At 71.1% G+C, this 56,094-nt stretch carries 55 protein-coding genes (1 of these 55 only partly in view); 30 read left to right on the forward strand and 25 right to left on the reverse strand.

Annotated features, from left to right (window positions below; genetic code table 11):
- Positions 1–134: 134 nt before the first annotated feature.
- From ABTX60_RS38715 to ABTX60_RS38745, 7 genes are all read right to left on the reverse strand, one after another.
- A complete protein-coding gene (locus ABTX60_RS38715; RefSeq protein WP_003991226.1) occupies positions 135–422 on the reverse strand; it encodes a DUF1416 domain-containing protein in 288 nt (95 codons plus the stop codon).
- Between the two features lie 39 nt (positions 423–461).
- Positions 462–1,307: a sulfurtransferase gene (locus tag ABTX60_RS38720; protein WP_351628197.1), complete on the reverse strand. Its 846-nt coding sequence runs from the start codon at positions 1,305–1,307 to the stop codon at positions 462–464.
- A 137-nt stretch (positions 1,308–1,444) separates the two neighbouring features.
- On the reverse strand, positions 1,445–1,525 hold the full coding sequence (locus tag ABTX60_RS38725; protein ID WP_350310325.1) for a putative leader peptide: 81 nt from the start codon (positions 1,523–1,525) through the stop codon (positions 1,445–1,447).
- Between the two features lie 202 nt (positions 1,526–1,727).
- A complete protein-coding gene (locus tag ABTX60_RS38730) occupies positions 1,728–2,465 on the reverse strand; it encodes an LmeA family phospholipid-binding protein (protein ID WP_352101580.1) in 738 nt (245 codons plus the stop codon).
- Between the two features lie 139 nt (positions 2,466–2,604).
- Positions 2,605–3,732, reverse strand: coding sequence for a hypothetical protein (locus ABTX60_RS38735; RefSeq protein ID WP_352101581.1), 1,128 nt, complete (start codon positions 3,730–3,732; stop codon positions 2,605–2,607).
- Between the two features lie 2 nt (positions 3,733–3,734).
- A complete protein-coding gene (locus ABTX60_RS38740) occupies positions 3,735–3,989 on the reverse strand; it encodes a MoaD/ThiS family protein (protein WP_010036212.1) in 255 nt (84 codons plus the stop codon).
- Positions 3,990–4,027: 38 nt separating this feature from the next.
- Positions 4,028–4,879, reverse strand: a complete 852-nt coding sequence (locus ABTX60_RS38745; RefSeq protein WP_352101582.1) for an alpha/beta hydrolase — start codon at positions 4,877–4,879, stop codon at positions 4,028–4,030.
- A gap of 172 nt (positions 4,880–5,051) precedes the next feature.
- On the opposite strand from ABTX60_RS38745, the gene ABTX60_RS38750 reads away from it, so the two are divergent.
- The 8 genes from ABTX60_RS38750 (at position 5,052) to ABTX60_RS38785 (ending at position 13,964) form a co-directional block, all read left to right on the forward strand.
- The gene (locus tag ABTX60_RS38750) at positions 5,052–5,840 is read left to right on the forward strand and encodes a response regulator transcription factor (RefSeq protein ID WP_352101583.1); all 789 of its coding nucleotides are present in this window, start codon (positions 5,052–5,054) and stop codon (positions 5,838–5,840) included.
- 127 nt (positions 5,841–5,967) lie between these two features.
- Positions 5,968–6,990 (forward strand): LacI family DNA-binding transcriptional regulator, encoded by a 1,023-nt coding sequence (locus tag ABTX60_RS38755; protein WP_352101584.1) that lies wholly within the window; start codon positions 5,968–5,970, stop codon positions 6,988–6,990.
- Positions 6,991–7,100: 110 nt separating this feature from the next.
- Entirely contained in the window at positions 7,101–8,120 is a 1,020-nt protein-coding gene (locus ABTX60_RS38760) for a S1C family serine protease (protein WP_352101585.1), read from the forward strand.
- 31 nt (positions 8,121–8,151) lie between these two features.
- Positions 8,152–8,337, forward strand: coding sequence for a hypothetical protein (locus ABTX60_RS38765; protein WP_352101586.1), 186 nt, complete (start codon positions 8,152–8,154; stop codon positions 8,335–8,337).
- Positions 8,338–8,498: 161 nt separating this feature from the next.
- Positions 8,499–9,236 carry a response regulator transcription factor gene (locus ABTX60_RS38770; RefSeq protein ID WP_352101587.1) on the forward strand — a complete coding sequence of 246 codons (738 nt, stop codon included), beginning with the start codon at positions 8,499–8,501 and terminating at the stop codon, positions 9,234–9,236.
- Positions 9,233–10,708, forward strand: coding sequence for a sensor histidine kinase (locus tag ABTX60_RS38775; protein ID WP_352101588.1), 1,476 nt, complete (start codon positions 9,233–9,235; stop codon positions 10,706–10,708). The genes ABTX60_RS38770 and ABTX60_RS38775 overlap by 4 nt, the downstream gene beginning before the upstream one ends.
- A 260-nt stretch (positions 10,709–10,968) precedes the next feature.
- Positions 10,969–11,817, forward strand: a complete 849-nt coding sequence (locus ABTX60_RS38780; RefSeq protein WP_352101589.1) for a hypothetical protein — start codon at positions 10,969–10,971, stop codon at positions 11,815–11,817.
- A 74-nt stretch (positions 11,818–11,891) separates the two neighbouring features.
- Positions 11,892–13,964 carry a pectinesterase family protein gene (locus ABTX60_RS38785; RefSeq protein ID WP_352101590.1) on the forward strand — a complete coding sequence of 691 codons (2,073 nt, stop codon included), beginning with the start codon at positions 11,892–11,894 and terminating at the stop codon, positions 13,962–13,964.
- Between the two features lie 67 nt (positions 13,965–14,031).
- On the opposite strand, the gene ABTX60_RS38790 is transcribed toward ABTX60_RS38785, so the two are convergent.
- From ABTX60_RS38790 to ABTX60_RS38805, 4 genes are all read right to left on the reverse strand, one after another.
- Positions 14,032–15,063: a glycoside hydrolase family 5 protein gene (locus ABTX60_RS38790; protein WP_352101591.1), complete on the reverse strand. Its 1,032-nt coding sequence runs from the start codon at positions 15,061–15,063 to the stop codon at positions 14,032–14,034.
- A 138-nt stretch (positions 15,064–15,201) separates the two neighbouring features.
- On the reverse strand, positions 15,202–16,014 hold the full coding sequence (locus ABTX60_RS38795; RefSeq protein ID WP_352101592.1) for a hypothetical protein: 813 nt from the start codon (positions 16,012–16,014) through the stop codon (positions 15,202–15,204).
- A 180-nt stretch (positions 16,015–16,194) separates the two neighbouring features.
- Positions 16,195–17,406: an LmeA family phospholipid-binding protein gene (locus ABTX60_RS38800; protein ID WP_352101593.1), complete on the reverse strand. Its 1,212-nt coding sequence runs from the start codon at positions 17,404–17,406 to the stop codon at positions 16,195–16,197.
- Between the two features lie 58 nt (positions 17,407–17,464).
- Entirely contained in the window at positions 17,465–19,282 is a 1,818-nt protein-coding gene (locus tag ABTX60_RS38805) for a bifunctional metallophosphatase/5'-nucleotidase (protein ID WP_352101594.1), read from the reverse strand.
- Between the two features lie 145 nt (positions 19,283–19,427).
- Here ABTX60_RS38805 and mshD point away from each other — a divergent pair, with 145 nt between their 5' ends.
- Positions 19,428–20,354 carry a mycothiol synthase gene (mshD, locus tag ABTX60_RS38810; RefSeq protein WP_352101595.1) on the forward strand — a complete coding sequence of 309 codons (927 nt, stop codon included), beginning with the start codon at positions 19,428–19,430 and terminating at the stop codon, positions 20,352–20,354.
- Positions 20,355–21,110: 756 nt separating this feature from the next.
- Here the strand turns inward: mshD and ABTX60_RS38815 are convergent.
- The 6 genes from ABTX60_RS38815 to ABTX60_RS38840 form a co-directional block, all read right to left on the reverse strand.
- Complete coding sequence (locus ABTX60_RS38815; protein WP_352101596.1) at positions 21,111–22,037, reverse strand: LysR family transcriptional regulator; 927 nt, start codon at positions 22,035–22,037, stop codon at positions 21,111–21,113.
- A gap of 109 nt (positions 22,038–22,146) precedes the next feature.
- Positions 22,147–22,767, reverse strand: a complete 621-nt coding sequence (locus ABTX60_RS38820; RefSeq protein ID WP_352101597.1) for an ABC transporter — start codon at positions 22,765–22,767, stop codon at positions 22,147–22,149.
- Positions 22,764–24,275: an ABC transporter permease gene (locus tag ABTX60_RS38825; RefSeq protein WP_352101598.1), complete on the reverse strand. Its 1,512-nt coding sequence runs from the start codon at positions 24,273–24,275 to the stop codon at positions 22,764–22,766. Before ABTX60_RS38825 ends, ABTX60_RS38820 begins: the two co-directional genes overlap by 4 nt.
- On the reverse strand, positions 24,272–25,132 hold the full coding sequence (locus tag ABTX60_RS38830; protein WP_352101599.1) for an ABC transporter ATP-binding protein: 861 nt from the start codon (positions 25,130–25,132) through the stop codon (positions 24,272–24,274). The genes ABTX60_RS38825 and ABTX60_RS38830 overlap by 4 nt, the downstream gene beginning before the upstream one ends.
- Positions 25,129–25,965, reverse strand: coding sequence for a cupin domain-containing protein (locus tag ABTX60_RS38835; protein WP_352101600.1), 837 nt, complete (start codon positions 25,963–25,965; stop codon positions 25,129–25,131). Before ABTX60_RS38835 ends, ABTX60_RS38830 begins: the two co-directional genes overlap by 4 nt.
- Positions 25,962–26,513: an RNA polymerase sigma factor gene (locus ABTX60_RS38840; protein ID WP_351628267.1), complete on the reverse strand. Its 552-nt coding sequence runs from the start codon at positions 26,511–26,513 to the stop codon at positions 25,962–25,964. The genes ABTX60_RS38835 and ABTX60_RS38840 overlap by 4 nt, the downstream gene beginning before the upstream one ends.
- Before the next feature lie 110 nt (positions 26,514–26,623).
- Here ABTX60_RS38840 and ABTX60_RS38845 point away from each other — a divergent pair, with 110 nt between their 5' ends.
- The 11 genes from ABTX60_RS38845 to pstB all read left to right on the forward strand — a co-directional run bounded on the left by ABTX60_RS38845 (position 26,624) and on the right by pstB (position 38,314).
- Entirely contained in the window at positions 26,624–27,016 is a 393-nt protein-coding gene (locus tag ABTX60_RS38845) for a GntR family transcriptional regulator (protein WP_104787686.1), read from the forward strand.
- On the forward strand, positions 27,013–27,897 hold the full coding sequence (locus ABTX60_RS38850; protein ID WP_352101601.1) for an ABC transporter ATP-binding protein: 885 nt from the start codon (positions 27,013–27,015) through the stop codon (positions 27,895–27,897). The genes ABTX60_RS38845 and ABTX60_RS38850 overlap by 4 nt, the downstream gene beginning before the upstream one ends.
- On the forward strand, positions 27,894–28,898 hold the full coding sequence (locus tag ABTX60_RS38855; RefSeq protein WP_352101602.1) for an ABC-2 membrane transporter-related protein: 1,005 nt from the start codon (positions 27,894–27,896) through the stop codon (positions 28,896–28,898). Before ABTX60_RS38850 ends, ABTX60_RS38855 begins: the two co-directional genes overlap by 4 nt.
- On the forward strand, positions 28,895–29,821 hold the full coding sequence (locus ABTX60_RS38860) for an ABC-2 membrane transporter-related protein (RefSeq protein WP_352101603.1): 927 nt from the start codon (positions 28,895–28,897) through the stop codon (positions 29,819–29,821). Before ABTX60_RS38855 ends, ABTX60_RS38860 begins: the two co-directional genes overlap by 4 nt.
- Before the next feature lie 352 nt (positions 29,822–30,173).
- Positions 30,174–32,405, forward strand: coding sequence for an RNA degradosome polyphosphate kinase (locus ABTX60_RS38865; RefSeq protein ID WP_352101604.1), 2,232 nt, complete (start codon positions 30,174–30,176; stop codon positions 32,403–32,405).
- Positions 32,386–33,462, forward strand: coding sequence for a CHAD domain-containing protein (locus ABTX60_RS38870; RefSeq protein WP_352101605.1), 1,077 nt, complete (start codon positions 32,386–32,388; stop codon positions 33,460–33,462). The genes ABTX60_RS38865 and ABTX60_RS38870 overlap by 20 nt, the downstream gene beginning before the upstream one ends.
- Positions 33,463–33,496: 34 nt before the next feature.
- Positions 33,497–33,931: an NUDIX hydrolase gene (locus ABTX60_RS38875; protein ID WP_352101606.1), complete on the forward strand. Its 435-nt coding sequence runs from the start codon at positions 33,497–33,499 to the stop codon at positions 33,929–33,931.
- A 246-nt stretch (positions 33,932–34,177) separates the two neighbouring features.
- Entirely contained in the window at positions 34,178–35,305 is a 1,128-nt protein-coding gene (pstS, locus tag ABTX60_RS38880) for a phosphate ABC transporter substrate-binding protein PstS (RefSeq protein ID WP_352101607.1), read from the forward strand.
- Positions 35,306–35,408: 103 nt separating this feature from the next.
- Positions 35,409–36,410, forward strand: a complete 1,002-nt coding sequence (gene pstC, locus ABTX60_RS38885; protein ID WP_104787704.1) for a phosphate ABC transporter permease subunit PstC — start codon at positions 35,409–35,411, stop codon at positions 36,408–36,410.
- Positions 36,407–37,468, forward strand: coding sequence for a phosphate ABC transporter permease PstA (gene pstA / locus ABTX60_RS38890; RefSeq protein WP_352101608.1), 1,062 nt, complete (start codon positions 36,407–36,409; stop codon positions 37,466–37,468). Before pstC ends, pstA begins: the two co-directional genes overlap by 4 nt.
- Before the next feature lie 69 nt (positions 37,469–37,537).
- On the forward strand, positions 37,538–38,314 hold the full coding sequence (pstB, locus tag ABTX60_RS38895) for a phosphate ABC transporter ATP-binding protein PstB (RefSeq protein ID WP_031105672.1): 777 nt from the start codon (positions 37,538–37,540) through the stop codon (positions 38,312–38,314).
- A 109-nt stretch (positions 38,315–38,423) separates the two neighbouring features.
- Here the strand turns inward: pstB and ABTX60_RS38900 are convergent, their stop codons facing one another.
- The gene (locus tag ABTX60_RS38900) at positions 38,424–39,422 is read right to left on the reverse strand and encodes an inorganic phosphate transporter (protein WP_352101609.1); all 999 of its coding nucleotides are present in this window, start codon (positions 39,420–39,422) and stop codon (positions 38,424–38,426) included.
- A gap of 7 nt (positions 39,423–39,429) precedes the next feature.
- Entirely contained in the window at positions 39,430–40,050 is a 621-nt protein-coding gene (locus tag ABTX60_RS38905) for a DUF47 domain-containing protein (RefSeq protein ID WP_104787713.1), read from the reverse strand.
- A gap of 204 nt (positions 40,051–40,254) precedes the next feature.
- Here ABTX60_RS38905 and ABTX60_RS38910 point away from each other — a divergent pair, with 204 nt between their 5' ends.
- Positions 40,255–40,656 carry a metal-sensitive transcriptional regulator gene (locus ABTX60_RS38910; RefSeq protein WP_352101610.1) on the forward strand — a complete coding sequence of 134 codons (402 nt, stop codon included), beginning with the start codon at positions 40,255–40,257 and terminating at the stop codon, positions 40,654–40,656.
- A gap of 30 nt (positions 40,657–40,686) precedes the next feature.
- Here ABTX60_RS38910 and ABTX60_RS38915 read toward each other — a convergent pair whose 3' ends face one another.
- The gene (locus tag ABTX60_RS38915) at positions 40,687–40,854 is read right to left on the reverse strand and encodes a hypothetical protein (protein WP_167526760.1); all 168 of its coding nucleotides are present in this window, start codon (positions 40,852–40,854) and stop codon (positions 40,687–40,689) included.
- Positions 40,855–40,945: 91 nt separating this feature from the next.
- Positions 40,946–41,797 (reverse strand): SCO4651 family lipoprotein, encoded by an 852-nt coding sequence (locus tag ABTX60_RS38920; RefSeq protein WP_352101611.1) that lies wholly within the window; start codon positions 41,795–41,797, stop codon positions 40,946–40,948.
- A 138-nt stretch (positions 41,798–41,935) separates the two neighbouring features.
- Between ABTX60_RS38920 and ABTX60_RS38925 the strand changes: the two genes are divergently transcribed.
- Entirely contained in the window at positions 41,936–42,106 is a 171-nt protein-coding gene (locus ABTX60_RS38925; protein ID WP_352101612.1) for a hypothetical protein, read from the forward strand.
- Between the two features lie 91 nt (positions 42,107–42,197).
- Positions 42,198–43,751 carry an FAD-binding oxidoreductase gene (locus tag ABTX60_RS38930; RefSeq protein WP_352101613.1) on the forward strand — a complete coding sequence of 518 codons (1,554 nt, stop codon included), beginning with the start codon at positions 42,198–42,200 and terminating at the stop codon, positions 43,749–43,751.
- 5 nt (positions 43,752–43,756) lie between these two features.
- Here the strand turns inward: ABTX60_RS38930 and ABTX60_RS38935 are convergent, their stop codons facing one another.
- The 3 genes from ABTX60_RS38935 to ABTX60_RS38945 all read right to left on the reverse strand — a co-directional run bounded on the left by ABTX60_RS38935 (position 43,757) and on the right by ABTX60_RS38945 (position 46,563).
- Entirely contained in the window at positions 43,757–44,455 is a 699-nt protein-coding gene (locus tag ABTX60_RS38935; RefSeq protein WP_352101614.1) for a phosphatase PAP2 family protein, read from the reverse strand.
- A gap of 224 nt (positions 44,456–44,679) precedes the next feature.
- Positions 44,680–45,681 (reverse strand): NlpC/P60 family protein, encoded by a 1,002-nt coding sequence (locus ABTX60_RS38940; protein WP_352101627.1) that lies wholly within the window; start codon positions 45,679–45,681, stop codon positions 44,680–44,682.
- Positions 45,682–45,852: 171 nt separating this feature from the next.
- Complete coding sequence (locus ABTX60_RS38945) at positions 45,853–46,563, reverse strand: trypsin-like serine peptidase (RefSeq protein ID WP_352101615.1); 711 nt, start codon at positions 46,561–46,563, stop codon at positions 45,853–45,855.
- 336 nt (positions 46,564–46,899) lie between these two features.
- Between ABTX60_RS38945 and ABTX60_RS38950 the strand changes: the two genes are divergently transcribed.
- The 7 genes from ABTX60_RS38950 to ABTX60_RS38980 all read left to right on the forward strand — a co-directional run bounded on the left by ABTX60_RS38950 (position 46,900) and on the right by ABTX60_RS38980 (position 55,954).
- Positions 46,900–48,189 carry a S53 family peptidase gene (locus tag ABTX60_RS38950; protein ID WP_352101616.1) on the forward strand — a complete coding sequence of 430 codons (1,290 nt, stop codon included), beginning with the start codon at positions 46,900–46,902 and terminating at the stop codon, positions 48,187–48,189.
- A 478-nt stretch (positions 48,190–48,667) separates the two neighbouring features.
- Complete coding sequence (locus tag ABTX60_RS38955) at positions 48,668–48,976, forward strand: DUF8827 family protein (protein WP_003991275.1); 309 nt, start codon at positions 48,668–48,670, stop codon at positions 48,974–48,976.
- 208 nt (positions 48,977–49,184) lie between these two features.
- A complete protein-coding gene (locus ABTX60_RS38960) occupies positions 49,185–50,009 on the forward strand; it encodes a DUF8175 domain-containg protein (protein WP_352101617.1) in 825 nt (274 codons plus the stop codon).
- Positions 49,999–51,321, forward strand: a complete 1,323-nt coding sequence (locus tag ABTX60_RS38965) for a hypothetical protein (RefSeq protein ID WP_352101618.1) — start codon at positions 49,999–50,001, stop codon at positions 51,319–51,321. Before ABTX60_RS38960 ends, ABTX60_RS38965 begins: the two co-directional genes overlap by 11 nt.
- Positions 51,318–52,874 carry an SCO6880 family protein gene (locus tag ABTX60_RS38970; RefSeq protein ID WP_352101619.1) on the forward strand — a complete coding sequence of 519 codons (1,557 nt, stop codon included), beginning with the start codon at positions 51,318–51,320 and terminating at the stop codon, positions 52,872–52,874. Before ABTX60_RS38965 ends, ABTX60_RS38970 begins: the two co-directional genes overlap by 4 nt.
- Positions 52,875–52,880: 6 nt before the next feature.
- Positions 52,881–54,290, forward strand: a complete 1,410-nt coding sequence (locus ABTX60_RS38975) for an ATP-binding protein (RefSeq protein ID WP_352101620.1) — start codon at positions 52,881–52,883, stop codon at positions 54,288–54,290.
- Positions 54,291–54,307: 17 nt separating this feature from the next.
- Complete coding sequence (locus ABTX60_RS38980) at positions 54,308–55,954, forward strand: type IV secretory system conjugative DNA transfer family protein (RefSeq protein WP_352101621.1); 1,647 nt, start codon at positions 54,308–54,310, stop codon at positions 55,952–55,954.
- Positions 55,955–55,973: 19 nt separating this feature from the next.
- Here the strand turns inward: ABTX60_RS38980 and ABTX60_RS38985 are convergent, their stop codons facing one another.
- On the reverse strand, positions 55,974–56,094 hold the end of the coding sequence (locus tag ABTX60_RS38985; protein ID WP_352101622.1) for a GNAT family N-acetyltransferase. The gene runs 422 nt beyond the window's last position; the window shows 121 of its 543 coding nt (coding positions 423–543); its start codon lies off the right edge, out of view; its stop codon occupies positions 55,974–55,976.

Genomic DNA, 56,094 nt, shown 5'->3' on the forward strand with positions numbered 1-56,094 from the left:
GGTTCTGCGCGGTATGCCCCGGGCGTCGCGACGCCGCGGAGATCCGTCAGAAACCCCCTAGGTCCGGGCAGGCCGAAGGGCCGCACCCCAGGCGTCCAACCCGCGGGGTGCGGCCCTTCGAGGACCGGTCGTCGTCAGACGGCGATCGCGACCTCCGCCAGGCCGCCCTGCTGGGCGACGACCGTGCGGTCGGCGGTGGCGCCGGGCACGAGGGCACGGACGGTCCAGGTGCCCTCGGCCGCGTAGAAGCGGAACTGTCCGGTCGCCGAGGTCGGCACCTCGGCCGTGAACTCGCCGGTCGAGTCCAGCAGACGGACGTAGCCCACCACGGGCTCGCCGTCCTTGGTCACCTGACCCTGGATGGTGGTCTCACCGGGCTTGATCGTCGAGGCGTCGGGGCCGCCGGCCTTCGCACCGCACATGTCGTACTCCTGAAGTCTGGAAAGGTCGGTCGGGGTTGGTTACTTGTTGGCGCCGAGCTCGATCGGCACGCCCACGAGGGAGCCGTACTCGGTCCAGGAGCCGTCGTAGTTCTTGACGTTCTCCACACCGAGGAGCTCGTGCAGCACGAACCAGGTCAGCGCGGAGCGCTCACCGATGCGGCAGTAGGCGATGGTGTCCTTGGCCAGGTCGACGCTCTCCTCGGCGTAGAGCTCCTTGAGCTCCTCGTCCGACTTGAAGGTGCCGTCGTCGTTGGCGTTCTTGGACCACGGGATGTTGCGGGCGCTCGGCACGTGGCCGGGGCGCTGCGACTGCTCCTGCGGCAGGTGGGCCGGGGCGAGCAGCTTGCCGGAGAACTCGTCGGGCGAACGCACGTCGACGAGGTTCTGCGAACCGATGGCGGCCACGACGTCGTCGCGGAAGGCGCGGATGGACGTGTCCTGGGCCTTGGCCTTGTAGTCCGTCTTCGGACGCTCCGGCACCTCGTCGCCGGCGACCAGCTCGCGGGCGTCGAGCTCCCACTTCTTGCGGCCACCGTCGAGGAGCTTGACGCTGTCGTGGCCGTACAGCTTGAAGTACCAGTAGGCGTACGAGGCGAACCAGTTGTTGTTGCCGCCGTAGAGGACCACGGTGTGGTCGTTGCCGATGCCCTTGTCGGACAGGAGCTTCTCGAAGCCCTCCTGGTCGACGAAGTCACGGCGGACCGGGTCCTGCAGGTCCTGCGTCCAGTCGATCCGGATGGCGTTGCGGATGTGGTTCTTCTCGTAGGCGGACGTGTCCTCGTCCACCTCGACGATGGCGATGGTCGGGTCGTCCAGGTGCTCCTGGAGCCAGTCGGCGTCAACCAGGACGTCGTTGCGGCTCATGCTTCTTCTCCTCCGGGGCAGTTACGGCGGGGCGTGCGAGGTGTGCAGGGCGCGCCCTTGAGGCAGGGCGGCGCACGGGTGCCCGTGATGCGGGGCTGCGGGGATGCGCGCGCCGGCGCGACTGCCGACGCGATCGCTCAGAAGGTGCGACAGAGCATGGCGGCGACGCGGCACAGGTCTACTGCCCGCCGCTTCGTGAGGTCCGCCTGTCGCTTCATAGCGTCGATCGTAGGGACGGACGGGCGGGCATGTCACCGGCGTGTCGCATGCTGAGACGCAATGATCCGCGATGTGGGACCGGAAGGCTGCGCGAGGCCTCGGGGCCAGGACCGTGGCCCGATGTATCGGCCGTCACCTCTGAGCGGCGGACGTCACCGTCTCGCCCACCGGACACCGCTGGTCCACCGCCCTGCGCCCTCCCTACCCGGCCAGCTTGACGTCGGAACCCTTCACCGTGATCTCCACGCCGTCCGGGGCTGCCTGGACGGTGTCCACCTTGATGCCGCCGGGCAGGCCGTCGATCTTCTGCTGGAAGTCGGTGATCGCCCGCACGCGGTTCTCGGCGATGTCGACACCGCCGAAGCTGGGCAGGCCGTCGGCGTGCACGCGGACGGTGCCGTCCTCCACCTTCACGGAGCTGAGCACGGAGACCGGCTTCGGGAGCTTGGCGCCCAGCACGGTGGCCTCGACCGTGACCTTGATCTTGCCGTTGCCGCCGTCGGAGAGGCCGATGACGTTGGCGGTGACGCCAGGGGCGACCTGCGTGGGCTCGGACTTCGCCGTCTTCAGCAGCTCGTCGTAGGCGATGGTCGCGGTGCCGGTGGCGCTGGTGGCGGTGGCGGAGCTGTAGTCGCCGGAGAACTCGACGCCCTTCATGTCGGCCTGGAGGTCGTCGATGCGGATCTTCCGGCCGCCGTTGCCCGCGGCGGCCTCGTAGTCCTTGATGCCGACCTCGATGTCGTCCAGGGAGCCCCCGGCGACCTGGGTGAGGAAGGGGAAGCCCTTGATCGACACGTCCGGGGTCGCCGACAGATTCTCCGTGGTCTTCAGCCGGTCGGCGGCCTCGTCCTCGGCGAAGTTGACCGCGACGCGATCGGCGATCACGAAGAGACCGCCCAGGATCACGACGAAGATCAGCAGTATTCGCAGTGCGCGCATGCGTTGTGTCCCCCACCGGTCCGGTGTTTCGACGACCCGGTGGCCGTCCCTTGCGCGAGGGTAACGCCGAGCGGAAGGGGAATCGGGGAATTGTTGATCATCTGTGACAGACCGGAAGCCCGGCGTCCGGGACTCCGCGCTACGCCAGCGCCCGCCCCAGGACGTACACGGCCGGGGCCGCCGCGGCCAGGGGCAGGGCCACGCCCGCCGTGAAGTGGACGAACCTGGACGGGTAGTCGTAGCTCGCGACCCGGTGGCCGATCAGGGCGCACACGGCGGCGCCCGCGCCGAGCAGGGCGCCCGACGTGCCGACGTCCGTGACCGACCCCATCGCGATGCCCGCACCCGCCGCGGCGAGCAGGGACACCACCACCGAGGCCGGGGTCGGCAGCGGCAGGGCGCGGGCCAGGACGGCCACCGCCACGGCCACCGCGCCCACCGTCACCGCGTCGGCGGCGGCCGCGAGGTACCCGCCGGCCACGATCGCCAGCGCCGAGGCCGCGACCGTCGCCATCAGGCCGTACATCCGCTCGTCCGGGTCGGCGTGCGACCGCAGCTGCAGGACCAGCGCGAGCAGCACCCACACCCCGAGCGTGCCGAGGATCGCCGACGGTGAGCGGTCCGAGACCAGCAGCGCGGCGTCGGCGGCCAGCGCGCCCGCGAAGCCCAGGGCGATGCCCTGCCGGGCGGGCCACATCCCGTTCAGCCGGAACCAGCCCGCCGCCGTGACCGCCTGGAGGACGACCAGCGGCACCAGCAGCGCGTACGTCCCGAGCGCCGCCGCACCGGCCAGGAGCAGCCCGAGCAGTGCCGTCAGCGCGGCCGGCTGCATCCCGGGCTCGATGATCGGGGAGCGCCCCTCCGCCCGGGCCCGCTGGGCGTCCGTGACGCGCGTGTTGCCGCCGACGGTGGCGGGGCCGTAGCCGGAAGCGGAGGTGCCGGCGGCGTCGGCTCCGGCCGATGCTTGCGGTCCCTGGGGCGTCCGGGGGTTCTGGGGCGACTGGGGCGACTGGGGCGACTGGGGCGACTGGGGCGACTGGGGCGTCAGTATCGCCGTCTCCGGGTCCGGCGCCTGCGCGGTCACCGGCTGGTGGTTCTGCGTCTCCCAGGTCTGCCCCTGCCACTGCTGCGTGTGCTGCTGCTGAGCGGCGTGCGGGTCCTCGTACCCCTGGCCCGGGTAGCCCTGCCCGGGCCACGCCTGCGGCTGCTGCCCGTAGGGGTCGTAGCCGTCGTACGGCCGGTGGGGCTGGTTCGGCTGGTCGGTCATCGTCATCCTCCTGCGAACGGCGGGAGCACCTCGACCGTGCCGCCGTCGGCCAGCCGTACCGTCTCATGTCCGCGGGTGCCCACGGGGTCACCGTCCACGAGGAACGAACACCGGCGCAGCACGCGCTCGAGTTCGCCGGGGTGCCGCTCGCGCACCCCGTCGAGCGCCTCGGCGAGCGTGGCCGCCTCGTACGGCTCCTCGGCCACCCCGGCCGCGGCCTTGGCGGCGGCCCAGTAGCGCACCGTGACCTTTGGCATCTGCTTCCTCAATGAATTCGACGGTGAACCCCGTCAGGCTAGCCCGCCCGGCCGACGCCCCACTCCCCGATCCGGGCCAGCAGCTCGTCGTCCGCCGCGTGCTCGGCGTGCCCCATACCGGGCTCCAGCCACAGTTCGCCCTGGTCACCGGCGGCCGCGGCCAGCATCCGCGGATGGTCGACGGGAAAGTAGCCGTCGGCGTCGCCGTGCACGATCAGCAGCGGGGTCGGGGCGATCCTGGGCACCGCCTCCACCGGCGAGAGGGGCACCGGGTTCCAGTCCCGGTGGTGGATGCGGGTACGGAATCCGTACCGGCCCACGACCCGCCCCTCGGGGCGGGTCACCAGCCAGTGCAGCCGCCGCATGGGCGCGGTGCCCCGGTAGTACCAGCGGGCCGGTGAGCTGACCGACACCACCGCGTCGGTCTCCCGAGGGTGCAGCGCCGCGTGCCGGAGCACCACCGAGCCGCCCATGGAGAAGCCGACGGTCACCACCCGCGCGTGCCCGCGATCGCGCGCCCAGGCCACCGCCGCGGCCAGGTCGAGCACCTCCCGGTCGCCGACCGTGGAGTGGCCGCCGGACATCCCGTGCCCGCGGAAGGAGAAGGTGACCACGCCCCCGTACCGGGCGAACGCCTCCGCGATCCGCCGCACGTGCGGGCGGTCCACCGCGCCGGTGAAGCCGTGGGCGACGACGAACACCGGATGACCGGAAGGCGTCCCGGAGGTGTCGCGCACCGCCGCCCCCGGCTCGTACACGGCGTCGATCGCGACACCGTCGGACGTCCGCAGAAACGCCCGCGACGACATCCGCACACGCTTTCCCCCGTTCGTCTCGGAATGCGGACGATCGGTGGAACGCGCCACATGACCTGCCGGACCAGAGCTCATGTGGGCTATTCTGCTGGGCAGAGGACTCGGGCAACGTAGCCCCCGGGTCCTTTTGTGCTTTCGGAAGCGTTGTATACGACGCGGGAAACCGCAGGTGTACGGGGCCTTCGGGATCGCAGAGCGGTGCTGTGCCAACAAACGTCCTCGCAGGGACCGAGGAGGAACCAGACATATGAGTTCTCTGCTGCTCCTGACCAATGCCCTCCAGCCGTCGACGGAGGTGCTCCCCGCCCTCGGACTGCTCCTGCACAACGTGCGTGTGGCTCCCGCGGAGGGCCCCGCCCTCGTCGACACCCCCGGCGCCGACGTCATCCTCGTCGACGGCCGGCGTGATCTGCCCCAGGTCCGCAGCCTCTGTCAGCTGCTGCGCTCCACCGGACCGGGCTGCCCGCTCGTCCTGGTCGTCACCGAGGGCGGCCTCGCCGCCGTCACCGCCGACTGGGGCATCGACGACGTCCTGCTCGACACCGCCGGCCCGGCGGAGGTCGAGGCGCGGCTGCGGCTGGCCATGGGGCGGCAGCAGATCGTCAGCGACGACTCCCCCATGGAGATCCGCAACGGCGACCTGTCGGTCGACGAGGCCACGTACTCGGCCAAGCTCAAGGGCCGCGTCCTCGACCTCACCTTCAAGGAGTTCGAGCTCCTGAAGTACCTCGCGCAGCACCCCGGCCGGGTCTTCACCCGCGCCCAGCTGCTCCAGGAGGTCTGGGGCTACGACTACTTCGGCGGTACGCGCACGGTCGACGTGCACGTACGGCGGCTGCGCGCCAAGCTCGGCCCGGAGCACGAGTCGCTGATCGGCACCGTCCGGAACGTCGGTTATCGATTCGTTACGCCGGAGAAGCCGGAGAAGATGGAGCGCGCCGCCGAGGAGGCGAAGGCCAAGGTGGCCAAGGCAAAACAGGACACCGCGGACAAGTCGGCCGCCCCGGACGCCGCCGACGCCCACGCCAAGGCCTGAGAGGCGTCATGCGGCCCCGACCTGGGCATCGCTCCCCGCACAGGGTGTCCCGGACGGCGGTCGGGATATCGTACGGAACCTCCTTTACGCCCTGCCCGCAGCAGGTATATCCGCGTAGACTCCGCGCGTGGCCAAGGTGACTCGGGATGATGTGGCGCGGCTGGCAGGGACTTCCACTGCCGTGGTCAGCTACGTCATCAACAACGGACCCCGGCCGGTCGCCCCGGCCACGCGCGAGCGTGTACTCGCCGCGATCAAGGAGCTGGGGTACCGGCCCGACCGGGTCGCCCAGGCGATGGCCTCCCGGCGCACGGACCTCATAGGCCTGATCATCCCGGACGCCCGCCAGCCCTTCTTCGGGGAGATGGCGCACGCGGTCGAGCAGGCCGCCTCCGAGCGCGGAAAGATGGTCCTCGTCGGCAACACGGACTACGTGGCCGAGCGCGAGGTCCACTACCTGCGCGCCTTCCTCGGGATGCGCGTCTCCGGCCTGATCCTCGTCAGCCACGCGCTCAACGACCTGGCCGCCGCCGAGATCGAGGCCTGGGACGCCCGCGTCGTGCTGCTGCACGAGCGGCCCGAGGCCATCGACGACGTCGCCGTCACCACGGACGACCTGGGCGGCGCCGAGCTCGCCGTCCGGCACCTGCTGGAGCACGGCTACGAGTACGTCGCCTGTATGGGTGGCATAGCCGAGACGCCCGCGGTCGGCGACCCGGTCTCCGACCACGTCGAGGGCTGGCGCCGCGCGATGGAGGACGCCGGGATCTCCACGGAGGGCCGCCTCTTCGAGGCCCTCTACAACCGCTACGACGCCTACCAGGCCGCCCTGAAGATCCTCTCCGGCCCCGAGCGCCCGCCGGCGATCTTCTGCTCCACCGACGACCAGGCGATCGGCCTGCTGCGCGCGGCGCGCGAGCTGCGCATCGACGTCCCCGGCGAGCTGGCGGTGGCCGGCTTCGACGACATCAAGGAGGCGGCCCTCGCGGACCCGCCCCTGACGACGGTCGCGTCCGACCGTCCGGCCATGGCCCGGACGGCGGTGGACCTCGTCCTCGACGACGGGCTGCGGGTCGCGGGGACCCGGCGGGAGCGGCTGAAGGTCTTCCCGTCGCGTCTGGTCACCCGGCAGTCGTGCGGCTGCCCGTAGGCCCCTGAATCCGGGGCGGCGGGCCTCTTTATATCGGGCATACGAGGTTCTGTCGGGCTTCTCAGGGAGCACTCAGGAAGCTCTCATGGTCGGGCGACAAGCTCTGTTCCATGACCGAGAGCTTCCACCGCAGTGGCGAGTACGAGAACCCTTACGAGGGTCAGCAGCAGGCCCCGGTGAACCCCGAGTGGCCGCCCCCGCCGGCGTACGCCCCGGCACATGCTCCGCATCCGAAGAAGCGCAACCGCGGCCCCCTCGCCCTGATCGCCGCCGTGGCGATCGTCGCGGCGGCGATAGGCGGCGGCACCGCGTACGGCATCCAGGAACTGACCGGCAACGACACCGTCGCCTCCAGCTCCACCAGCACCAACGTGGTCCCGTCCAGCCAGAAGGGCACGGTCGCCGGGGTCGCGAAGGCGGTCAGCCCGAGCATCGTCGAGATCAGCGCCGACTCCAACGCCGGGTCCTCCACCGGCTCCGGCGTGATCATCACGAGTGGCGGCGAGATCGTCACCAACAACCACGTCGTCGCCGGGGCCTCCCAGATCAAGGCGACGACCAGCGACGGCAAGTCGTACACCGCGAAGGTCGTCGGCACCGACAGCAAGAAGGACTTGGCGCTGATCAAGCTGGAGAACGCCTCCGGCCTGAAGGCGGCCACGCTCGGCGACTCCGCAGGACTCCAGGTCGGCGACCAGGTCGTGGCGATCGGCTCCCCCGAGGGGCTGTCCGGCACCGTCACCAGCGGCATCATCTCGGCCCTCGACCGTGACGTCACCGTCCCGACCGAGGAGGGCCAGGACCAGAGCCAGCAGCAGTGGGGGCAGGGCCAGGGGCAGGGCGACCAGTGGCCGTTCGAGTTCGGCGGCCGCCAGTTCAACGGCGACACCGGCTCCGACACGACGACGTACAAGGCGCTCCAGACCGACGCGTCCCTCAACCCGGGCAACTCCGGCGGCGCGTTGATCGACATGAACGGCAACATCATCGGGATCAACTCCGCGATGTACTCGCCGACCAGCCAGGCCTCCTCGTCCTCCGACGCCGGCAGTGTCGGCCTGGGCTTCGCCATCCCGATCAACACCGTCAAGGCCGACCTCGCGAAGCTACGGGCGGGTTCGACCGACTGAGTCCGAGCACCCGACAGCGAGGAGTACGGCGATGATCCAGCAGGTTGTGCACACGGAGCCGGGCGGCGGGGACCCGGCGGCGATCGGGCAGGCCCTGGCGGTGGCCTACGCCCTGCACGCCCCGACGGGCCGGCCGGCGGAGGTGGCGCCGGCGGCCACGACGACGCGCAGGACGGGCCGCCCCGCGAGGGCTCGACGCCGAACGGGACGAGCCTGAGGCGCCTCCTGCCACAGCCCACCACCGGGCAGACGCTCCTCCCGGACCGCCACCGCCCCCACGGGCCGGCACTCCCCCCGCCCCCGCCCGCCGGCGTGCGACGCTGAGAGCGTCAGAGCAGCAGCACCCCCGTCCCCCTTCACACCCGAGGACTCCGAGCCATGAGCCCCGCAGACGGCGACCGTGACCCGCAGCGCATCCTGATCGTCGACGACGAGCCGGCCGTACGCGAAGCACTCCAGCGCAGCCTCGCGTTCGAGGGATACGGGACCGAGGTCGCCGTCGACGGCGCGGACGCCCTGGACAAGGCGGCGGCCTACCGGCCCGACCTGGTGGTCCTCGACATCCAGATGCCGCGCATGGACGGCCTGACGGCGGCACGCCGTATCCGCGCCACGGGCGACACCACGCCGATCCTGATGCTCACGGCGCGCGACACGGTCGGCGACCGCGTCACCGGCCTCGACGCGGGCGCCGACGACTACCTGGTCAAGCCCTTCGAACTGGACGAACTCTTCGCCCGGATCCGCGCCCTGCTGCGCCGCAGCTCCTACGCGGCGGCCGTGGGCGCGGCCGACCCGGCCGACGAGGACGCGCTCACCTTCGCCGACCTGCGCATGGACCTCTCCACCCGCGAGGTCACCCGGGGCAGGCGCCAGGTGGAGCTGACCCGGACCGAGTTCACGCTCCTGGAGATGTTCATGGCGCACCCGCGCCAGGTCCTCACCCGGGAACAGATCCTCAAGGCCGTCTGGGGCTTCGACTTCGAGCCCTCGTCGAACTCCCTCGACGTGTACGTGATGTACCTGCGCCGCAAGACCGAGGCGGGCGGGGAGCCGCGCCTCGTCCACACGGTGCGGGGCGTCGGTTACGTGCTGCGGCAGGGCGGCGCGGAGTGAGTCCCAGGACGGTCGTACGGCGTTTCCGCTCCCTGCCGATCCGCTCCCGGCTGGCGCTGCTGGTGGCGGCGGCGGTGGCGTTCGCGGTGGCGGCGGTGTCGGTGACCTGCTGGTTCATCGTGCAGGGGAAGCTGTACGACGAGATCGACAACGACCTGAAGTCGTCGGTCGCGCCGCTGCGTTCGGACGAGTTCCAGGCGCTCACCGACGAGTGCCTCCAGAGCCCTTCCGACTCGCTGGGCATGGGGTCGCGGCCCAAGACCTACGGGCAGCTGGTCCGCGTCGACGGCAAGCTGTGCCTCTTCCCGAGCTCCACGACCCAGGTGCGCGTCACCGGCGACGACAAGGCCGTGGCCAAGAACCCCGACCCGAACCAGGGCCGCATCCGCGACGGCACGGACGACCACGGCAACAAGCTGCGCGTCCTGACGACGGCGGTCGTCATCAAGGACGGGCCCGTGACCCGGGGCGTCGCCGCCGACTACTCCCTCGTCATCGCCCTGCCGCTCAAGGGCACCCAGTCCACGCTCAACGAACTGGCCCTGATCCTCCTCCTGGTCTCCGGCGTGGGAGTCCTCGGTGCGGGAGCCGCCGGTCTGGCCGTCGCCCGGGCCGGGCTGCGCCCCGTCGACAAGCTGACCGAGGCGGTCGAGCACGTGGCCCGCACGGAGGACCTGCACATCCGCATCCCCGTGGAGGACGACAGCGAGGACGAGATCGCCCGCCTGTCCCGGTCCTTCAACTCGATGACATCGGCGCTGGCCAGCTCCCAGGAGCTGCAGCAACAGCTGATCGCCGACGCCGGCCACGAACTCCGCACACCCCTCACGTCCCTCCGCACCAACATCGAACTCCTCACCCGCAGCGAGGAGACGGGCCGCCCCATCCCCGAGGCGGACCGCAAGGCGCTGCTCGCGTCGGTCAAGGCGCAGATGACGGAGCTGGCCGCGCTCATCGGCGACCTCCAGGAACTGTCCCGCCCCGACACGGGCCAGCACGGGGGCCGGACACAGATCGTCGCCTGGCAGGACACGGTCGAGTCGGCACTGCGGCGGGCCCGGCTGCGGGGCCCGGAACTGACGATCACGGCGGACGTCGGGCCCTGGTTCGTCCGCGCGGAACCCTCCGCCCTGGAACGGGCGATGGTCAACATCCTGGACAACGCAGTGAAGTTCAGCCCGCACGGCGGCACGGTCGAGGTCCGCCTGACCGAGGGCGTCCTCACGGTCCGCGACCACGGCCCGGGCATCCCCGCCGACGAACTCCCCCACGTCTTCGACCGCTTCTGGCGCTCCCCGAGCGCACGGGCCCTCCCGGGCTCCGGCCTGGGTCTGTCGATCGTGGCCCGCACGGTGCAGCAGGCGGGCGGCGAGGTGTCCCTCTCCCCGGCGGAGGACGGCGGCACGACGGTGACGGTACGACTGCCGGGGGCGTCGGTGCCTCCCCCGGAGGACCCTCCTGCCCCGGCCTGATCCCAACCATGGAGCGTCTGGGCCACCACTGCCTCTGCCCACCTGACCTCACGCCCGCCCCGGCGGCCCATACGCTCCACTCTGAGGCTGCTCCCCAGGACCGGGGCTGACGGCCCGCAGGGGTGGCACCCGATAAAAAGGGACATGCCCCCCGCCCAGCTGTCGATGTCCTGTCATACCCACCAGTAGCGCGAACTCCTGCTCCTGTTCTGACATCTTCGTCGCCGTCACACATCCGCAAGCAGGAGTGAGCCCCCCACATGCGTCTCATTCGCACGTCAACTCTCAGGAAGTGCGGCATAGTTGCCGCCTCCGCCGCCCTCGCCGTCACCGGACTGCTCACCGGTGCGGGCACCGCCGCCGCCGGGCCCGCCGGGGCGACCAACATCCGGGGCGTGGACCCCGGGGACACCGACCTGATGATCGAGCGGCTCTGCAGCCAGGAGACGAGCCTGACCGGCGTGTACGGCGCCCTCAACGTCGACACCGGTGAGTTCAAGACCCGGGACGAGTACCTTCGGGACGTCATCGGGCTGTGGGCGCCCGCGGGTCCCTGGGAGCTGTTCCGCGGCTGGTGCGGATACGCCGAGGCCTCCACCTGGTCCATCAAGGGCGAGACCGTCCGCACGTCCCGGTGGATCGGCAACCAGGGCTCCGCCGACGACAAGGAGACCTTCGTCAGCAGCTACAGCACCAAGACGTTCGCGAAGAAGAGCGTCGGCGGTTCCATCAGCCTCTCCCTCGCCAAGAGCATCTTCAGCGGGACCGTGGGCGGCAGCGCCGGGTACGAGTGGGGCTGGGAGAAGGAGTCCAAGTTCGAGACCCGCAGCGAGAAGACCATCCCGCCGTGCCGGCAGGTCGCCGTGACCTGGACGCCGTACCAGCGCGTGGTGCGCGTCAACCCCGTCTTCTACGTCGAGGACTACCAGTGGAACAAGGGCGACGGGGACCGGACCGTGCACAGCTGGCGTGACCGGGGCTACCAGACCATCTACTCGCACGGGTACTACATCGACGGCATCTCCGACAAGCTCCTGCCCAGCGGCCAGCCCGACGGCCGTGAGGACAAGATCGAGGAGAAGCTCGACCCCAAGTCCTGCACCCAGTAGGGCACACCGGCAACCTTTCCGTGTGGGGCGGCGACTGCTCAGCGGTCATTCCCCCACACGGAACGGATCGCCGCATGAGTGAGCCGCGCAGCAAGGCCCGTCACCGCAGAAGCCGCACCGCCCTGGCGGTCGGGGTCCCCCTGGCCCTGACCGCCGCCGGTACCTTCGCCTACGGCACCGACCTCGGCGTCCTGGGCTCCACCGCACTGCAGGCCTCCGCCGCCACCTCCACCTCCGCCACCCCCGCCTGGGCCGCCGACACCGCCGACGGGTTCGCATCCGTCGACTCCCTCGGGCAGAACGGGACGTACGGCGGGCGCGGCGGCCAGGTCGTCACCGTGAAGACGCAGGCCGAGCTGGAGAAGTACGCCACCGCGACCCAGCCGTACGTCATCGTCGTCGCCGGGACCATCGCCATGAACCCGGTCGGCAAAGAGATCAAGGTGCAGTCCGACAAGACCATCGTGGGTCGGGGAACCGCCGGGCACATCGTCGGCGGCGGGTTCTTCCTCGGCCGGGGCGTGCACAACGTGATCATCCGGAACCTGACCATCCGGGACGCCTACCAGGGGATCTGGAACGACAAGGACCACGACTTCGACGCGGTCCAGATGGACGGCGCCCATCACGTCTGGATCGACCACAACGACCTGCGGCACATGGCCGACGGGCTCATCGACGTCCGCAAGGACTCGACGAACGTCACCGTCTCCTGGAACAGGCTGAGCGACAACAACAAGACGTTCGGCATCGGCTGGACCGAGAACGTCAAGACCGACATCACGATCCACCACAACTGGATCCGCGAGACCGAGCAGCGCAACCCCTCCACGGACAACGCCGCCCACGCGCACCTCTACAACAACTGGCTCGAGGACGCCCCGGGCACCGCCATCAAGTCGGCGTATGGGAACTACTCGCGCGGCGGCACGAAGATGGTCCTGGAGAACTCCCTCTTCCAGGGCATCAAGAACCCCGTCGTCAAGGACAGCGGCGCCACCGTCGTGCAGCGCGGCAACTCCTTCTCCGGCACCAGCGGGCGCAACGAGAGCGGTGGGAGCGCCTTCGATCCGAAGACGTACTACCCGTACACCCTCGACAAGGCCGCCGACCTCCCGTCCGTCCTCAAGGCCGGTGCGGGCCCCCGTGCCTCCCTCGGTACGACCGCCGCCTCCACCAAGGCCGTCGCCGCCACCACCCTCACCGTCGCCAAGGACGGCAGCGGTCAGTACAAGACCGTCCAGGCCGCCGTGAACGCCGTGCCGGCGAACAACCCCTCGCGCGTGGTGATCGCCGTGAAGCCGGGGACGTACCGGGAACTGGTGAAGGTGCCCTCCAACAAGCCGCACGTGACCATCCAGGGCACCGGCGGCAGCCGCAAGGACACCACCATCGTCTACAACAACGCCTCGGGGACCCCCAAGCCGGGCGGCGGCACCTACGGCACGGGCGGCAGCGCCACCGTCGCCGTCGAGGCCGACGACTTCCAGGCGCGCAACCTGACCATCTCCAACGACTTCGACGAGAAGGCCAACCAGAACATCAAGGACCAGCAGGCCGTCGCGCTGCGGACCGCCGCCGACAAGGTGTTCCTGGACGGGATCATCGTCAGCGGGGACCAGGACACCCTGCTGCTCGACACCGCCGCCAAGGACAAGCTCGGGCGGGTCTACGTCAGCAACTCGTACGTCGTCGGCAACGTCGACTTCATCTTCGGCCGGGCCACGGCCGTCGTCGACAAGTCCGTGATCACGCTGAAGAAGCGCTGGGACGGCACCTCGACCGGGTATGTCACCGCGCCGAGCACCGCCGCGAACCGCAAGGGCATCCTGATCGCCAACTCCACGGTGAACGGGGACGTCTCGGCCGGCGGCTTCTACCTCGGCCGGCCCTGGCACGCGGGCGGGGACGCCTCCCTCGATCCGCAGACCACGGTCCGCAACACCAGTCTGAGCAACGCGATCAAGCCGACCCCGTGGACCGACATGAGCGGGTTCTCGTGGAAGGACGACCGCTTCGCCGAGTACAAGAACTACGGCGCGGGAGCGGGCCCGGCCGGCACGAACCGGCCGCATCTGTCCGACGCGCAGGCCGCGAACCAGGAGGTCGCGGACTGGCTCGCCGGCTGGACGCCCTCGGCGTCCTGAACAGCTCCCTTCCGGGCCCGGCTGACGAGCGGCGCCGGGCCCGGGAGGGCCACCACCTCAAGGGTGCTTACTGGTTCCAGGCGTAGTGCAGCCGGTCCAGGCCGCTCTGGTTGTTCACCGTCAGGCTGAGGTTCGTACCCGTGCCCTGGAGCGTGGTGAGGGAGTAGGTGTCACCGTTGCGCAGGCCGGGCCAGTAGACCGAGCCGAGGCCCAGCTCCCGGATGGTGTCGGTCGCGGCCTGGATGTAGGCGATCTCGTTGGAGGTGCCCGCCGGGCCGTTGTAGTCCAGGCCGGTGGTCATCGAGGCGCCGAACTCGTCGAGGATCGTGCGGGAAGCGCAGTCGCCGATGCGGCTCTTGAAGTCGGCCTTCCACTGGTCGACGCTGGTCCAGTCGGTGTGCCAGAAGCCGTAGTTGTGCAGGGCCAGGCGGACGCCCTTGAGGCGCGGGTCGGCGCAGACCGGCTTGACGTCCTCGCTGTACTTGTAGCCGCCGATCAGCACCCGGTCCCGGGGCACGTTGCGGTGGGTGGTCACCCACTTCGCGGCGATGTCGGTCCACTCCTGCGCGGTGTAGCCGAACGGCTCGTTCATCGGCTCGAAGTACACCTTGGAATTGCCGGCGTAGGCGGAGGTGATCCGCGCCCACATCCGGTCCCAGGACGCCTGGTCGTCGATCTTGCCGTCCTTGGCGTTGTCGGCCTCCCAGTAGCCCAGGATGACCTTGAAGCCCTTGGCGGTGGCGGCGTCGATCGCGCCCCGGTACGACTTCCAGAACGGCCCGTTCACCGACGTCGGGTTGACCGGGAGGCGGACGGTGTTGGCGCCGAGCTTGGAGAACCCGCCGATGATCGCCTTGGACTTGGCGTAGGTCGTGGCGTAGCTGTCGGAGGTGGACAGGCCCGAGGGCACGACCGCGTCGTGGGCGTAGTTGTCGCGCGGGTCGGCCCAGTTGACGCCCTTGAAGTCGCTGACGGGCGGCGGGGTGGGACGGTGGGCGGGAGAGGCGGCCGCGGGGGAGGCGAACGCCCCGCCGAATGCCGTGACGCAGGCCAGGAGCGCCCCCGCGGCTGCTGTTCCGCGCTGGTTCTTTCGGGACACGACATCCCCTTCTGAGCAGGTGCACGGGTGAGCGGCCGTCGGACGGACCGCTCATGGGAGCACGAAACTAGAAGGGATCTCGAACAGAGGTCAACACATCAGCACATAAAGTTTCCCCCGGGTAGTGATTCCGGGGCCTCAGCTGGACTTCTCCCCATCCGAGGACGACGACGACATGTCCTCCAGATTCTTGCGCGCCTTGTCCGAGAGCTGCTTCTTCCCCGCCAGCACGTCCCGGTAGTACTGCGCGCCCTTGTCCTTGGCCATCGGGAAGTCCTCCTCGAACTCCTCCGCCTCGTGGTAGGGGCTGCCCTGCTTGGTCAGGGCGCTGCGCATGGCCTTGCCGGCCCCGGCGAACCTGCGCTCCTCGGACTCCTTCATGATCCCGTAGAGCATCGCGGCGGCCCGCTTCTGCGTGACGCTCATCCCGGCGAGGAGTTCCTCGTCCAGGGCCTCACCGCGCGCGGCGGCCGCGACCATGGGCTCGTGCTCGGCGTCCAGCGCCTTGACCAGCTCGCTGTACGTGGTCCCGAGGTCCTCGCTCCCGGGGTACTGGTCCTTCTTGTTCGACGTGATGTACGGCCCGGCCCCGCGGCCCTTGTTCACCGTGTACGGGCCGAAGGGGCTCTGGCCGGGGCCGTAGGTGGGCGCCGCCTGGTCGCGTTTCCCGGCCCGCTCATGGGCCCTGCGCAACCGGCTCAGCCCGTCCATCGGTTTCCCGTCGGCCGGGCCCTCGCCGTTGTCGCCGCCCCGGGGCATGCGCTGCACGGCCACGAAGGCGGCGTTTCCGGCGGCGCGTTGGAGGGACATCGCCGTATCCGGGGTCACCTGCCCGCCGGCGGCCAGCCGGGCCGCCCCGGGGCCGTCCTCGTGCGGCCGGAGCACAGGCCGGTGAGGGTGTCCGGCCCGCGCGTCCGCCTCCGATTCCGGGGCCCTGCCGTGCCTGTGCATCCGCATCATCCTCGTCTCGGTCCGGTGCGCCCGGCCCAGTCTCCGAGGGCTCACGGGGTGGGGACAGTGCCCGGGGGCCAGACTTCCGGGCAGACTCCCCTGCGCGAAGGGCCCCCGTGCCGCTGTGGCTCCCGTGCCGCTGTGGTTCCCGTGCCGCTGTGGTTCCCGTGCCGCTGTGGCTCAGCCGCCCACCGTCAGCCCCGAGCCCGAGAGCCGCACCCGGATGCCGTCCTCCTCCACCCGTACGTCCTCCAGCTTCACGTCCCCCTGCTCCGGCTTCGGCAGTTCGAAGGCCAGCGCGAGCCGGTCGGCCAGGACCGGGCGGGTCAGGCGCGACAACTCCCCGAGCAGGTCGGGGTCGAGGCCCAGGCGCCTGAGCACGTCGGGGTTGTCCAGGGCGAGGTCGATGAGGTTCAGGCGTTCGGCCTGGCGGGCGAAGCGCGGGGAGCCGGTCAGCTCGGCGAGCTTGCCGTCGTCGGCCAGGGCCTGGTTCACGGTCGCCTCGGGCACGCCCATCCGCTGCACGATGGCCGGGACCGACAGCAGCGCCTTGGCCTTCCGGGTCTCCCGGGCCAGATCCGCGGAGGCCTCCGGCGTCAGGTGCAGCCCTTGCGAGGCGCGCTTGCCGGGGCGGTAGGTCGCCAGGTCCCCGATGTCCAGGCGCATGCCGCCGATCTCGGTGGCGATGCCCCGCTCCCCCTGGCGCTGGATACGGGCCTCGGCCCGCAGCTTCAGGTCGTGCCCGGCGACCGGCAGGGTGCCACGGGCCCGCACCCGGTCCCGGCCCTCGCCGGTGAACGTCACCTGGGAGGCGCCGAGCTCGCGGTTGAGGTCCTCGAAGGACAGCAGGACGTCCCCGTCGAACCGGGGGACGTCGGCGCCGCGCACGGACGTCAGCCCGTCGGCGTTGAGCCTGACGTCATGGGCCGTGGCCGACACCTTCGCGAGCGAGACGCGGTCGGCGGCGACGTCCGGGACGGTCAGCTTCACCGACTCCAGCCGCTTGTCGGCGAGCTGGGTGAGGAAGGGGAAGCCGCCGATCTCCACCTCGGGCGCGGCGGCCAGGTCGAGGCGGTCCTTGAGGGTGTCGGCGGCCCGGTGCTCGGCGTACAGCACCGCCCAGCGGTCGCCGAGGGCGGCGAACGAGGCGAGGACGACCAGGCCGACGACGGCCTTCACCGCGAACGGCAAGCCAGCGAAACGATTCTTCCGACGCCGCTTGCCGCCGCGGCGATGGTCCGGCGGGGCCCAGGCGTCCTCGGCGCCCGCAGTGCGTTCCTCCGGGAGGAACTCCTCCAGAGGGGTTTCCTCCAGAGGCCCGTCATCGAGGGCGGCGAGCTCCTCGTACGGGTTCGGACGGGGATGCGCATCGAGGTGGTGGGGGGTACGCATCGATCCATCCGATCATGCGTACCTCCCCCACCCGCAACCTGAACCCCGGGTATGCGACTTACTTCACGATGGTGATGCGGTCCGCCTTCGGCGGGGCGACCGGGTTCGACGCCGAGGAGTTGGCCGTCAGGTACTGCTCCAGCGCGGTCAGGTCGTCGGCGCCGACGACGTCGTTCGTGCCCTGGCCGAGGGTCGGGAAGCCGTCACCGCCGCCCGCGAGGAAGCTGTTCGTCGCGACACGGTAGGTGGCCGACGGGTCGATGGCCGAGCCGTTCAGCTTGATGCTGTCCGTGACCACCCGGTCGGCGCCCGACTTGGTGAGGTCCAGCGTGTAGGTCAGACCGGACGACACCTGGAGGATCTTCGGGGCCGCCGCGTTCGGGCCGGACACCTGCTCCTTGAGCGCCTGGACGACCTGCGCGCCCGTGAAGTTCTGGAGGTTCACGGTGTTGGCGAACGGCTGGACCGTGAAGCCCTCCGCGTAGGTGACGACACCGTCGCCCTCGGCGCCCTTGGCCGCGTAGGTCAGCGGCGCGCGGATACCGCCCGGGTTCATCAGCGCCAGGTCGGTCTCCGGGTCGAGCTGCTTGCCGTGGGCGAGCTGGGCGTCGGCGATGAGGTCGCCGAGCGGGGACTCGGTGCCGGTGTTGCCGATGTCGCCGGAGATGTAGCCGATCGCGCGGTTGCCGATGGGCGCCGCCAGCGTGTTCCACTTGCCGATCAGCTCGGTCATGTCGGGCGCCTTGGGGACGTCCCGGGTGACCACGCGGTTCGCGGACTTCACCGCCGTACGGGCGATGTCGCCGGTCCTGCGGTCGTACGTCAGCGTCGTGTCGGTGTAGAGGCGGCCGAAGGACGCGGCCGAGGTGACCATGCGGGGCTTGCCCGCCGGGTCGGCGATGCTGCACACGTACGCGTTGTGCGTGTGGCCGGTGACCAGCGCGTCCACCTGCGGCGTGACGTTCTTGGCGATGTCGACGATCGGGCCGGAGATGCCGTCGCCCGCACCCGGGGAGTCACAGTCGTAGTTGTACGACGTCGACGCCGGGAAGCCGCCCTCGTGGATGAGCGCGACGATCGACTTCACGCCCTGCTTCTGCAGCACCTTGGCGTACTTGTTGATCGTCTCGACCTCGTCCTTGAAGGCGAGGCCCTTGACGCCCTCGGCGGAGACGATGTCCGGGGTGCCCTCCAGGGTCACGCCGATGAAGCCGACCTTGACGCCGTTCTTCTTCCACACCCAGTAGGGCTTGAGGATCGGCTTCTTCGTCCTCTCGTCGAGGACGTTGGCCGCGAGGTAGGGGAAGTCGGCGCCCTTGAACTTCTTGTCCGAGTAGCAGCCGTCCTTCGGGTGGCAGCCGCCGTTCTGGAGGCGGCCGAGCTCCTTGGCGCCCTCGTCGAACTCGTGGTTGCCGACCGAGGTGACGTCGAGGTCGAGCTTGTTCAGCGCCTCGATGGTCGGCTCATCGTGGAACAGCCCGGACAGCAGCGGGGAGGCGCCGACCATGTCGCCGCCGGCGGCCGTGATGGAGTACTTCTCACCCTTGCGGGCCTGCCGCAGGTGCGTGGCGAGGTACTCGACACCACCGGCGTCGATGGTCTTCGTCGTGCCGTCGGGCTGCGTCTCGGTGACACGGCCGGAGGAACCGGCGGGCGGCTCCAGGTTGCCGTGCAGGTCGTTGAAGGACAGCAGCTGGACGTCCTGGTAGCGGCCGTGGCCGTACCCGCCCTCGCTGCGCTCCTCCCCGGCGGAAGCCGAGCCGGGCAGTCCGGCCGCGGCCAGCGCACCGACGGTGACGACACCGGCGGCGAGAGCGGCGAAACGGTTCGTACGACGTCTGCGGCGGTCCGGGTGCGCCGGTGAAGTGGCTGGCATACGCCCCCCTGTAGGTCTGCTGGGACAGTGATGTCGTCCGGCGCAGCCTAGAGTCAACGCGCGTAGCGCAACAGGTGTTTCATGGTTACGGCCTGGTTGCTTCTTTGCCGCCGTTTTGCCGGTGGTGCCCCGTACCCTCGTACGCATGACCAGCGACGACACCGTAAGGCCGGGCCACCCCCGCTCGATCGAGACCCTTGCCGCCCTCTCCCCGGAGCAGACCGAGGCCGTGCTCGGACTGCTCGACGAGGCGGCCCGGACCGACGGGCAGCAGGCGGTGTCCGAACAGGGCCGGTTGCAGCTGCGGGGCGGGGAGCGGGAGGGCGTGTCCCATCTGCTGCTCACCGCCGGCGGGGAACTGGTCGGTTACGCCCAGCTGGAGGACACCGACCCGGTGGAGCCGCCGGCTGCCGAGCTGGTGGTGCACCCCGGGCACCGCGGACACGGGCACGGGCGTGCGCTCGGCTCGGCCCTGCTGGCCGCTTCGGGGAAGCGACTGCGGGTGTGGGCGCACGGCGGGCACTCCGCCGCCCGGCATCTCGCGCAGGTCCTCGGCCTCACGCTCTTCCGGGAACTGCGCCAGATGCGACGCTCGTTGACCGACTTCGACGCGCCCGACCCGGTGCTCCCCGAGGGCGTCTCGGTCCGTGCCTTCGTCCCCGGCAAGGACGACGCGGCCTGGCTCGCGGTGAACGCCGCCGCCTTCGCGCACCACCCCGAACAGGGCTCCCTCACCCAGCGCGACCTCGACGACCGCAAGGCCGAGCCGTGGTTCGACCCGGCGGGCTTCTTCCTCGCCTTCCGCGGCGACGAACTGGTCGGCTTCCACTGGACCAAGGTGCACGCCGAGGAGGGCCTGGGCGAGGTGTACGTCCTCGGCGTCGGCCCCGGCGCGCAGGGCGGCGGCCTCGGCAAGTCCCTGACCACGATCGGGCTGCGGCACCTCGCGGACCAGGGGCTGCCGACCGCCATGCTCTACGTCGACGCCGACAACCAGGCGGCGGTGTCGGTGTACGAGCGCCTGGGGTTCGTCACGCATGAGGTTGACCTGATGTACCGCACGGAGACGTGACGGAGCGTCGGGGTTACCGTTCGTGCCTCGATCGTCACTGATCGCCCGTACGCTGCGGAAAAGGTCCGGTGTTGTCTGGCGCGCAGGCAACGGGAGCAGCCCCAGGGCCCGATACTCGTGTTCGGCGCAGGCCCTTGGGCGTCGTTCCTCACGTACGTCACCGACTGACTGTCGGGGCCGCCCGCTTCCTTGTCAGTGTCGTGCTTCCACGGCCTGCTTCAAGGGCGCTTCGCGTCGGCTGCGCCGATCGGCCTGCGGCCGACCCTTGACCCAGTCCGCTCCAGCACGAGGAAGAAGCGAGCGAGCGGCCCGGAAAGGCGGGTGGCCGAACCCCGTATGCGGTCATCGGCCCGTTGCATCGCTGATCGGCGTCGGCGGGCGCGGACGCGTCTCGCATGCACGCCGGGTGGGCTCGGCGGCGAACGGTGGGTGGGGCGTGAGGAGTGGGGGTGCGCACGGTGTCGCGCGGCAGGGCGGGCGCCCGCCCGGTGGGTTGACGGCGAGGGACGCGGGCGCGGGGCAGCGGGGCGCGGCGGCCTCGTAGGGGCATAGGCAGGACCTTGTGGAGCATTTGGGCCCACTGTCCAGCGCTCACCAGCAGCCTTACTCCCGCCCCCTTGGCCCATCCGCTCCAAGTACCGGAGAGGGCGCCCCCTTTGTTCCACCCCGGTGACTCCCCTCCCTTCAAGAAGCGAGTGGCCCCGGCAGTTCCGGTCCGACAGGCCGGGGGTGCAGGACTCAGGACTCCGGCCCTGGTCACTCCGCCCAGGACGGGCGCCAGGTCTTGCCTTTCGTGAGCCGGGGTTGTGCCGCCAGGTGGGCGCGCAGGGCGGTCAGGCCCGGGTGAGGGTTGTCCGTGCGCCAGAGCAGGGAGTGCGGGTAGACCGGGGTCGGGTCGCGCAGCGGGACGAGGCGCAGGTCGTGGTCGGTCGGCCACACCAGCGGGGTGCGTTCGCTGAGGAACGTCGCCAGGGTCGGGGAGTCCGCGACGGTGTCGAGGAGGGCCTCGACGCCGAAGTTGGGGCCGATGGTGTCGATGGCCGGGCCGAAGGTGGCGGCGAGTTCGTCGTAGTAGGCGGCCCACTCCGTGCCGGGCTCGTTGCCCGGCATCCAGATGCGGTGTCCTGCGAGTTGCGCCGGCGTCACCCACTCGGCCCGGGCGAACTCGTGGCCGCGGCCGACGCACAGCCGGAGCGGCTCGTCGAGGACCGGGGTCGCCGTGATGCCGTCGGGAAGCCGGTGCCCGGGCATGGTGACGGCCCGGAACGTGGCGTCGACGGCCCCGTCCCGCACGGCGCCGACCGCCGCTTCGACTCCGAACAGGGTGACGACGTCCAGCCTGATCTCCGGGTGCGCCCGGTGGAAGTCCCGTACCAGTCCCGCCGTGGCGGCCCGGCGCCCCACGACGTCGACCCGCAGCACCCGGTCGCCGGGCCGTACGGCGGCCACCGCCCGTTCCTCCGCCTGGAGCAGGGCGCGGGCGTGTGGCAAAAGCGCCTGCCCGTCGATGGTGAGCGCCGCCCCGCGCGGTGTGCGGACGAGCAGCCGCACACCGAGGTCCTTCTCCAGCGCGGCGATCCGCTTGGACACGGCCTGCTGGGTGAGGGCGAGGTCCACGGCGGCCTTCTGGAACTGCCCGGAGTCGGCGATCGCGACGAAGGCGCGTACGGCTTTGAGATCCACGAGTAACAGGGTAGCCACACAACCCTTGGTTGTAGGACTACCCTGCTCCATCGACGTACACGGCCCGGCATGGCCATCCGCACAACCGCTCGATGTGCCAGGCGCCGGACTAGAGCCGGATCCGCCGCCGCAGTGGCTCCACCGTGCACACCACGCCGAGGAGCACGGCCCCGCCCAGCACCAAGGCCCACCGCTCGTGCGCCGCCGCCCACCGCTCGTCCTGCACCGGTACGAACAGGGCCCAGCGGCCGGGCCAGAACAGCAGGGTCAGGACGGCTGTGGTCAACAGCGCGCCCGTGACCGGCGGTCCGGGCCGGGTGACCTCGCTGAAGCGCACCGCGGCCGCAGCTCCGGCCACCGCCAGGACGAAGGCCGCCCCCGCCTCCAGCGTGATGTCGGCGACCGGAGGCCGTACGCCCGGCGGCACGAGCAGCAGCGCGACCGTCCACCAGGCCGCCGTGGCCGGGACGGCGAGGGCCGTGCGCAGGGCGATGCGGACCGGGCGCGGGCTCGGCACGGTGGACGTGGTGTGGCGGGCCGGGTCGTCCAGGAGGAAGGCCAGGCCCACCGCGAAGGCGAGGATCGCTGCCCGCAGCAGATACAGGGAGAGCTGTTCCGCCGTCTCGCCGGTCCGGGTCAGCGCGGCGAGCAGCAGTCCCGTCGCCCCGGCCGCGCCGATCGCCGCCCACGGCACCGTCCGGTGGACGGGGAACACCAACTGCCTGATCACGAGCACTTGTCCTTCCCCTCGGGCGCGGGCAGGTCCAGCAGATCGGCGGCCCGGGCCGTGGTGACCTTCGGTGCGGTCAGTTCGCGCCAGTGGTCCTTGACCCGCGCTTCGGCCTCGTCGCGGGGCAGGTCGAGCAGCGCCCGAAGCACCTCGGTCTGGGCCTCGGTCATGTAAAGGCCCTCGGTGGGCTGGAGCACGTAGGCGGAGCCGGTGACACTGTCGTCGAGGCGGACGCGGCGCAGCGCGTCGAGCGGCTCGGACTCCCAGCCCACGGCCAGCCACATCAGGGGAACCATGCGGCCGTCGCAGATCGAGGTCGCGGCCTTCTCGTCACCCGCGATCAGCACACCGGCCACGGCCGCCGAGAACTCGGGGACGCGGTTGCCGCCCCACGCGGTGCCCACCGTCACCTCGTGCGGCCGTTCCAGCGGGGCCAGAGCGGAGTCACTGGAGAGGCCGTAGCGCGCTTCGATCCGCTGCCGTACGACGAGGTCCTGCTCGTGTGCGCTGCCCCCGGCCAGGGACCGGACCCGGTCCACGACCCCGGCCCAGTCCGCCACCCGCGGCCCCCACTCGGGGAACGCGCAGTACGTCGATCCGTCCCGGCGGACACAGGACTGCACCTGCTCGGGGTGCACGCTCGCGCGTTCGCGTGCCTTGACCAGCTCGGGGGAGTCGCCCGCCGACTGGGCCACTCCGCCGACCAGCGTCAGGGCGAGCGCCCCGGCGACACCGGCGAGCACGGCCGGCTTGCGGGCACCGGCCAGGAGCACCGCCAGCAGTCCGAGGCACAGGCCCAGCCCGGCCAGGTACAGGGCGTGCCAGGCGGCCGGCCGGCCCATCAGGTCGGACGGCAGGGTGTTGGGGGACGCCTCCTCGACCGCCGGCAGCAGCCACCTCGCCCCGTAGTCCATGCCCGAGAGGAAGAGGAAGAAGAACAGGAAGAGCACCACCAGCAGCGGCCCGGCCAGAGCGGACCGCACCAGCCCTGCCAGGAGCAGCCCGAACAGCCCGAACAGCAGCACGGTCAGCGGGCCGACGAGCAGTTCGCCCACCGACCCGTGCCCGATCGCGCCGGGCCGCAGTGCCTCCCGGCCGAACTGCCCGGCCACGCACACGGCGGTGAGCAGGGCCACGGCCACGACCGACAGGGCGTGGGCGGCCGTACGGCGCCACTGCGGGAACACCAGCACCGCGAGGTGCCGTTCCGTGTCGTGCCGCCGGGAGCGCAGGGCGGCGAGGTTGACGGACAGCAGGACCGCGAGGCCGATGAGCATCGGCGCGCCCTGGGTGGCCCGGTCGGCGTCCTGGAGGGCCGGGTAGTCGCCCCACGCCCTCCCGCCGCGCCACACGGTCCAGCCGACGTACACCGCGAAGGCCAGCAGCACCGGGACCCGGGTCAGCAGCCGGCGCGACTCGAACACGGCCAGAGCGAAGACGGCCTCCCAGGCCCCGCCCGGCTCCTCCACCGTCCCGGTCACGGCCGGTTTCTCCGTCACCGCGGTCATGCCGCCACCTCCGCTCCGGTGCCGTCGAGCGTGAGCAGGTAGCCGTCCTCCAGGGTGGGTTCGAGCAGCTCGGCGCCGGGCGGCGGGTCCCCCACGTTCCGGAAGGTGCCGGCCCCGGTGCGCCATCCCGCCTTCGCCTCGGGGGCCCGCTCGGTACTGCTCCACACGCGCCCCGCGGCCCGCTCGGTCAGTTCGGCCGGGGTGCCCTCGAACAGCACCCGGCCACCGGCCATGACCACCACGCGGTGGCAGAGCATCGCCACGTCCTCCGTCTGGTGGGTGGACAGCAGCACCGTCCGTCCCTGCCCGGCTTCCGCGATCAGCTCCCGGAACCGCATGCGCTGTTCGGGGTCAAGACCGACGGTCGGCTCGTCCAGCACCAGGAACCCGGGATCGCCGACGAGGGCCGCTCCCAGGGCGACGCGCTGCCGCATGCCCCCGGACAGCTTGCGGATCCGCTTGCCCCGCACGTCCGCCAGGCCGACCTCGTCGAGCACCCGCCGCACCTCCCGGTGCCGGGCGGCCCGGTCGGTCATCTCCTTGAGGATCGCCACGTAGTCGACGAACTCGAAGGCGGTGAAGTCCGGGTGGAAGCCCGGGGTCTGCGGCAGATAGCCCAGCCGGCGCCGCACCTCCTGCCGGCCGCGGGTGGTGCCCGGGTCGTGCCCGAGCACGGTGAAGGCCCCCCGGTCGGCGGGCTGGGCGGTGGCGAGCACCCTCAGCAGGGTGGTCTTGCCGGCGCCGTTGGGGCCGAGCAGCCCGGTGACGCCGGCGGTGAGCCGCAGCGACACGTCGTCGAGGGCCCGGGTACCGCCGTAGCGGAGGCTCAGCCCGGAGGCGGACACGGTCGTGGTCATACGGCACGTCCCTGGAAGAGGTCGAATCGGTCACGGAGCAGGAAGAGCAGCCCGGCGGCGAGCGCGGCGACCACCGCCGCCACGCCCTGCCCGGCCGCGGTGAACGGCGCGAGCGGCACGTCCGCCCCGGCCCGCAGCACGTCGGCCGCCAGCAGCAGCCCGGCCCACGCCCCGCCCACCAGGCACGGTGCGAGCACCGGCCCGAGACGGGGCGTCAGCGCGAGTCCGGTCGCCGTCAGCGCCAGCCCGGGCAGCAGCCAGGCCAGCGCCCGCAGCCCGTAGGCGGGCAGGGCGAGGGTCGCCAGCCCGTTCAGCGCGAGCACGACGGCCAGCACGGCCACGGTCCTGATCATCAGCAGCCGGAACCCGTGCATCGGCGCGACGACGGCCATCTCGTACGTCGGATCCAGCGCGGGCCCGTACGACAACGCCACCCCGGCCAGCGGCAGCAGCGGCGCGAGGGCCAGGAACAGCGTGGGGAACTCCCCGCCGCGCACGGCGTGCCCGGCCGCCACGCTCAGCAGCAGCACGGCGACGACCGCCCCCAGCCAGGACCGCCGCAGCACGGGCGTCGCCGCCAGCAGCCGCGCGGTGTGCCCGGCCACCCCGGCCCGCACGAGCAGCCTCTCCAGCAACCCCGTCCGGGGGGCGTCCAGTTCGGCGTCGAGCCGGTCCCAGCCGGCGTCGAGGGCGACGGGATCGCTGACCTCGGCCAGCACCGCGCGGCACCGCGCGCAGGAGGTCAGATGCGTGTCGGCGGACCAGAGAGCGGGGGCCTGCAGTTCCCCTCGCGCATACGCGCGCAGTTCCTCTTCGGACACGTGCCAGCTCATGCCAAGGCCTCCCGCAACTGCTTCCGGGCCCGCATCGCCCGCGTCTTGACCGTCCCGGGCGGTATCCCGAGCAGCACGGCCGCCTCACGGGTGGTCAGCCCGTCGATGACGGTCGCCTGCAGCACCGCCCGCAGCTCCGGCGACAGCCGGACCAGCGCCCCGGCGAGGTCACCGTGCTCCACCCCCGCGAGCACGCGTTCCTCCGCCGACACCTCGTCCCGGTGCCGCAGTCGCGCCAGTGCCTGCCGCAGCCGCCCCCGCGCCCCGTCGCCCCGCAGCGCGTCCACCAGCCGCCGCGAGGCGATGCGCCACAGCCACCCGGCCGCGTCCGGGGAGTGGCCCTCCTGCCGGTGGCGGGCCGTGCCGCGCCACACGGCGAGGAACGTCTCCTGCACCACGTCGTCGACGACCCCGAGGTCGGCGCACCGCCCCCGCAACCGGGCCCGCAGCCACGGGGCGTAGCGCCGGTACAGCTCCTCGAAGGCACGCCGGTCGGCGTCCGCGGCTATGGCCCGCAGCAGCTCCCCGTCGCTTCTCGTATCGCTCACGTCTCCTCATCGGACGGCCCGGCCCGAACGGTTCACGAAAGCACGCTTGACTTTCCCCGCTCCCTTGCACCACCCTTTCACTACTCAATTAGTGAAAGGGTGGTGCAGCAGTGGTCGAGTACCGCATCGACCGGCGCAGCGGCGTCGCCACCTACGTCCAGATCGTCCAGCAGACCAAACAGGCGCTGCGCCTGGGCCTGCTGGAGCCGGGGGACAAGCTCCCAACGGCCCGTGAGGTGGTGGAGGCCACCGCCATCAACCCGAACACGGTCCTCAAGGCCTACCGGGAACTGGAGCGCGAGGGCCTGGTCGAGGCCCGCCGCGGACTGGGCACCTTCGTCCGCAAGGCCCTGAGCACCGCCCCCGCCGACTCCCCGCTGCGCGCCGACCTGGACGCCTGGGCGGTCCGGGCACGCGAAGCCGGCCTGGAGCGCGAGGACGTGGCCGCCCTCTTCACTTCCGTACTCGACGCGCATTTCGCAGACTTCAAGGGGGACGCATGACCGACACCGCCATCGAGGCGGCGGGGCTGGGCAGGAGGTTCGGGCGACGCCGCGCCCCGGCCCTGGACGGCTGCGCCTTCCGGCTCCCCGCCGGCCGCGTCTGCGCCCTCACCGGCCCCAACGGCGCCGGCAAGTCCACCCTGCTCGCCCTGGCGGCCGGGCTGATCCGCCCCACCGAGGGCAGCATCACCGTGCTCGGCACCACCCCGGCCGCGGCCCGCGAGCGCCTCGCCTACGTCGCCCAGAACAAGCCGCTGTATCCCCAGCTCACCATCGCCGGGACCCTGCGGCTGGGCCGCGACCTCAACCCCCGGCGCTGGGACGCCGGGGTCGCCGAGCGGATCGTCGCGGAGGGCGACCTCGACCCCGACACGAAGATCCGGGCGCTCTCCGGCGGCCAGCGCACCCGCGTCGCGCTCGCCCTCGCGCTCGGCAAGCGCCCCGAACTGCTGCTGCTGGACGAGCCGATGGCCGACCTCGACCCGCTCGCCCGGCACCAGCTGACGGCCACGCTCATGGCCGACGCCGCCGACCACGGCACCACGGTTGTCATGTCCTCGCACGTCGTGGCGGAGCTGGAGGGCTCCTGCGACCACGTGCTGCTGCTCGGCTCGGGCCACGTCCGGCTCGCCGGGCCGCTCGACGACCTGCTCGCCGCGCACACCCTGGTCACGGGCCGGGCGGGCGAGGCCCTCGACCCGCACACGGTGGTCGAGTCGCGCACCACCGGCCGCCAGCTGACCGCCCTGGTCCGGCCCGCGGGCCCCCTCGGCGACGGATTCCAGGGCGACCGCCCGTCCCTGGAGGAGGTCGTCCTGGCCCACCTGCGCTCCCCCGACGCCCCGCCGCTCCTGCTCGACGCGCGGGAGGCCGCCGTATGACCGCCCTCGACACCGTGACCGCACCCGCCGTCATCCGGCGCTCCTCGCCGTCGCGCGGCGTGCTCCTGGCCATGCTCCGGCTGCACCGCACGGCGCTGCTGTTCTGGGTGGGGCTGGTGGCGGTCGCCGCCGGGGCGCTGCTGTGGGCGATGGGCCCGGGCGCGGACGCCGCCTGGGCCGAGTACCGGGCCATGGGCTGCGACCTGGCCCGCCCGGACCTGGGCTGCGACTTCCCCGGTCCCGCGAACAGCCGGTACCAGACGGCCGTGGCGGTCGGCATCGGCCTCGTCAGGCTCCTCCCGCTGCTCACCGGCGCCTGGGCGGGCGGCGCCCTCATCGGCCGTGAGCTGGAGAACGGCACCGCCAAGCTCGCCTGGACCCAGTCGGTCGGCCCGGCCCGCTGGCTGGCCGCCAAGCTCGCGGTCCCGGCCCTGCTGCTCGTGACGGGCACGCTCATGCTGACGCTGCTGCACCGCATGCTGTGGTCGTCGGACCGTGCCCTGATCGACGTGGGCTGGCGCGCGTGGCACGACGACGGCGTCTTCGAGATCAACGGCACCGTCGCCGCCGCCGAGGCCCTCGCCGCCCTGGCCCTCGGCGTCCTGGTGGGGCTGCTGCTGCGCCGGTCGCTGCCCGCCCTCGGCGTCGCGGTCCTGGCCGTCGTGTCACTCGTCTACGTCGTCGGCGAACTGCGCCCGCACCTGTGGCCGGTGAAGACGGTCGCGACCGGCCTGGACGACGGCACCCCCGGCCTCGACAGCATGATCGTCGAGACCGGCGCCCTGACCGCCTCCGGCGCCCGCGTCCCGATCCCGTCGTGCTCGGGCGAGCCCGGCTGCGACGCCGGAAACGGCATCACCCACTACTACGCCGACTACCACCCGGCCTCCCACTTCTGGCCCCTCCAGCTCATGGAGACCGGCCTCCTCCTCGCCGTCGCCGCCCTGGCGGCCGCGACCGCCTTCGTTCTGCTGCGCCGCCGCACGGGAGCCGCCGTATGACCGCCCTCACCGCGACGACCGCCCCCGCCGCCCGTACCGCCCTCCACCGGGGCGGCCTGCTGCGGGCGGTGCTGCGGACCCACCGCTCGGCCCTGGTCCTGTCGCTGCTGGCGCTGGCCGCCGCGACCGGCGCCCTGATCTGGCTGCACTCGCTCGGGGACGAGGCCCGGGCGGGCGTGAGCGCCTGCGCCACGCCCCCCACGGACCGGCTCCCCTCCTGCGCGGCCGTCGAGGCGATCACCACCGACGAGGTGTACGCGAACGGCATCGCCGTGCTCTCCACCGCCCTGTCCTGGGTGATGTTCCCCGTGGCAGCCTGGGCGGGCGGCGCCCTCGTCGGCCGCGAACTGGAGAGCGGCACCGCCCAGCTGGCCTGGACCCAGTCGGTCGGCCCCCTGCGCTGGCTGGCCGTGAAACTGGCCGCTCCGGCCGCGCTGCTCACCGCCGGCACCGGCGCGCTCGTACCGCTGAACATCTGGGCACGCGGCGACGGCGATCCCGACCTGGTCGGCGACTGGTACTACCCGGACGCGTTCGTGTCGACGGGCCCGGTGGCCGTGGCCTACGCCCTGGCCGGACTCGCCCTCGGCGCCCTCGCCGGACTGGTGTGGCGCCGGGCCCTGCCCGCCACCGGGGTGGCCCTGGCCGCCTCCCTGCTCCTCCACAGCCTCCTGGAACGGCACCGCGAGGACCTCTGGCCGACCGTCGGCCGCATCGCGCCCGGCAGCATCGAGCTGCCTCGCTCGGCCTTCCAGGTCACCTGGGACACCCCCACGCCCGACGGCGTCGAGATCGGCCACGCCACGTTCCACCCGCAGTCCCACTTCTGGCCGCTCCAGTACGTGGAGACCGGCCTGCTGCTGGCCGTGGCCGGCACCGCGACGGCCGCCGCCTTCCTCGTGCTGGCCCGCCGCCTCCCCTGAACCCGGTCCGCGCGTCCTTCCACGGGGGGATGGACGCGCGGCCCGCCCTTCGGGGACACTCCGTGCCGCACGGCGATACCGAGAGGTCGTCCACAGCCTGTGGGCGGCCGCCCCGGCCGCACCCCCGGCCCTGTGGACGCCCACGGGCCGCCCCCCGGTGTCCCGCACGTCATGTCTCCGTAACCATCGATTCAGACGGGCTTGCGAAGCTCGGCCAATGAATCCCGCCGTGCCTGAGCCTCCCCCGTCCCGCGAGGGCCCCGAGGGAAACGGGAGCACTCATGTGACGTCTTCGCTCCCGCCCGTGCTGTCCGACGCGCCCGTGATGCTCGCGGCGCGGAAGAATGGGTCCATGAGCCAGCCGAACACCCAGGCACAGGTCCAGCACGCGCAGCCCTCCGTGGGCTCCATAGCAGCCCACCGCCCCCACACGGTGGCGGCCGTCGTCTCCGATCTGGAACCCGACATCGACGCCGACCTCGATGCGTACGAGGAGTCGCCGTACGACGGGCCCCAGCTGCCGCAGGGTCGTTTCCTCGACCGGGAGCGCAGCTGGCTCGCGTTCAACGAGCGGGTACTCGAACTCGCCGAGGACCCCGACACACCCCTGCTGGAGCGGGCCAACTTCCTCGCGATCTTCGCCAGCAACCTGGACGAGTTCTTCATGGTCCGGGTGGCCGGACTGAAGCGCCGCATCGCCACCGGCGTGGCCACCCGCTCCGCGTCCGGCCTCCAGCCGCGCGAGGTGCTGGAGATGATCTGGGCCCGCTCGCGGGAACTCATGGCCCGGCACGCCGCCTGCTACCACGAGGACGTCGCCCCGGCACTCGCGGAGGAGGGCATCCACCTGGTCCGCTGGAACGAACTGCAGGAGAAGGAGCAGGCCCGCCTGTTCACCCTGTTCCGGCACCAGATCTTCCCCGTGCTGACCCCGCTGGCGGTCGACCCGGCGCACCCCTTCCCGTACATCTCCGGCCTGTCCCTGAACCTGGCCGTCGTCGTACGCAACCCGGTCACCGGCCACAAGCACTTCGCCCGCGTCAAGGTGCCGCCGCTGCTGTCGCGGTTCCTGGAGAGCTCCCCGGGCCGCTACGTCCCCATCGAGGACGTCATCGCCGCGCACCTGGAGGAGCTGTTCCCGGGCATGGAGGTCCTGGAGCACCACGCCTTCCGCCTCACCCGCAACGAGGACCTGGAAGTGGAGGAGGACGACGCCGAGAACCTCCTCCAGGCGCTGGAGAAGGAGCTCATGCGGCGCCGCTTCGGCCCGCCGGTGCGCCTGGAGGTCGAGGAGTCCATCGACCGCGAGGTCCTGGACCTCCTCGTGCGCGAGCTGAAGATCAGCGAGGCCGAGGTCTACCCGCTGCCGGGCCCGCTGGACCTGACGGGCCTGTTCCGGATCGCCTCCCTGGACCGGCCGGAGCTCAAGTACCGCAAGTTCGTCGCCGGCACCCACCGCGACCTCGCCGAGGTCGAGTCGGCGTCCGCGCCGGACGTCTTCGCCGCGCTGCGCGAGCGGGACGTCCTGCTGCACCACCCGTACGACTCGTTCTCCACCTCCGTCCAGGCCTTCCTGGAGCAGGCCGCCGGCGACCCGGACGTCCTCGCCATCAAGCAGACCCTGTACCGGACTTCGGGCGACTCCCCGATAGTCGACGCGCTCATCGAGGCCGCGGAGACCGGCAAGCAGGTCCTGGTGCTGGTCGAGATCAAGGCCCGCTTCGACGAGCACGCCAACATCAAGTGGGCGCGCAAGCTCGAGGAGGCCGGCTGCCACGTGGTCTACGGCCTGGTCGGTCTGAAGACCCACTGCAAGCTGTCGCTGGTGGTCCGCCAGGAGGGCGAGACGCTCCGCCGCTACAGCCACGTCGGCACCGGCAACTACCACCCGAAGACGGCCCGGCTCTACGAGGACCTCGGCCTGCTCACGGCCGACCCGCAGGTCGGCGCCGACCTCTCGGACCTCTTCAACCGCCTGTCCGGCTACTCGCGCCGGGAGACCTACCGCCGGCTGCTCGTGGCGCCCAAGTCGCTGCGTGACGGCCTGGTCTCGCGGATCACCAAGGAAGTCCAGCACCACCGCGCGGGACGGCCCGCGTACGTTCGCATCAAGGTCAACTCGCTGGTCGACGAGGCCGTCATCGACGCCTGCTACCGCGCGGCCCAGGCGGGCGTGCCGGTGGACATCTGGGTGCGCGGCATCTGCGCGGTGCGCCCGGGCGTGGCGGGTCTGTCGGAGAACATCAGGGTCCGCTCGATCCTCGGCCGTTTCCTGGAGCACTCCCGGGTGTTCGCCTTCGGCAACGGCGGCGAGCCCGAGGTGTGGTTCGGCAGCGCCGACATGATGCACCGCAACCTCGACCGCCGGATAGAGGCCCTGGTCCGGGTCACCGACCCGGCTCACCGGGCAGCCCTGAACCGGCTGCTGGAGACCGGCATGTCCGACTCCACCGCCTCCTGGCACCTCGGCCCGGACGGCGACTGGACCCGGCATGCGACCGACGCGGACGGACAGCCCCTGCGCAACGTCCAGGAGATGCTCATAGACGCCCGGAGGCGCCGGCGTGGCACAGCAACACCTTGACCCCACGGACCCCCGGTCCAGGCACGACGGGCCCGCCCCCACCGGAGACGCCCTCGCGGGCTATCTGCGGGCCCAGGCCACGGAGTTCCTCCGCGCGCTGCGCCTGCACCGGGAGACGGGGTCGGGCCCGAACGGCTCGGAGGGGTCCGCCGAGGCGGCCCGCGCCCTGCGCCGCTCGGCCCGCCGCATCAGCGCCAGCCTGCACTCGTTCCAGCCCCTCCTCGACGCGGACTGGTGCGAGACGATGCGCCCCGAACTGGCCTGGGTGTCGGGGACGCTGGCGATGGAGCACGCGTACACGGCCCGCCTGGAACGCCTGCTGGCGGCCCTGCACCGCTTGTCGGGCTCCACGGTGTTCCCGGCCCAGGCCGGCGCACGGGCGGGCGCGGCGACGCCCCCCAGGGCCGGTGCCCCCGCCCCGGAACGCGGCAACCTGACCGTCGGCGCGGCGAAGGCCGGCGCCCTGCTCGACCGCCAGCTCACCCTCGCCCGCACCCGGGCCCATTCCACCGCCCTGCAGGCCCTGGGCAGCAGCCGCTTCCACGCCGTCGCGGACAAGGTCGCCGTCCTGGCCAGCGAGGTCCCCCTCACCAAGACCGCCGGTACCACCGACCTGCGTCCCCTGGCCGGTGCCGCCCGGGACCGCCTCGCCGACGCCGTGACCGCCCTCCCCCTCATCACCGCGGGAAACCCGTACAACGCCACGGCCCTCGTGCACGGCCTGTCCCCGGACACGGTCCCGCACCCTCAGGACGCCCCGTGGCACCAGGTCAGGCTGCTGCTGCGCCTGCACCGCTACGCCCGCGAGGCCGTCAGCGGTCCGAAGGGCAACGCCGTGGTCGATCTGCGCCTGCTCTCCGCCGGCCAGGCCCTGAACCGGCACCGCGACGCCTCGGAGGCGGCGGCAGCGGCGGCCCAGGCGGCCCGTACCCCGCGCATCGCCCCGGCCACGGCGTACGCCCTCGGCGTGCTCCACGCCGACCAGCGGCACGAGGTGGAGGCGGCGCGCTTCGCGTTCCAGCAGGCCTGGCAGAAGGAGACCGTGGGCGCGTCATGACCGGGCGCCCGGCACCAGGAGGCGGTGAAACACGGTGAACACTCCCAAGGACACCACCGTCCGGGCGGCGGGCTGCGTCCTGTGGCGCCGGTCCCCGGCCACCGGCGAGCCGGAACTCTGCCTGATCCACCGGCCGAAATACGACGACTGGTCGTGGCCGAAGGGGAAACTGAAGCGTGGCGAGGACGCACTCACCGGAGCACTGCGCGAGGTGGCGGAGGAGACGGGCTGCCGGGCCCTGCCGGGCCCCGAGCTGTCCACCCAGCGCTACCTGGCGGGCGGGCGCCCCAAGCAGGTCCGCTACTGGGCCGCCGAGGCGGTGAGCTGCGCGTTCTCGCCGACGGACGAGGTGGACCGGGTGCTGTGGCTGGCGCCCGCCGCCGCCCGCGACCGTCTCACCCAGCCACACGACCGGCCCTTGGTCGAGGAGCTGCTCGCCGTTCTGCACCTGCCCCGGGCGGGCGGCTGACCGGATGGTCCCGTTTCGTCCGTAAAAGCGGAATGCCGACGTGCTCTCCCCGTGAGCATTCCGTTACCTCACCAGGCCTTAGACAGGGGTTCACCCCTCGTTCATGTGCGGCCATCGGCGCCTTCACCTGATCTGCCTAATTTCGGCCTTACCGACGCGAGCCGCGCCTGCTGAGTGCGGCCGCGTCCGCGACACCTCGTCTTCGCACGCCGCCGATCAGGACGGCGGCTCCTGGAAGGAACTCAAGTGAAGCTTCAGCGCATGAACCGGCGGGCCCTCGCTCTCGGTGCTCTCGCCGTCTCCGGCGCCCTGGCCCTCACGGCGTGCGGCTCCGACGACACCGGCGGCGCCTCCGGCGGCGGTTCCTCCAACGCCGCCGCGCCGAGCAACGTCAAGTGCGACGACGCCAAGGGCCAGCTGCTGGCCGACGGCTCCTCCGCGCAGAAGAACGCGATCGACGCCTGGGTGAAGCAGTTCACCGCGGCCTGCCAGGGCCTCCAGATCAACTACAAGGGCGGCGGCTCCGGCGCCGGCGTCACCGCGTTCACCCAGGGCCAGGTCGCCTTCGCCGGCTCCGACTCCGCGCTGAAGCCCGACGAGGTCGCCGCCTCCAAGAAGGTCTGCAACGGCGGCCAGGGCATCGACCTGCCGATGGTCGGCGGCCCGATCGCGGTCGGCTACAACGTCAACGGCGTGGACAACCTCGTCCTCGACGCCCCGACCCTGGCGAAGATCTTCAACGGCAAGATCACCAACTGGAACGACGCCGCGATCAAGAAGCTGAACCCCGACGCGAAGCTCCCGGACCTCAAGATCCAGGCGTTCCACCGCTCGGACGACTCCGGCACCACGGACAACTTCACCAAGTACCTGATCGCCACCGCCAAGGGCGACTGGCCCTACGACGGCGGCAAGACCTGGCAGGCCAAGGGCGGCCAGTCCGCCTCCGGCTCCTCCGGCGTCGCCCAGCAGGTGAAGCAGACCAACGGCGCCATCGGCTACTTCGAGCTGTCGTACGCCAAGGACGGCCTGAAGACGGTCGACCTCGACACGGGCGCCGCCCAGCCGGTCAAGGCCACCGTCGAGAACGCCACCAAGGCGATCTCCGAGGCCAAGGTCGTCGGCACGGGCAAGGACCTCTCCCTGCAGCTGAACTACGGCACCAAGGCCGAGGGCGCCTACCCGATGGTCCTCGTCACCTACGAGATCGTCTGCGACAAGGGCAACAAGTCCGACACGCTGCCCGGCACCAAGGCGTTCCTGCGCTACATCGCCTCCGAGGACGGCCAGAAGATCCTCTCCGAGAACGACTACGCGCCGATCCCCGCCGACATCATCTCCCAGGTCCGCACCACCATCGAGGGCCTGAGCTGACCCGAGTGCGGCCCGGCCCCCTCCCCGGGGCCGGGCCGCACCGTCCGGTGCACCGCCGCCAGTGGCCGTACCCCGCGTACGGCTCCGCAGACCGGAGAACCCGATGGGCACACCCACACAGATAACCGACGCACCTCCCCCCGCCTCGCAGCCGGCCGTCGACAAGCGCGCCGCACGCGGCGCCACCCGGCCCGGAGACCGGATCTTCCTCGGTCTCTCCCGCGGGTCGGGCATCCTGCTGCTGGTGGTCATGGCCGCGATCGCGGTCTTCCTCACCTACCGCGCCTCCCTCGCGATCAGCAAGGACCAGGGCAACTTCCTCACGACCTTCCAGTGGGACACCAACCTCGTCCCGCCGAACTTCGGCATCGCCGTCCTGGCCTTCGGCACGGTCGTCTCCTCGATCGTCGCCATGGTCATCGCGGTCCCGGTCGCCGTCGCCATCGCGCTGTTCCTCACGCACTACGCCCCGCGCCGGTTGCGCGGCCCCATCGCGTACGTGATCGACCTGCTCGCCGCCGTGCCGTCCATCGTCTACGGCCTGTGGGGCGCCCTCGTCCTGGTGCCGCAGATGACCGGCCTCTTCAGCTGGCTGAACGACTACTTCGGGTGGACCGGCGTCTTCTCGTGGGAGGGCGGCGCCCCCCGCTCGATGCTGACCGTCGGCATCCTGCTCGCGATCATGATCCTGCCGATCATCACCAACGTCAGCCGCGAGGTCTTCCGCCAGGTCCCGCAGATGCACGAGGAGGCGGCCCTGGCGCTCGGCGCCACCCGCTGGGAAGTGATCCGCATGGCGGTCATCCCCTTCGGCCGCTCCGGCGTCATCTCCGCGTCGATGCTCGGCCTCGGCCGCGCCCTCGGCGAGACCATGGCCGTCGCCACCGTGCTCTCCCCGACCTTCGACATCCAGGCCAGCCTGCTGGATCCGGGCGGTGGCACGTTCGCCCAGAACATCGCCAGCAAGTTCGGTGAGGCCACCGAGTTCGGCCGCGACGCGCTGATCGCCTCCGGCCTGGTCCTGTTCGTCATCACCCTGCTGGTCAACGGCGCGGCCCGCGCGATCATCGCCCGCCGCAAGGAGTACTCGGGGGCCAACGCATGAGCACCGCGACCGTCACCCCGAAGGGCCCCAGCACCCTGCGCGGCGCCCGCCTGCCCAAGTGGTCCCCGTACGCCATCGCCGCCGGTTCGATCGCCCTCGCGATCGGCATCGGCCTGGCCGGCGGCCTGCACAGCCGCGTCCAGTGGGGCCTGATCGCCGCGATCCTGTACGTCGTGGGCACCTACGCCATCGCCGCGGGCGTCGAGGGCAAGCGGCAGGCCAAGGACCGCATCGCGACCTCCTTCGTGTGGGTCGCCTTCCTGCTCGCCGTCGTCCCGCTCGCCTCGCTGATCTGGTCGACCGTCGTGCGCGGCGTGAAGGTCCTCGACGTCTACTTCCTGACCCACTCCATGGGCGTCGTCGCCGACACCGAGCCCGGCGGCGGCATCTACCACGCCATCCTCGGCACCCTGGAGCAGGTCGGACTCGCCACGGTGATCGCCGCGCCCATCGGCGTGCTCACCGCGATCTACCTCGTCGAGTACGGCCGGGGCAACCTCTCCAAGGCCATCACGTTCTTCGTCGACGTCATGACCGGTATCCCGTCGATCGTCGCGGGTCTGTTCATCCTCAGCCTCATGCTGATGTTCGACATGGAGCCCTTCGGCTTCGCCGGCTCGCTGGCCCTGGCCATCCTGATGATGCCGGTGGTCGTGCGCTCCACGGAGGAGATGCTCAAGCTCGTCCCGAACGAACTGCGCGAGGCCTCCCTGGCGCTCGGCGTCCCCAAGTGGCGCACCATCCTGAAGGTGGTCCTGCCGACGTCCATCGGCGGCATCACCACGGGCATCATGCTCTCGATCGCCCGTATCACCGGTGAGACCGCCCCGGTCCTGCTGCTGGTGTGGGGCAACGCGTTCATCAACGCCAACCCCTTCGAGGGGGCGCAGGCCTCGCTGCCGCTGTACATCTACCAGCAGTACGCGAACAGCGCGGGCTCCGGTGCGGCGTACGACCGCGCCTGGGCGGCCTCGCTCACCCTGATCGCCTTCGTGATGCTCCTGAACCTGGTGGCCCGCGGGATCGCCCGCTGGAAGGCCCCGAAGACCGGTCGCTAAAGCGTCAATATGCGGCTACCGCCGCGCGGGGCCACACAGCGACCCCCAGACTCTGGAAGTGAAGTAGTAATGGCCAAGCGAATCGACGTAAGCGGACTCACCGCCTACTACGGCTCCCACAAGGCGATCGAGGACATCTCGATGACCGTCGAGCCGCGCTCGGTGACGGCGTTCATCGGCCCCTCCGGCTGCGGCAAGTCGACGTTCCTGCGCACGCTGAACCGCATGCACGAGGTCACCTCGGGCGGCCGCGTCGAGGGCAAGGTGCTCCTCGACGACGAGGACCTCTACGGCACGGGCATCGACCCGGTGTCGGTCCGCCGCGAGGTCGGCATGGTGTTCCAGCGTCCGAACCCGTTCCCCACGATGTCGATCTTCGACAACGTGGCGGCGGGCCTGCGACTGAACGGCAACTACAAGAAGAGCGAGCTCGCGGACATCGTCGAGCGCTCCCTCAAGGGCGCGAACCTCTGGAACGAGGTCAAGGACCGTCTGAACAAGCCCGGCTCGGGCCTCTCCGGCGGCCAGCAGCAGCGTCTGTGCATCGCGCGGGCGATCGCGGTCGAGCCGAACGTGCTGCTCATGGACGAGCCCTGCTCTGCGCTCGACCCGATCTCCACGCTCGCGATCGAGGACCTGATCGGCGAGCTCAAGGAGCGCTTCACGATCGTCATCGTGACGCACAACATGCAGCAGGCGGCCCGCGTCTCCGACCGCACGGCCTTCTTCAACCTCGCGGCGGTCGGTCAGCCCGGCAAGCTCATCGAGATCGACGACACGGAGCGCATCTTCTCCAACCCGTCGGTCCAGGCCACGGAGGACTACATCTCCGGCCGCTTCGGCTGAGCCGGCCTGCCGAGTCTCCTCGCGGTGCTGCATGGCGGTGCCACCGCGAGGCCGAAAAAGGGCCCGCCCCCGGCTCCCGGGGGCGGGCCCTCTCGTATGCGTCCGGTGTCTACAGGAACGCCAGATTCACGATCCCGTACGACGCGGCGGCCACGATCGCCGCGGCCGGCATCGTGATGAACCATCCCAGGATGATGTTCTTGGCGACGCCCCACCGCACGGCGTTCACCCGCTTGGTCGCTCCCACGCCCATGATCGCGGACGTGATGACGTGCGTCGTGGAGATCGGCGCCTTGAAGAGGAACGCCGTGGTGAACATGATCGAGGCTCCGGTGGTCTCCGCCGCGAAGCCCTGCGGCGGGTCCAGCTCGATGATCTTCCGGCCGAGCGTCCGCATGATCCGCCAGCCGCCGGCGTAGGTGCCCAGCGACAGCATCACCGCACAGGCGATCTTGACCCACACCGGGATCGGGTCGCCGTAGTCCTCGACATCGGCGATGACGAGCGCCATCACGACGATGCCCATGGTCTTCTGCGCGTCCTGCAGACCGTGCCCCAGCGCCATGCCGGCCGCCGAGACGGTCTGCGCTATCCGGAAACCGCGCTTGGCCTTGTGCGGGTTGGCCTTCCGGAAGATCCACATGATGGCGGTCATCACCAGATAACCGGCCAGCAGACCGACCACCGGGGAGATGAACATGGGGATGACGACCTTCTCCAGCACCCCGCTCCAGTAGACGGTCGTCCCGCCGGCCAGCGCCGCCCCGACCATGCCGCCGAACAGCGCGTGGGACGAGGAGGACGGCAGCCCGAAGTACCAGGTGATGAGGTTCCAGACGATCGCGCCCACCAGCGCGGCGAAGAGGATGCCCATCCCCTTCGACCCGGTCGGTGTCTGGATCAAGCCCTCACTGACGGTCTTGGCGACCCCGGAGCCCATGAACGCGCCGGCGAGGTTCATCACCGCGGCCATGGCCAGCGCGGCCCTCGGCGTCAGCGCCCGCGTCGAGACGGACGTGGCGATCGCGTTCGCCGAGTCGTGGAAGCCGTTGGTGTACGTGAAGAAGAGCGCGACGCCGATGGTCGCGACCAGAGCGAAGGTGTCCATGAAGGGCTCAGGACTCCTTGACGGCGATGGTCTCCACCGTGTTCGCCACGTGCTCGAACGCGTCCGCCGCTTCCTCCAGCACATCCACGATCTGCTTGAGCTTCAGCACGTCCATGGCGTCGTACTTGCCGTTGAAGAGGTGCGCCAGCAGCTTGCGGTGGATCTGGTCGGCCTGGTTCTCCAGGCGGTTGACCTCGATCCAGTACTCGGTGAGGTTGTCCATCGTGCGCAGATGCGGCATGGCCTCGGCCGTCAGTTCGGCAGCGCGCGCCAGTACCTCGATCTGCTGCTCGACGCCCTTGGGCAGTTCCTCGACGTTGTAGAGGACGACCAGGTCGACGGCCTCTTCCATGAAGTCCATGATGTCGTCGAGCGACGAGGCGAGGGAGTAGATGTCCTCGCGGTCGAACGGCGTGATGAACGAAGAGTTCAGCTGGTGGAAGATCGCGTGCGTGGCGTCGTCACCGGCGTGTTCCGCGGCCCGCATACGCTCTGCGATCTCGGCCCGGGCGGACGAGTCCGCCCCGAGCAGTTCCATCAGGAGCTTCGAGCCCGTGACGATGTTGTCCGCGGAGGCGGCGAACATGTCGTAGAAGCTCGTCTCCCTGGGGGTCAGACGAAAGCGCACGTGGGGTCCTCGGGGTGCTTCGGTTTCGGTCAGGCTGATGCTAGGCGCATCATCCGGCCACGGCTATCGGGCCGCCCACCAGTGTCGCCCATCGGGCACAGTGGTGAACACGGGGGCGGTTGTCAGGCCCGTATACCCCGCAAAGTTCGGTACCATATACCCACCAGGGGTATATATCGGCCCACTGCCCACCAGGAGGAAGCGATGACGGACGTGACCGACACAACAGATGTCGCACATGTCACCACCGGCAGCGCCGAGCCCGCCGGTGCGGACGCGACATCCGATCACGACCACGGTGTGCACGGGTACCACAAGCAGAAGGACGAGCACCTCAAGCGCCTGCGCCGTATCGAGGGCCAGATCCGCGGCCTGCAGCGCATGGTCGACGAGGACGTCTACTGCATCGACATACTCACGCAGGTCTCCGCCTCCACCAAGGCCCTGCAGTCCTTCGCCCTGCAGCTGCTGGAGGAACACCTGCGGCACTGCGTCGCGACAGCAGCCGTTGAGAGCTCCGCTCAGGGGGCCCTCAAGGGCGGTGACGAGATCGACGCCAAGGTGAAGGAGGCGACCCAGGCGATCGCCCGCATGCTGCGGACGTGAGCCGAGCCCGGCCTCGACGGACGCCCTGGTTCAGCCTCTGGAGGAGTCCCGCTCCTCGGCCACCTTCAGCACCTCGTCGATGCTCTCCAGGCTGAGCCGCTCGCGGGCGGCCGAGGCCGCGATGATCAGCTCTCCGCACAACTCGATCTCGGCGAGGGCCACGTGGTCCTGAACTGCCGTACCGCCGACCGGAGCCACGTGCATCACCTCGTCTCTGCCGTTGCCGGCTTCCTAGAGTAGGGAGCGGCCCACACACCGCGCATGGCACGGACGGGCTAGTTCACGCCGGTCACTCCTCGGCGATCCTGCCCGCGTAGATGTCGTCGGTGCGGGGCAACCGTACGCGCACCGAGGCCCCGAAATCGTAGAGCAGCGTCGTCGAGGCGACGGCGACGGGGCTTTGCTGTTGCCCGTTCAGGAAGCTGAAACGGTGCCTGACCTTGCGGATGCGGCCCTCGTCGTCGAGGTAGGCGTCGAACGGCACCTCGGCGGTGGCGAACCCCTCGGCCGCCGCCCTCAGCGGCTCCTCGTTCCCCTTCGAGGCCCGCCGGGCCGCGTCGGCGAGGTCCGCCGTCCCCCGGTAGTGACGCACTCCGGTTCCCGCGACCTCCGTCCTGCCCACGTACGTCGCCGTCCGCGTACCGAGCAGCACCTCGGCCGCCGTGAACGGGTCGGTGGCCCCGCCGGTGACGAGGTTCCCGTCGGACAGGGTCCGGGTGTCCACCCGCACCCACTTGTCCGCGGGCACACCGGCGCCCCGGTTCTTCATGAACAGCGCACCCGGCGCGAGCAGTTCGGTGATCGGCCGGCGCTCGGCCACCCCCGCGGGGTCCTGCGGCAACAGCACCTTCAACCGCCCCATCCGCTTGCGGTAGTCGTACACCCCGGCCCCACGGATGGTCACCCGGGTCCCGCCGGCGGCCATCTCCATCGACGTACGGGCCTTGGAACTCCCCGCGCCGACGAGCCGGCCGGCGGACTGCCGCAGCACGGTGACCGCTTCCCCGCCGCGCGCGTCCCCGGCGGCCGCGTCACCCCCGGAGCACCCCGCGGTCCCCAGCCCCGCCCCGGCCAGGACCACGGCGACGACGACCGTCGCACCCGTCCGCCTGTGCCGCCCTTCCCGCTGCCGCCCAGTCATCGCCTGCCTACCCCCAGCCGGTACGTCCGTCACGGGCCCCCTCGTTGTTCCGGTTAACGACGGGTTTGTGCCCCCGTCACGCGAGCCCGCGCAGACCGCCGTACGAGCCCTTTACCTGAGCTGGGTAACGTTGTCGGCGTGGCGCAGCAGGACGGGCCGGAACTTCCCCCCAACCTCCCGGAACACCGCACGACGACCATGGAGAAGGGCCGTTTCTGCATGGCCCACTGCATCTGTGGCTGGCGCGGCCCGGCACGAAGAGCGAGGAGCCAGGCGCGTACGGACGCGGAGCGGCACGCGACGGGCTGAAACCGTGGCGGACACCTCCCGGCCGGGCCCGGACCATGGAACCCTCACCCCCATCACCCCGTCTCCCAGGACGGAACCACCGGGAGGCCCCATGGAACGGCGCACGATACTCACGGCCGGCACGGCGGCGATCGCCGCGGCCGCGACCCCCCTCACCACCGCCTGCACCCAGTCGGGCACCCGCTCCGGGGCCACGGCCACCGACGCCGTGCGCACCTCCACCACCTCGAGAACCACCGCCGCGAACTGGTCCGCCCTGGCCCGCGACCTCGACGGCCCCCTGATCCGCCCGGGCGACGCCGACTGGCCCGCGGCCCGGCAGCTCTACAACACCCGCTTCGACACCCTGAAGCCCGCCGCGGTCGCGTACGTCTCCCACGCGGACGACATCCGCACCTCGCTGGCCTACGCCCGCGCCCACGCCCTGCGCGTGGCGATCCGCAACGGCGGCCACTCCTACGCCGGCTGGTCCTCCGGCGACGGCCGTCTGATCATCGACGTCTCGAAACTCAACCGCGTCCGGGCCTCGGGCACCACCGCAGTCGTCGGCGCCGGCGCCAAACTCATCGACGTCTACCGGGCGCTCGCCGCGAAGGGCGTCACCATCCCGGCCGGCTCCTGCCCGACCGTCGGCGTCTCGGGCCTCACCCTCGGCGGCGGCCACGGCGTCGTCTCCCGTGCCTACGGCCTGACCTGCGACAGCCTCACCCGGGCCACCCTGATCACCGCCGACGGCAAGCAGCTCACCGCCGACGCCCGCGAGAACAAGGACCTCTTCTGGGCCCTGCGCGGCGCCGGCAACGGCAACTTCGGCGTGGTCACGGAGCTGCACTTCAAGACCCACCCGGCCCCGCAGGGCGTCTCGGCGTACCTGTCCTGGCCCTGGTCGAAGGCGGCCGCGGTGGTGAAGGCCTGGCAGGAGTGGGGCCCGTCACAGCCCGACGAGATCTGGTCGTCCCTGCACCTGGCGAACGCCGCGGGCGGCACCCCGACCGTCTCGGTCTCGGCGTTCTCCCTGGGCACCTACGGCGAGCTGAAGAACGCCGTCGACCGCCTGGCCGACCGGGTCGGCGCCCCGGCCCGCAGCGTCTCCCTGAAGCGCCGCTCGTACGAGGAGTCGATGGAGGTGTACGCGGGCTGCTCCTCGTTCCCGACGGACGCGCAGTGCCATCTGCCCGGCTCGACCCCGGGCCGTTCCCCGAAGGGCGCGCTGGGCCGCGAGACCTATGCCGCGGCGTCGGACTTCTTCGACCGCTCCCTGTCAGCGGCCGGCATCCGCACCCTGCTGGCCCAGATCGCCTCGGTACGCGGCGGCACCGGCAGCATCGCCCTCACGGCCCTGGGCGGTGCGGTGAACCGCGTCTCCCCCACCGCCACGGCGTTCGTCCACCGCCGCTCGCGCATGCTGGCCCAGTACATCGGCGCCTGGCGGGCCGGCACGAGCGGTACGACGGCCCGCGGCTGGCTGGCCTCGGCCCACAAGGCCATGCGCCCGTACGCCTCGGGGGCCGCCTACCAGAACTACACGGACCCGACCCTGACCGACTGGCGCAAGGCCTACTACGGAGACGCGGCGACCCGCCTGGCCAAGCTGAAGAAGCAGTACGACCCCGAGCGCTTCTTCACGTATCCCCAGGCTCTGTAACGCCTTTACGCGGCGAGGTCCCGCTCCGAGGCCCGCTCACTGCGTGCCTCGGGGATCACCGTGTCCTCCCCTTCGGCACGCCCTCTGCCGCGCACCAGCCACCCCAGCCGGGGCGAGCGCTCGACGGCCGTCACCAAAGGCGTCAGCAGGGCCATGGCGAGCGGCGACAGCAGCAGCGCCACGGCGGTGCCCAGCGCGAACCCGCCCACGACGTCCGTGGGGTAGTGCACGCCCATGTAGACGCGGATGAACCCGCCGAACAACGCCAGCACGAGCGCGACGAGCCCGAACTTCCGGTTGGCGACGAACAGGCCGACCGCCAGGGCCATGACGATCGTCGCGTGGTCGCTGACGAACGAGTAGTCGGTCTTGCCCTGGACGAGCACCTCGAGCCCCTGATGGTCCAGGAACGGCCGGGGCCGCTCCACGAACCCCCGGATGGGCACGTTCACCAGGACGGCGATGCCGGCGGCCAACGGGGCCCAGACCAGCGCCGCGACGGTGGACGCCGCGTCCTCTCCGCCGCGCCGCCGCACCGACCACCAGCACCACACCACGAGCAGGACGATGCCGAGCAGCAGCCCGTACTCACCGACGTACTCCATGACGCGGTCGGACCAGGCCGGTGCGTCCTTGGCCAGGCCATTGATGTCGTACAGCAGGTCGACGTCAGGGTTCGACCCGGAATCGGCGAGTCCAGCCATGGCGCTGCGGCCCCTTCGTCGTCTCTCCCGGCGCACCTGTGCGTGCGCCGCTCCTGCCACCCCCGTGGTTGTAGATCCGCTTCCGTTGCAGTGACGTCCGCTCGGCTACGTCACCAGGAACGCATGGTCCCCGTCGATACGTTCCACACTCCACCGAATGATCACGCAGACGTTATCGAAGAGAGATACGTCTTCGCAGCTCAGGGGGTGGGTTCACACAGGGTTCACACGGTCGTGGGCAGTGCTTTCGCGCCATCTTCGGTGACGCGGGTGGCACCGAAGTAGTCGGGCGTATCGATCGGGTCGAATCGGATGACGGCACCGGTCCGGGGCGCGTCGATCATGTACCCGCCTCCGACATAAATGCCGACATGCCGGATGGTGCGGGAATTGGTGAGGTCGTCCGAGAAGAACACCAGGTCGCCGGGGAGCAGCTCGTCCCGCGAGGGGTGCGGTCCGGCGTTGTACTGGTCGTTGGCGACGCGCGGGAGCTTGATGCCCACGGTCGCGTAGGCGGCCTGGGTCAGACCCGAACAGTCGAAGCGTCCGCCCTGCTCAGCGGTGCCGGTGCCGCCCCACAGATAGGGCGTGCCGAGCTTCTTCTGCGCGTATTCGATCGCGGCCGCGGCCTGCTCGGAGGGGTCGACCCGCCCGACCGGCGCCGCGAAACTCTCGGAGAGCGTCGTGATCCGCTTCACGTAGTTCCGGGTCTCGCTGTACGGCGGCACGCCCCCGTACTTGATCACCGCGTACGCCCCCGCGTTGTAGGCGGCCAGCATGTTCTCGGTCGGATTCCCGCCAACCTTCTTCACGTACGAGGCGAGTTCGCAGTCGTACGAGGCGGCCGAGGGAATCGCGTCCTTCGGATCCCACACGTCACGGTCGCCGTCGCCGTCGCCGTCGATGCCGTGGCCGGCCCAGGTGCCGGGGATGAACTGCGCTATGCCCTGCGCGGCGGCATGGCTCTGGGCTCTGGGGTTGAAGCCGCTCTCCTGGTAGAGCTGGGCGGCGAGCAGGGCCGGGCTGATGGCGGGGCAGAGGTTGCCCCACTTCTGCACGAGGCCCGCGTACGCGGCGGGCACCGACCCCTTGGCCAGCGATTTCGCCCCGCCGCCCACGCCGTTGACCAGGTTCCCGGCGACGAGATAGACCCCGACGACGAGCAGCATCACGAAGGCCAGGGCGGAGCTGATCGCAACGCCCGCCACGATCCACGCCTTACGCACCGTCAACCGCCCCTCGCCGCCCAGGAGTCCGTGGGCCAGTGTAGAGGCGGCCGGCACACCCGGGAATGATCACGGGGAGGAGAGTCGGGGCGGACGGGCGGAACGGGGCGAGGCACGGGCGGCACGGCGAGAGTCACGACGGCTCCGGCCGGCGCACGGGGGCGCGGCGCGTCACGGGTGCCCCGCCGCTTGCCGGTACAGCCGCCGGGCCTCCGCGCCGAGGACCACGCTGTAGGAGACCCCCGGGGTCGTCCCGCCCCGGTCGTGCCCGCCGAGGACCCCGACCACCTGCCCGTCCCCGTTAACCCAGGGGCTGCCGCTGGTCCCCCCGCTGAAGCCGGGGCACGCGATGCGCTGCTGGGTGCGGCCGAGCGCGGTCGGTTTGTCGGTGCAGCTGACGGGCTTCTCGCGGGCGTTGGGGTACCCCGTGACGGTCACTCCGGTGGCCCCCGTCGCCGTACCGGTCACGAACCGGTTCCCGCCGACGACGTCCTGGAGCTCCTCGCCACCGCGCGGTGCGACCGCCGCGAATCCCACGTCGCTGTCCTCGTCCTGTCCCTCGGTCCACCCGCGGGGCAGGAACCGCCGCCGCACCCTCCACTCCCCGTAGGGCGCACGCCCGTCCCGGTAACCCGGCACGAACACCAGCCCTCCGTCGCCGCCCAGACAGTGCGCCGCGGTGACGATCAGATCCCGGCGCGGCGCGTCCACCACGGACGCCGTACAGAAGTGCCCTCCCCCTGCGGCGCGGAGAAGCACCCCGACCCGGGCGTCGCGCGCGGTGACGGTCACACCGAAGGGCCCGGCCCCGTCGTCGGCGGTCGCGGTGGACGCGGTGATGAGGGCGACGAGGATCACGGCGACGGACAGGACGCGCTTCACCGGAGCGACTGTGCCGGACGAAGGTGAGAGAAGTGTCAGACAACGGCCAATTCGTCTCGTGACATCGGGACGTGCCTGCCCGTCAGTTCCTCCGGCACCCGCCCCGACCGCCGCGGCCCTCAGGTCAAGCCGCTCCCATCGCCCGGCCATCGGGCCGTCAGCGGCAGGTAAGCCCCGCACCCTCTTCAGTAAGGCGGAAGTCAGGATTCCGATCACCGTCTTGTTGTCACGTACTCAACAAGCGATCGTCGTCGCGGGTCGCCGCCCCCGCCGGGAAACACACCGGCGGTTCCCCCACCCGCAGGCCTCTGCCCACCACTGCCAGGAGGCTGTACCTTGCGCACGACACCCTCTACTCCCCTCACCTCCCGCCTCAGATGGCGCCGCGTGGCGTCCGCCGCCACCGCCACCGCCGCACTCCTCCTCACCGGCCTCACCACCGCCGCCCACGCACAGGCCGTGGACCCCAGCACCTCCCAGGTCACCTGGACCCGCTCCTGCGCCCTGCCCCGCCACCAGGGCGAGATGGCCTGCAACGCCCTGCGCGTCACGGGCGGCCGTACCGCCTTCCAGCAGCAGCACGGCATCTCCGCCAAGGCCGCCGACGCCTCCTCCCCCTCCGGCTACGGCCCCTCCGACCTCCGCAGCGCCTACGGCCTGACCTCCGCCGCCGCGAGCAACGGCTCCGGCCGGACCGTCGCCATCGTCGACGCCTACGACGACCCCAACGCCGAGTCCGACCTCGCCGCCTACCGCTCCCAGTACGGCCTGCCCGCCTGCACCACCGCGAACGGCTGCTTCAAGAAGGTGAGCCAGACCGGCTCCACCACCGCCCTCCCCACCCCCGACAGCGGCTGGGCCGGCGAGATATCCCTCGACCTCGACATGGCGAGCGCCGTCTGCCCCAACTGCCACATCACCCTCGTCGAGGCGAAGTCGGCGTCCATGGCCAACCTCGGCACCGCCGTCAACGAGGCCGTCGCCCTCGGCGCCAAGTACGTGTCCAACAGCTACGGCGGCGGCGAGTCCTCCTCCGACGCCTCGTACGACTCCGCCTACTTCAACCACCCGGGCGTCGCCATCACCGTCAGCGCGGGCGACGCGGGCTACGGCGCCGAGTACCCGGCGGCCTCCAAGTACGTGACGGCCGTGGGCGGCACCAGGCTCTCCAGGTCCTCCACCACCCGCGGCTGGACGGAGAGCGTCTGGCGGACCAGCAGCACCGAAGGCACCGGCTCCGGCTGCTCCGCCTACGACACCAAGCCCACCTGGCAGACCGACACCGGCTGCACCAAGCGCATGATCGCCGACGTCTCGGCCGTCGCCGACCCGGCGACCGGCGTCTCCGTCTACGACACCTACGGCGCCGACGGCCAGGGCTGGGCCACCTACGGCGGCACCAGCGCCTCCGCCCCGATCATCGCGAGCGTCTACGCCCTGGCCGGCACCCCGTCCACCGGCTCCTACCCGGCCAAGTTCCCCTACGCGAACACCACCGCCCTGAACGACGTCACCAGCGGCAGCAACGGCAGCTGCACCACCAGCTACTTCTGCACCGCCCGGACGGGTTACGACGGCCCGACCGGTCTGGGCACCCCGGAGGGACTCGGCGCCTTCACCGGCTGACGCACTTCCCCCGGTGACAGACCGTCACCGGGGGACGCCGCCCGGCGCCGTGGGGGCCCCGGGCGGCGGGGAAACGAAGGGGCCGCGGCATCCCAGCCGCGGCCCCTTCGCCTTGCCAGGTAGCCTTCACCCGGAGAACACCGGCGCGACCGCTCACCCGACCAGCCGTCAGAAACGGCCCCCAAAGGTGGAAAAGGCCGCAAGAGGACACAACGACGGAACCACACACCAGGTTCCGCTCAGGCCTCATTGCCCGGCGTGACCTGCCGTGATACACAGAGTGACCATACGATCCTTCATGCACCGCCCGTCACCTCCCCTAGGGCCCGGAGCGGAACGGTGGCAAGGTATTCGTACGAAACCCGCCAATCAATGACGCCAAGTCGACATCCGACAGCATCATTGTCGGCGACAATGAGGCCTGACCTCTGCACTACCGCAGAGGGTGCGGAACTACCCAACAGGGGCGGTGACTTACATGCTCTTTGCGGCCGACAAGGGAGACATCAACACCATCATCGGCGGGATCGCTCCGGACTGGGGCCCCTTCGGCAGCCTGGGCAACGAGGCGAAGGTGATGATCGAGGTCGTGATGGCGGTGGCCATCCTGCTCTGCCTCGGCATCGCCATCTGGGGGGCCGCCAAGCAGCGCATCGGAGCCACCGCCCTGCGGGACACCTTCAGCGCGGAGCAGGGCAAGGGCCTCATCATCGCCGGCCTCACGGGAGTCTTCATCATCGGCTCCCTCGGCACCCTCTTCACCATCGTGTACGGCATGGCCGTGTAGCGCGGGCACGTCCCGCCCGGCCGGTCACGCCCGGCTCCCCTCCATCCCACCCGCCCGTCGTGCCCACCGGCTGAGGTTGCGTTTCCCTGATGTCGAGTCACCACACCGCGCCCGCGCGGGAACCAGCACGGCTACCGTCGTACGAGGAGTATGAAAAGTACGACCGGTACGAAGTGTTTCCGCACGACGTCGAGGGGGCGTACGCGGCATGAGTCTCGGTGACGACCACGAGTCCTCCGGCGGCTACGCCGGCACGGGCCAGACCCGCACCCGCCTGCCCGACTCCGGCGACGCCTTCGGCGACCCCCGCCGCCGCTCCTCGTCCCGCAGCCTGGTCACCGTGGTCGGCGTGGTGGTCCTCCTGATCGCAGCGATCGCCTTCGCCAACCGGGGGGACGGCGACGCCGAGAACAGCGGCTCGGGCAGCGACAAAGCAGAGAGTTCGGCGACGGCGCCGACGGGGCAGCGACCGGTGAAGTCGAAGACCGGGGACATCGCCACGGGCTACGCCCACACCGAGCAGGGCGCCCAGTCCGCAGCCACCAACTACGGCATCGCGCTCGGGTCGGCCGACATGTACAACCTCGAAAAGCGGCACGCGATCGTCAACACCGTGTACGCACCCGACGTGGCCGCCACGCAGCTGCCCGAGTTCGACGAGGTGTACTCGAAGGAGAGCTTCCTGGAGAAGCTCGGCCTCACCAAGGACGGTGCCGCGCCGAGCGGCCAGACCTTCGTCTCGCGCGTCGTCCCGGTCGGCACCAAGGTCACCTCCTACAACGACACCACCGCCTCGGTCGCACTCTGGTACACCTCCCTCTTCGGCCTGTCGGGTGAGACCTCCAAGAACCCCGTGACCGAGAGCTGGTACACCACGACCTACCAGCTGAAGTGGGTCGACGGTGACTGGAAGGTCACCGGCTTCACCCAGAAGGACGGCCCGGTCCCGGTCGGGCGCGACCAAAGAGCCTCCACCGCAGAGGACATGAGCAAGGCCGTCGAGGAGTACGGAGGGTTCACCTATGCCCGGTAGGCATCACGTACTCAAACTCGGCGCCGCGGTCGCAGCAGTGCAGACGGCCACGGTCCTGCTGGCCACCCGTGCCTTCGCCGCTCCCACCCCCTCCCCGTCCCCCAGCAACAACGCCTGTGATCTCCTCCGGGCCAGGGCCAGGGACATCTGCGAAGGCGACACCGGCAGCGGAAGCGGCAGCGGTACCTCCCGGCTCGACCCCACCTCCACCCTCGACCCCCTCTCCTCCCTCGCCAAGGGCTGCGCCGACGCCGCCTCCTGGACCGTCGACAAACTCAGCGACGCCGTGAAGGAGACCGCCAACGTCGACTTCACCAACCCCAAGTTCCTCCAGCAGTACGCCGTCGTCTTCGCCGCCTCGACGATCCTCACGCTCCTGCTCTGGCTCCTGGCCGTCGCCAAGCGAGCCGTCCGCGGCGTCCCCCTCACCACCGCCCTCTCCGAAGCCATCGGCTTCCTGTGGCTCACGGTGCTGGCCTCCGCCTTCACCCCCCTGATCCTCTACACCGTCGTATCGGCCACCGACGGCATCACCGAGGTCCTCGCCAAAGCCACCGGCGACCAGACCGACGCCTTCTTCGGCACGTTCTCCGAAGCCCTCAAGAAGGGCGAGGACATCGGCGGCGGCCCGATCATGCTGATCGTCGTCTCCCTGGTCAGCATCCTCGCCGCCGGAGTCCTCTGGCTGGAGCTCGTCATCCGGGCCGCGCTCCTCTACGTCGGCGCCCTCCTCGGCACCGTCGTCTACGCCGGCCTCGTCGACAAGAACCTGTGGGGCCACGTCCGCCGCTGGGCCGGCATCATGATCGCCGTCATCCTCATCAAGCCGGTCATCGTCATCGTCCTCGGCCTCGCCGGCGCACTCTCCGCCGACGACGGCCCGAACGCCTTCTCCGCCGTCGTCTCCGGCCTCGCCATCATCCTGCTCGCCATCTTCGCCAGCGCGATGATCTACCGCTTCGTCCCCGGCTTCGGCGACGAGATCGCCGGCTCCCGCAACAACCGCCTCATGCGGGGCGCCGAGAGCAAAGCCGCCGCGGTCATCAGCTCCCCCGCCAGCCTCGTCGCGCAGGGCATCAAGACCCACAGCTCCCGCGCCGACAACAACGGCCAAGGCAGCCAGTCCTCCGCCCCCCGCCCCAGCAACCCCGCATCCGGCGGGGTCGCCGCGCACAGCGCGCGCACCTCGAACGGCGGCGGATCCGTCCCCTCCGCCGCACCCGCCCCCCGTTCGAGCAGCCCCGTCAACACCCCGCACGCCAGCAACACCCGCAACAGCAGTACCAACCGCACGGGAGGTGAAGGGCGTTGACGACCGAGTCCCACGTGTCCCATCCGGTCACGCCCCGCCGGACATATCTGATCGGCCGCGCCCGGCCGAACGCGATCATCGGCCGCAACCGCGAGACCGGCGAGATCGCCCTGATCGTCGTGGGCGCGTTCCTCGGCATGATGTGCGGACTCCTCGTCCCGGTCCTGTCGCTGCGCATCGTGCTGCTCGCCGGGTTCCCGATGCTGGCGCTGGCCGCGGTGTACGTGCCGTACAAGCACCGCACCTTCTACAAGTGGTTCGAGATCAACCGCAGCTACAAGCGGACCCTCAAACAGGGCACCACCTACCGCTCCACCGCGATCGAGGCAGGCACCCGGCTGGACGGCAAGGAGATCGAGGTCGGCCCGCCCCCGGGCATCGGCCGCATCACCTGGCTGGCCGCCCCCTTCGGCCCCGACGAGATCGCCGTGCTCCTGCACGCCGACCGCAAGACCGTCACCGCCGCCATCGAGATCGAGGGCCCGGGCGTCGGCCTGCGCGACAGCGAGGACCAGGAGGCCCTCGTCGACCGCTTCGGCACCCTGCTCAAGCACGTGGCCAACGGCGACGGCTTCGTCACCCGCATCCAGATGCTGGCCCGCACCCTCCCGGCCGACCCGGACGCCCACGCCAAGGACGTCGCCGTCCGCGGCGACGACAAGGCCCTGCCGTGGCTCCAGGACTCCTACGACCAGCTCCAGTCCATGGTGTCCACCAGCAGCGAGCAGCACCGCGCCTACCTCGTCGCCTGCATGCACTACACCCGCGAACTCGCCGCCGAGGCCAACGCCATGGCCCGGGCCGCCCGCGCCCACGGCGGCAAGGTCGACCGGGACGCCGGACTCGCCGTCGTCATGGCCCGCGAGCTCACCGACATCTGCTCGCGCCTCCAGGAAGCCGACATCCGCGTCCGCCAGCCGCTCGGCCAGGGACGGCTGTCCTCACTGATCCACTCCATGTACGACCCCGACCACCCCATCGACCACATCCAGGCGATGACCAAGCGCAACGCCTGGCCGGCCGAACTGGACGCCATGGAGCCCACCTACCTCCAGGCCAAGACCCGCGAGTCCTCCACCCGCGCCCCCTGGTGCCACGCCACGGCCTGGGTGAAGGAGTGGCCGATGACCCCCGTCGGCGTCAACTTCCTCGCCCCGCTCCTCGTCCACACCCCGGACGTCATCCGCACCGTCGCCGTCACCATGGACCTCGAACCCACCGAGGTCGCCATCGAGCGCATGCTCACCGAGAAGACCAACGACGAGGCCGAGGCGTCCCGCGCCGCCAAGATGAACCGCACCGTCGACCCGCGGGACGTCGCCGCGCACTCCCGGCTCGACCAGCGCGGCGAGGACCTCGCCAGCGGCGCCGCGGGCGTCAACCTCGTCGGCTACATCACCGTCAGCTCCCGCTCCCCCGACGCCCTCGCCCGCGACAAGCGGACGATAAGGGCCTCGGCGGGCAAGTCGTACCTCAAGCTGGAATGGTGCGACCGCGAGCACCACCGCGCCTTCGTGAACACCCTTCCCTTCGCCACCGGCATTCGGAGGTAGGACCTGATGCGGGATCCGCTGTCCGTCCTCACCGACGCCTTCACCTCCTTCCTCTTCGGGAAGGTCGAGACGACCAGGCTCCCGGTGCGCACGTCCACGGGCCAGGCCCAGGCGGTCTACCTCCCGACCGCCGCCCCGGGCCTCGGCGACTCCGGCGTCATCATCGGCCGCGAGGTGTACTCCGGAAAGGGCTACATCTACGACCCCTTCCAGCTCTACGGCCAACAGCTCCCCGCGCCGCACTGGCTGGTCCTCGGCGAGTCCGGCAACGGCAAGTCGGCACTGGAGAAGACGTACGTCCTGCGCCAGCTCCGCTTCCGCGACCGCCAGGTCGTCGTCCTGGACGCCCAGGGCGAGGACGGCGTCGGCGAGTGGAACCTCATCGCCGAGGAGCTGGGCATAACTCCCATCCGCCTGGACCCGACCGCGGCCCTGGACATGGGTATCCGCCTCAACCCGCTCGACCCCGCGATCACCACGACGGGCCAGCTCGCGCTGCTCCGCACGATCATCGAGGTCGCGATGGGCCACGGCCTCGACGAGCGCTCCGGCTTCGCCCTCAAGGTCGCCCACGCCTACGTCAACGAGACCATCGTCGACCGCCAGCCGGTCCTGACCGACATCGTCGAGCAGCTGCGCCACCCCGAACCCGAGTCGGCCGAGGCGATGAACGTCGCCATAGACGACGTACGGGCCTGGGGCCTCGACGTCGCCCTGGTCCTGGACCGCCTCGTCGACGGTGACCTGCGCGGCATGTTCGACGGCCCCACCACGGTCGGCATCGACCTCGACGCCCCGCTCATCGTCTTCGACCTGTCCCACATCGACCGCAACTCCATCGCCATGCCCATCCTCATGGCGATCGTCGGCGTGTGGCTGGAGCACACCTGGATCCGCCCCGACCGGAAGAAGCGCATCTTCCTGGTCGAGGAGGCCTGGCACATCATCAACAGCCCCTTCGTCGCCCAGCTGTTCCAGCGCCTGCTGAAGTTCGGCCGGCGCCTGGGCCTGTCCTTCGTGGCGGTGGTCCACCACCTGTCCGACGTCGTGGACGGAGCCGCGGCCAAGGAAGCGGCGGCGATCCTCAAGATGGCCTCCACCAGGACGATCTACGCCCAGAAGGCCGACGAGGCGAGGGCGACGGGACGAGTCCTCGGGCTGCCCAGGTGGGCGGTCGAGATCATCCCGACCCTCACCCCCGGCATCGCCGTCTGGGACGTCAACGGCAACGTCCAGGTCGTCAAACACCTGATCACCGAGACCGAACGCCCCCTGGTCTTCACCGACCGCGCGATGACCGAGTCCTCCCACGACCTCACCGACGACGCCCTGCACGCCGCCGAACTCGAGGCGGAGGAACGGGCCGCGGCCTTCGTGGAGCACCACCTGGGCGACTCCGAATCAACGGTGGCATAGGCGGCAGGGGAGAACGCGTGAGACCGGACGACCGCCACACCCAGCGGGACGGCCAGGGAGGCATCCCCGACGGCCTGCTGATCGGCATACTCGCGTTCCTCCTCGGCATGACCCTGCTGGTGTGGACGGCCACCGGCCTCGCCGCCCTGTTCGCCCACGGCTCCTGGCCGTCCGGCGTCACCTTCGCCCGCACGCCCCTGGCCATGCGCGACCTCGTCGCCCGGCCCCACGACATCCCCGGCGCCTGGCCCGGCACACCCGCCGGCGAACTCTCCGGCTACGGCCTGTTCTGGGGCGTGCTCATCGGCCAGCTGATGATCCTGGTCGTCCTGACCGTGTTCGTGATGGGTACGCTGGCCCGGTGGCGAGCGGTGCGCGCGAGACGCCGCGAGGAGCGGACCCTGACGGCGGGGCAACACCCGGAACCGACACGGCACGGGGTGACGACACCGGGGCAGGGGCCCGGGGCCCCGGCAGTACCGCACGGCGTCCCGACACCCGGCCAGGGGTCCGGGACCCCGGCAGTACCGCACGAAGCCCCGTCACCCGGACAGGAACAGGCGACCACGGCGACGCAGCACGAGGTGCCGACGCCCCGCTCGGCCACTCGCTCCCCGCAGATCCTGGAACCGACGGCATCGGCCACGCACGCCCCGCACCCGACGGCGACCGAGATCCCCGCCCCGGTGACGACACCCACCACCCGGGCGTCCCTGTTCGCCCAGGAGCGGGTGGGCGCGTGGGAGAAAATCCTCGTAGCCCCCAAGGAGACCCGCCGAACCGCCGCCGCCCGAGCGGTGGCCGACGCGGAAGGCCCAGCCCTCGTCGTCACCTCGAACCCCACCCTCTGGCAGGAGACGAAAGACGCCAGAGCCAAACTGGGCCCCGCCCACCTCTACGACCCCACCCACCTCTGCGACACCCCGTCCCGCCTCCACTGGTCCCCCACAGCCGGCTGCGAGGACAAGGCGACAGCGGCCACGAGAGCCACCGCCCTCCTCGCCCCGGTCCGCCCCACCGCCAAACTCGACCAGGCCCTCAGCGACACAGCCGAGACACTCCTGCGGAGCTACCTGCACGCCGCGGCGATCGACGGCCGCACCATCCGCCACGTCCACCGCTGGTCCCAGGGCACTCAGATCCAGGACGCCGTACGCATCCTCCGTACCAACCCCAAGGCGGCCCCCGGCTCCGCGGGCGAACTCGAAGGCGCCCTCACGGCCCACCCCGAACGCCGGGACATGGCCCAGCAGCTGACGACCCGTGCCCTCGCGGCCCTCTCCACGATCAACATCCGCGAAGCCTGCACTCCCAACCGAAATGATGCCCTCGCCTTGGATTCCTTCGTCCACGAAGGGGGCACGCTTTACGTGGTGGGGGAATCCATCGAGGACCCCAGGACGAACCCGGGCGCGATGCCCTTCCTGACGGCCCTCGTCTCGAGCGTGGTCGAGCGCGGCCGGCACATGGCCGAACGGTCATCGGCCGGTCGCCTCGACCCACCAATGACGCTCGTCCTGGACGACGTCGCGGCCGTGGCCCCGCTCCCCCAGCTCCCGGAGCTGCTGGCCACCGGAGCGGACCGGGGCATGCCGACCCTGGCCCTGCTCCGGTCCCGCGAACAGGGCCGCGCCCGCTGGCCGCACGACGAACTGCCGGTCTGAAGCCGTACCCCGGAGAGGCTCACTCCCGCACGAGGACGAACTCCAGCTCCCGCTCCCCGGCATCCCCCAACGGCACCGTCACACCACTCGGCACGAACCCGGCCCGCCGGTAGAACCGCTGCGCCCGCCCGTTCTCCTCG

It is taken from the genome of Streptomyces sp. NPDC126510, from assembly GCF_040302345.1.
Classification (GTDB): Bacteria; Actinomycetota; Actinomycetes; order Streptomycetales; family Streptomycetaceae; genus Streptomyces.

Bases quoted from the DNA above. Each gene is read 5' to 3' on its own strand.
- ABTX60_RS38715 (WP_003991226.1), bottom strand. From the start codon at position 422: ATGTGCGGTGCGAAGGCCGGCGGCCCCGACGCCTCGACGATCAAGCCC.
- ABTX60_RS38720 (WP_351628197.1), bottom strand. From the start codon at position 1,307: ATGAGCCGCAACGACGTCCTGGTTGACGCCGACTGGCTCCAGGAGCAC.
- ABTX60_RS38725 (WP_350310325.1), bottom strand. From the start codon at position 1,525: ATGAAGCGACAGGCGGACCTCACGAAGCGGCGGGCAGTAGACCTGTGC.
- ABTX60_RS38730 (WP_352101580.1), bottom strand. From the start codon at position 2,465: ATGCGCGCACTGCGAATACTGCTGATCTTCGTCGTGATCCTGGGCGGT.
- ABTX60_RS38735 (WP_352101581.1), bottom strand. From the start codon at position 3,732: ATGACCGACCAGCCGAACCAGCCCCACCGGCCGTACGACGGCTACGAC.
- ABTX60_RS38740 (WP_010036212.1), bottom strand. From the start codon at position 3,989: ATGCCAAAGGTCACGGTGCGCTACTGGGCCGCCGCCAAGGCCGCGGCC.
- ABTX60_RS38745 (WP_352101582.1), bottom strand. From the start codon at position 4,879: ATGAGCTCTGGTCCGGCAGGTCATGTGGCGCGTTCCACCGATCGTCCG.
- ABTX60_RS38750 (WP_352101583.1), top strand. From the start codon at position 5,052: ATGAGTTCTCTGCTGCTCCTGACCAATGCCCTCCAGCCGTCGACGGAG.
- ABTX60_RS38760 (WP_352101585.1), top strand. From the start codon at position 7,101: ATGACCGAGAGCTTCCACCGCAGTGGCGAGTACGAGAACCCTTACGAG.
- ABTX60_RS38765 (WP_352101586.1), top strand. From the start codon at position 8,152: ATGATCCAGCAGGTTGTGCACACGGAGCCGGGCGGCGGGGACCCGGCG.
- ABTX60_RS38770 (WP_352101587.1), top strand. From the start codon at position 8,499: ATGAGCCCCGCAGACGGCGACCGTGACCCGCAGCGCATCCTGATCGTC.
- ABTX60_RS38780 (WP_352101589.1), top strand. From the start codon at position 10,969: ATGCGTCTCATTCGCACGTCAACTCTCAGGAAGTGCGGCATAGTTGCC.
- ABTX60_RS38785 (WP_352101590.1), top strand. From the start codon at position 11,892: ATGAGTGAGCCGCGCAGCAAGGCCCGTCACCGCAGAAGCCGCACCGCC.
- ABTX60_RS38795 (WP_352101592.1), bottom strand. From the start codon at position 16,014: ATGCACAGGCACGGCAGGGCCCCGGAATCGGAGGCGGACGCGCGGGCC.
- ABTX60_RS38800 (WP_352101593.1), bottom strand. From the start codon at position 17,406: ATGCGTACCCCCCACCACCTCGATGCGCATCCCCGTCCGAACCCGTAC.
- ABTX60_RS38805 (WP_352101594.1), bottom strand. From the start codon at position 19,282: ATGCCAGCCACTTCACCGGCGCACCCGGACCGCCGCAGACGTCGTACG.
- mshD (WP_352101595.1), top strand. From the start codon at position 19,428: ATGACCAGCGACGACACCGTAAGGCCGGGCCACCCCCGCTCGATCGAG.
- ABTX60_RS38825 (WP_352101598.1), bottom strand. From the start codon at position 24,275: ATGACCGCGGTGACGGAGAAACCGGCCGTGACCGGGACGGTGGAGGAG.
- ABTX60_RS38830 (WP_352101599.1), bottom strand. From the start codon at position 25,132: ATGACCACGACCGTGTCCGCCTCCGGGCTGAGCCTCCGCTACGGCGGT.
- ABTX60_RS38835 (WP_352101600.1), bottom strand. From the start codon at position 25,965: ATGAGCTGGCACGTGTCCGAAGAGGAACTGCGCGCGTATGCGCGAGGG.
- ABTX60_RS38850 (WP_352101601.1), top strand. From the start codon at position 27,013: ATGACCGACACCGCCATCGAGGCGGCGGGGCTGGGCAGGAGGTTCGGG.
- ABTX60_RS38855 (WP_352101602.1), top strand. From the start codon at position 27,894: ATGACCGCCCTCGACACCGTGACCGCACCCGCCGTCATCCGGCGCTCC.
- ABTX60_RS38860 (WP_352101603.1), top strand. From the start codon at position 28,895: ATGACCGCCCTCACCGCGACGACCGCCCCCGCCGCCCGTACCGCCCTC.
- ABTX60_RS38865 (WP_352101604.1), top strand. From the start codon at position 30,174: ATGAGCCAGCCGAACACCCAGGCACAGGTCCAGCACGCGCAGCCCTCC.
- pstC (WP_104787704.1), top strand. From the start codon at position 35,409: ATGGGCACACCCACACAGATAACCGACGCACCTCCCCCCGCCTCGCAG.
- pstA (WP_352101608.1), top strand. From the start codon at position 36,407: ATGAGCACCGCGACCGTCACCCCGAAGGGCCCCAGCACCCTGCGCGGC.
- pstB (WP_031105672.1), top strand. From the start codon at position 37,538: ATGGCCAAGCGAATCGACGTAAGCGGACTCACCGCCTACTACGGCTCC.
- ABTX60_RS38900 (WP_352101609.1), bottom strand. From the start codon at position 39,422: ATGGACACCTTCGCTCTGGTCGCGACCATCGGCGTCGCGCTCTTCTTC.
- ABTX60_RS38910 (WP_352101610.1), top strand. From the start codon at position 40,255: ATGACGGACGTGACCGACACAACAGATGTCGCACATGTCACCACCGGC.
- ABTX60_RS38920 (WP_352101611.1), bottom strand. From the start codon at position 41,797: ATGACTGGGCGGCAGCGGGAAGGGCGGCACAGGCGGACGGGTGCGACG.
- ABTX60_RS38930 (WP_352101613.1), top strand. From the start codon at position 42,198: ATGGAACGGCGCACGATACTCACGGCCGGCACGGCGGCGATCGCCGCG.
- ABTX60_RS38935 (WP_352101614.1), bottom strand. From the start codon at position 44,455: ATGGCTGGACTCGCCGATTCCGGGTCGAACCCTGACGTCGACCTGCTG.
- ABTX60_RS38955 (WP_003991275.1), top strand. From the start codon at position 48,668: ATGCTCTTTGCGGCCGACAAGGGAGACATCAACACCATCATCGGCGGG.
- ABTX60_RS38960 (WP_352101617.1), top strand. From the start codon at position 49,185: ATGAGTCTCGGTGACGACCACGAGTCCTCCGGCGGCTACGCCGGCACG.
- ABTX60_RS38965 (WP_352101618.1), top strand. From the start codon at position 49,999: ATGCCCGGTAGGCATCACGTACTCAAACTCGGCGCCGCGGTCGCAGCA.
- ABTX60_RS38975 (WP_352101620.1), top strand. From the start codon at position 52,881: ATGCGGGATCCGCTGTCCGTCCTCACCGACGCCTTCACCTCCTTCCTC.